Raw genomic sequence first — 55353 nt, 5'->3', positions numbered from 1 at the left:
CCCGCTGATCGACCCCAACCAGCATTCCTGCGGCACCGTCTACCCCCACGGCGTACGCGAGCTCTCCCACCCGGAGCGGGACGTCTACCTCGTCGGCATGAAGTCCTACGGCCGCGCCCCGACCTTCCTCGCCATGACCGGCTACGAGCAGGTCCGCTCCATCGCGGCCCACCTCGCCGGCGACCAGGAAGGCGCCGAACGCGTCGAACTGACCCTCCCCGAGACCGGAGTCTGCGGCGGCGCCGGCCTCTTCGACCAGCCCGAGGCCGAAGAGGCCACCGGCGGCGGCTGCTGCGCGGCCCCCGCCACCACCCTCACCATCGGCGCCCCGGCCGCTTCCGGCGGCTGCTGACCCGCGTGCCACCGACCCGGGCCGACGCGGCCACGACCGGGACAGAGTTCCGGTCGCGGCCGCGCGCCGCTCTCCCCGCCCTGTGCGCCACCCAGATCACCAGCTGGGGGATCGTCTACTACGCCTTCCCCGTCCTGCTGCCGCGGTTGACCGCCGACACGGGCTGGTCCGTCACCTCCGCCACCGCCGCCTTCTCGCTCGCCCTGCTGGTGTCGGCGCTCGCCGGAATCCCGATCGGCCGCATGCTCGACCGCCGGGGCCCGCGCGCCGTGATGACCGGCGGCTCGATCCTCGGCACGCTCGCCCTCCTCGTGATCGCCGCCTCACCCAACCTGGCCCTCTTCACGGCCGGGTGGATGCTCGCCGGCCTGGCCATGGCGGCCACCTTCTACTCCCCGGCCTTCGCCGCGGTCACCCGCTGGTGGGGACCCGACCGGGTGCGGGCCCTGACCATCGTCACCCTCGCCGGCGGACTGGCCTCCACCGTCTTCGCACCGCTGACCGCCGCCCTCGCCGAGCACCTGAGCTGGCGGGCCACGTACGTCGTCCTCGCGGCGATCCTCGCCGCCGTCACCATCCCCGCCCACGCCCTGGCCCTGCGCGCGCCCTGGCCGCCCGCGCCCCCGCCGCCACCGCCCACCGGGCGCGGGCCGGTCGCCCGCAGCCGCCCCTTCCTCCTCCTGGCCGCGTCCTTCACCCTGTCCGGCTTCGCCATGTACGCCGTGGTCATGGGCCTGATCCCGCTGCTCACCGAACGCGGCGCGAGCCCCTCGACAGCCGCCTGGGCCCTCGGGCTCGGCGGGGCGGGCCAGACCCTCGGCCGCACCCTGTACGCGGGCCTGTCCTCCCGTACCTCCGTCACGACGCGCACCGTCACCCTCATCGCCCTCGGCGGCGCGACCACGGCGGCCTTCGCGCTCGTGGCGGGCCCCCTGCCGCTGCTCGTCGTGCTCGCGGTGCTGGCCGGCGTCGTCCGGGGCAACCTCACCCTCCTCCAGGCCACCGCCGTCGCCGACCGCTGGGGCACCGCCCACTACGGCCGTCTCTCCGGGCTCCTCGGCGCGCCGGCCCACATCGCCGCGGCCCTCGCCCCCTGGGCGGGCGCCGCCCTCGCCGGCCCCCTCGGCGGCTACCCCGGTGTCTTCGCCCTGCTGGCCGTCCTCTCCGCGTTCGCCGTGTGCCTCGCCCTGGGAGCCGGGCCCACGGCGAGCGCGAAGCCGCGATAGGCGCCGCGCGTCCACCCGTGCGCACGCGCGGAAGTCCGAAGGAGGAGAAGAACGGACTCCCCGCTTTCACCTGCCCCGCTGCGTATCGTGAAGTCGAGCCGGCCCTCACGGGACCACCGCGACGAAGGAGACATCCGTGAAGATGCTGATCAACAGTCCGGACACCGTGGTCGCCGACGCGCTGCGCGGGATGGCGGCCGCGCATCCCGAGCTGGAGGTGGACGTCGAGCGGCGGGTCGTCGTACGCCGCGACGTGCGGGGCGGCGGGCGGGTCGGTCTGGTCTCCGGGGGCGGGTCGGGGCACGAACCGATGCACGCGGGCTTCGTGGGGTACGGAATGCTGTCCGCCGCGTGCCCCGGGGAGGTGTTCACCTCTCCGGTGCCCGACCAGATGCTGCGGGCGGCCACCGCCGTGGAGGCCGGGCAGGGCGTGCTGTTCATCGTGAAGAACTACACCGGTGACGTGCTGAACTTCCAGATGGCCGCCGAACTGGCCGAGGAGGAGGGCCTGCGGGTCGAGCGGGTGCTGGTCAACGACGACGTCGCCGTCACCGACAGTCTCTACACCGCCGGGCGGCGCGGGACCGGGGCGACCCTGTTCGTCGAGAAGATCGCCGGGGCGGCCGCCGAGGAGGGCGCGCCACTGGAGCGGGTCGCCGCCATCGCCCGGCGGGTCAACGAGTCCTCGCGCAGCTTCGGGGTGGCGCTGAGCGCCTGCACCACCCCCGCGAAGGGCGGCCCGACCTTCGAGCTCCCGGAGGGGGAGCTGGAGTTGGGGGTGGGCATCCACGGTGAACCGGGCCGGGAACGGCGGCCGATGATGACCGCGCGGCAGATCGCGGAGGTCGTGGTGCAGGCCGTACTGGAGGAGTCGGCGGAGGCGGGCCCGGCGGGCGGGCCGGTGCTGGTCCTGGTCAACGGGATGGGGGCGACCCCGCTGCTGGAGCTGTACGGATTCCACGCGGAGGTGGCCCGGGTGCTGGCCGCGCGGGGCGTGCCGGTGGCCCGGACACTCGTCGGAAACTACGTCACCTCCCTTGACATGTCGGGTTGTTCGGTGACGTTGTGCCGGGTCGACGACGAGCTGCTGCGTCTGTGGGACGCGCCCGTGCAGACCGCCGCGCTGCGCTGGGGCCGTTGACGTACGGCTGACCGTAAGGTGGCGGTGGGACCGGCCAGAGGGTGCGAGGCGAGGAGATCCGGTGCGTGACGCAGAGTTCTTCCGGCGCTGGATGGAGGCCGCGGCGACGGCGGTGGAGCGTGAGGCGGACCGGCTGACCGAGCTCGACTCCCCCATCGGGGACGCCGACCACGGCAGCAACATGCTGCGCGGCTTCGTGGCCGTACGGGCCGCCCTCGCCGCCGGGGATCCGCGGGCCTCGCCGGGCGCGGTGCTCCAGCTGGCCGGGCGGACGCTGATCTCCACGGTCGGCGGCGCGTCGGGACCGCTCTACGGAACGCTGCTGCGGCGCACCGGCAAGGAGCTCGGGGAAGCCGCCGAGGTCTCCGACGAGGAGCTGCGCAAGGCCCTGTACGCGGGAGTGGGCGCGGTGGCCCAGCTGGGCGGGGCGGCGCCGGGCGACAAGACGATGCTGGACGCGCTGGTGCCGGGGGTGGCGGCGCTGAGTACGTCGTACCGCGCCGCCGGTAACGCGGCGGAGAACGGCGCGCGGGCCACGGTTCCGCTGCTGGCCCGCAAGGGCCGCGCCAGTTACCTCGGCGAGCGCAGCATCGGGCACCAGGATCCGGGGGCCACCTCGGCGGCGCTGCTGCTGGGCGCGCTGGCGGACACCGCGGACGAGGACGGCGCCGCGTGAGCCCCGTGAGCCCGGAGCCGGTGGTCGGCATCGTGCTGGTGTCGCACAGCGCCCAGGTGGCGGAGGCGGTGGCGGAGCTGGCGCGGGGCCTCGCGGCGGGCGGTGCGGTGGCTCCGATGGCCGCGGCGGGCGGTACGGCCGACGGCGGGCTGGGCACGAGCGCCGAACTGATCCTGGCGGCCGCGGCCGCGGTGGACCAAGGGGCCGGGGTAGCGCTGCTGGCGGACCTGGGCAGTTCGGTGCTGACGGTGAAGGCGCTGCTGGAGGACGAGGAACTGCCGGCCGGGTCCCGGCTGGTGGACGCGCCCTTCCTGGAGGGCGCGGTGGCGGCGCTGGTCGCCGCCTCGGCGGGGGCCCCGCTGGAGGCGGTGGCGGCGGTGGCCACCGAGGCGTACGCGTACCGCAAGGCCTGACCCCGGCCCCGGCCCCGGCCCCGGCCCCAGGGGAAGGTCCCGGGGGCGGGCAGCGGCGCGTGGGTCAGCGGCCGCGGCGCAGGCCTTCGATCTCCCGTCGGTCGCGCTTCGTCGGGCGGCCCGTACCCCGGTCGCGGATGCCGACGACGGCGGCCTCGAGGGGAGTGGGCGGCGGCGGGCTGTTGTCGATGAAGCATTCGGCGGCGACCGGGGGGCCGACCCGCTTGGCCACGGGCCGCCGGACAACGACGATGCGTTCGCGGCCCGCGTGGAAGAGCCGCACCTCGTCGCCCGCGCGCACCGTCTGCGCCGGCTTCGCGCGCTCGCCGTTGACCTTGACGTGTCCCGCCCGGCACGCGGTCGCCGCGACGGAACGGGTCTTCGTCAGGCGGACCGACCAGATCCAGGCGTCCACGCGTGCGGATCCCGTCTCCAGCGGTCCGGTCGGAACCGTGCCCGGTGCCGTCGTCGACGGCTTCTCCGTCTCTTCTTCAGCCATACCCCGACTCTAGTGCTGTGACCGGCAAGGTTCACCGGGTCACGACGCCCGGCACGGCACCTCCCTGCGTTGTCGGACCGCGCGAGTACGTCCGGTACGAGCTGCGGCCCTCCGCCTTGGGATGCGCCCCACCGGACGCCGCGACCCGGCAAACCTTTCCGCCCACAGCACTAGCGACCCGTGGGGCCGCAAACGGAACGCTTTTGGCGGATGACACAACGGAGGCGGCACCTGCAATGGAGAACAGCCCAAGATAATTGCACATGCGCGAAAAATGGCACACCCTTGGCGCACATGCAGCCGACTCGACCGAGGAGCGCCCACCCGTGTCGCCGAGCTTGAACCGCCGCCGCAGCGCTGTCGCCGCGCTCACCGCCGCCCTCCTCGTACCCCTGACGGCGTGCGGGGGCGGCGGGGACGGCACGGGCAAGGGGGCCGGGGCCGGGCAGCTCACCGTCCTCGCCGCGTCCTCCCTCACCGACGTGTTCAAGGCCGCGGGCGCGGCGTACGAGAAGGCGCACCCGGGAACGCGGATCACCTTCTCCTTCGCCGGTTCGCAAGAGCTGGCCGCTCAGGTCAGGCAGGGCGCCCCGGCCGACGCACTGGTCACCGCCGACGTCAGGACGATGGAGGGCCTCGCGGCGGAGACAGACGCCGCCACGGTCATCGCGAAGAACCGTCTGGTCATCGCCGTCGGCAAGGGCAACCCGTTCGGGATCGACGACCTCGGGGACCTCGCCGACCCCAGGATCAAGGTCGTGCTGGCGGCGCCCGAGGTCCCGGTGGGCCGTTACGGCAGGCAGATCCTGCAATCGCGCGGGATCGAGGTGAAGCCGGTCTCCCAGGAGCCCAACGTCCGCGCCGTGCTGAGCAAGGTCGAACTCGGTGAGGCCGACGCCGGTCTCGTCTACAAGACCGACTCCGCCAAGTCCGGCGACAAGGTCACCACGGTCGACATCCCGGACGACCAGAACGCCGTGGCCGCCTACCCGGCCGCCACGCTCAAGCAGTCGAAGGACCGCGGGGCCGCGGCCGCGTTCGTCGCTTGGCTGAGCACCCCGGAGGCTCAGAAGATCCTTCAGGACGCCGGTTTCCAGAAGGCCTGACCCCATGAGCAGACTCCACACCCGCACCCGCACCCGCCCGCCCGTGACGCTGGCGCTTCCCGCGCTGCTCGCCGTCGCGTTCCTGCTGCTGCCCCTCGTCGGCATCCTCACCCGCACCCAATGGGGTGAGCTGGGCACCCACCTCGCGCGTCCCGGTGTCGTCGAGGCCCTGCGGCTCTCGCTGATCGTTTCCTTCTGGGCGCTCGGGCTCTCGCTGCTCCTCGGCGTGCCGCTCGCCTGGCTGCTGGCGCGGGTCGAGTTCAAGGGCAAGGCCTTCGTCCGCTCCCTGGTCCTGCTGCCGATGGTGCTGCCGCCGACTGTCGGCGGTGTCGCGCTGCTGCTCGGATTCGGGCGGCGCGGGCTGCTCGGGCCGTGGCTGGAGAGCGCCTTCGGCGTCACCCTTCCCTTCCACACCTCCGGCGCCGTCGTCGCGGCCACCTTCGTCTCGATGCCCTTCCTCGTCATCAGCCTGGAGGGCGCGCTCGGCGGGCTCAAGCAGAGCTACGAGGAGACCGCCGCCTCGCTCGGCGCCTCGCCCGTACGGGTGTTCTTCACCGTGACCCTGCCCATGGTGGCCCCCGGCCTCATCGCCGGCGCGGCGCTGACCTGGGCCCGCGCGCTCGGCGAGTTCGGGGCGACCATCACCTTCGCCGGGAACCTGCCCGGCACCACGCAGACGCTGCCGCTCCAGGTGTACCTGCTGCTCCAGGACCAGCCGGAGGCCGCCACCTCGGTCTCCCTGCTGCTGCTCGCCATCGCCATGGCGGTACTGGTCGCCCTGCGCGGCCGCTGGACGCCCGTCGCCCGCAGGGCCCCCGAGGCGCCGGTGACGTCCGAGGAGGTCTCCCCCGGCGCGCCGGCGGCACGTCGGGCGACGGGTCCCGAGGAACCGGAGGGCACCGACCGACCGGCGAGCACCGACGAACCATCGGCGGCGCCGGGCCGCGAACGCTGGCCCCTGCACGCCGAGGTGACCGGCTTCAACCAGCTCACCCTCGACGCCGAGCCCGGCACCACCATCGCCGTCGTCGGCGAGAACGGCGCAGGCAAGACCACCCTGCTCCGCGCCCTGCTCGGCCTCACCCCCCGGGCCCACGCCGAGCTGCGCCTCGGCGACACCGACGTCACCGCCCTGCCCCCGCACCGGCGCCAGGTGGCCTGGGTACCGCAGGACGGCGCGCTGTTCCCGCACCTGACCGCCCTCGCCAACACCGCGTACGGGCTGCGCGCCCACCGGGTCGACCGCGCCGAAGCCCGCCGCCAGGCGCAGGCGTGGCTGGACCGGCTCGGCGTCGGCCACCTGGCCCACCGCAAGCCCGCCCAGCTCTCCGGAGGCCAGGCGCAGCGCGTCGCCCTCGCCCGCGCGCTGGCCGCCCGCCCCCGGCTGCTGCTGCTCGACGAGCCCCTCGCCGCGCTCGACCAGACCACCCGGGCGCACGTGCGGCACACCCTGCGCACGCACCTGGCCGGCTTCGGCGGTGTCTGCCTGATCGTCACGCACGACCCCGTCGAGGCGGTCTCGCTGGCCGACCGGGTCCTCGTACTGGCCGACGGGCGCACCCTCCAGGACGCTCCGCCCGCCGAGGTCACCCGCCATCCGCGCTCCCCGTGGGTGGCCCGGATGCTGGGCCGCAACGCCTGGCCGGGCACCGCGACCGCCGACGGCCTCACGCTCGCGGGGGGCGGCCGGCTGGTGGTGGCGGAGACGCTGCCCGAGGGGGCGCGGGCGCTGGCGATCATCCCCCCGGAGGCGGTGTCCGTGCACCGGGACCGCCCGGGCGGCAGTCCTCGTAACATCTGGCCCGGCACGGTACGGGAGATCACCGCCGTCGGAAGCCGGCTGCGCGTACTGGTCGGGTCGAGCCAGGCACCCGACCTGGTCGCCGAGATCACCCCGGAGGCGGCCGCCGAACTGGGCGTGGCCGACGGCGCCGCGGTGTGGACCAGCGTGAAGGCCACGGAGGTCACCCTGGTGCGGCTCTGACGCCCGGGGCCGTGGGGTTCGCGCATCTGGCATATGTTTCATCGGTGCCCGCGTCACCGGACAGCGGGCACGGTCACACGTCACCTGTCCCGTGGGGGGTACAACGTCATGTCCTTCAGCGCACCCGGCTCACCGCCGCCGCCCCAGTCTCCCGGCCCGCACGATCCGTACGGCGCGCCCGCGCAGCCGTACGCAGCCCAGCCGTACGCAGCCCAGCCGTACCCCGCCGACCCCTACGCCGCCCAGCCGTACCCCGGCCCGCCGAGCTTTCCTCCCGGTCCGCCCCATGCCGGCCCGCCGCCGGCCGGCGGTGTGCTGCGCTCTTCGCGCGGCCTCGCGACCGCCCTGACCGTACTGCTCTCGGTCGCGGCCGTGGTCAATCTCTTCTCCTCGGCCAACAACCTGTACGTCTGGTCGCTCATGAAGGACGTCATCACGGACCCCCTGGCGGTCTCCGACGACACGCTGGACCAGTCCGACATGATCACGGCTGCCACCGGCATCTTCCAGATCCTGGCGCTGCTCGGCACGGCGGTCGTCTTCATCATTTGGTTCCACCGCGTGCGCGTGAACGGCGGGATCTTCCGCCCCGACGCGTTCACTCAGGGGCCCGGCTGGGCGATCGGCGGCTGGTTCATCCCGTTCGCCAACCTGGTCCTTCCCTTCCGTACCGCGAAGCAGACCTGGGCGGCCAGCACCCAGCTCGGTCCCGACGGCTCCCCGCGCACGACCTCCACCGCTCCGCTGACCGCCTGGTGGACGGTATGGGTCGTCGCCGCGCTCCTCGACCGCGTCTTCGCCCAGATGTACAAGAAGGCGGAGACGCCCGAGAGTTTGCGCGACGCTTCCGTCGTCGGCTTCTTCTCGGACCTCACCATGGTCGCCGCCGCGGTGCTCGCCATCCTCTTCGTCCGCAAGCTCACCGCCCTCCAGGACGTCAAGGCCGTCCAGGGCCCGTACGCCGCGGTCTGAGAACCGCGGCCTACGGGGACGGCGGCTGCGGGACGGTGAACTCGCACCACACGCACTTTCCGCTGCCCCGGGGCTCCACGCCCCACCCGTCCGCGAGCCGTTCCACCAGCATCAGGCCGCGCCCCGACACCGCCCAGTCGCCCGCCTCCCGGCGGCGCGGCAGGGCGCTGCTGGAGTCCTCGACCTCGATCCGGATCCGGCCCTCCCCGGTCAGCCGCATGCGGACGTCGCCGCCGCTGTCGGTGTGCACCAGGGCGTTCGTCATCAGCTCGTCCGCCGCCAGTTCGATCTCGTCCGCCCGGTCCCAGGCACCCCACGCGGCCACGGCCGCACGGATCAGGTGGCGGGCCATCGCAGGGCCCTGCGGATCGCCGGGGACCAGACGCTGGCGCAGCGGCCCGCCGCCGCGCGGCGCGGGGGTGCCGCGGCGGCGGAGCAGGAGCAGCGCCATGTCGTCCCCGCCGCCCGCGTCACCGACGAGGCCGCACAGCACGTCGGCGAGTTCCTCCACGTCGACCGGTCCGTGGCGGGCCGCGTCCATGAACTCCCGCATCCCGATCTCGCCGTCGCTGCCCGGACGTTCGATCAGGCCGTCCGTGCAGAGCATCAGGGTGTCGCCGGGGTGCAGTTCGAGGCTGGTGACGGGGTAGCCGGAGCCCGTCCCCGACCGGTCGCGCGGCGGCAGCCCGAGAGGGAGTCCGCCCGCCACCTGGATCCGGTGGCAGCTGCCGTCACCGCGGCGCACGACGGGGTCGAGGTGGCCGGCCCGGACCATGTTCAGCATCCCGGTGTTCAGGTCCAACTCGGCGTAGGTGCAGGTGGCGAACCGTTCGGTGGCCAGCTCGCGCAGGAAGGTGGAGGCCCGCGCCATCGCCGTGCCGGGGCTGTGCCCCTCGCTGATGTACGCGCGCAGCACGATCCGCAACTGGCCCATGACGGCCGCCGCGTCCGTGTCGTGCCCTTCCACGTCACCGATCATCACCCCGACCCGGCCCTCGCCGAGCGGGATCACGTCGTACCAGTCCCCGCCGATGTCCCGCCCCATCCGGGCGGCCCGGTACCGTACGGCGATCCGCGCGCCCGGCACCTCCGGGATCCTGCGCGGCAGCATGGCCCGCTGGAGGCTTTCGGCGAGGTCGTGCTCCTGCTCGAAGAGCATCGCCCGCTGGAGGCTCTGCGCGATGCCGCTGCCGAGCGCCATCAGCAGGTTCCGCTCCTCGGCGGTGAAGTCGCCGTCGCGCTTGTACAGCAGGCCGAGCGCGCCGATGGCACGGCCCTGGGCGATGAGGGGCAGGTAGACCCCGCTGCGCACGGCCAGCGGCTCGATGTACGGCCACAGCTGGGGGTAGCGCCGCTGGAACTCCTCCCGCGAGGCGATGAAGACCGGCTGCATGGTCCGTACGGCCTCGCTCATCGGGAACCGCGCGTCGATCCGCGTGTACTCGATCTCGGGTACGTACGAGCCCAGCTGTCCCTCCGCGACGAGGTGGATGCGGCCGCCGTCGACGACGCCGAGCATCACACTGACCGCCCCGAGGTGGCCGAGGGCCTCGGGGTCCTTGAGGACATCGGTCACGTCGTTGACGGTGCGGGCGTGGGCGAGGATCGCGGTGGTCCGCTCGACGACACCGGTCATCCGGCGCCGCCCCTCGTTCCGCTCCCAGCCGGCGCCGGACTCGACGGGGTCCTGGGCGGCGTCGCGCAGGATCCCGATGATCCGGTACGGACGGCCGTGCGGGTCCCGCAGGATGTGGCCCTGGATATGGGTCCAGGCGGCGCCGCCGTCCCTGCGGCGGCTGCGGAAGTAGACCCCGTAGTGGCTGCGCCCGTCCTTCAGCGCCTGTTCGACGCGCTGGTCGAACCGGGCCGCCTCCTCCCCCGCCACCACCCGGCCGCGCAACGCGGCGAGGGTCCCGCCGAACTCCTCCGGACGCAGGTCGAGGACCTCGAGAGCGGTGGGGTCCAGATGGATCCGGCCACTGTCGAGGTCCCAGTCGAAGGTGCCCATGCGGTTGAGCGCGAGGCTCAGGTCGGGCCGCGCGGGCCAGTCGACCTGGGCAATCCGTCCCCGCTGGTCCATGCGGCCAGGGTCTCACCCTTCCCCTACGGACGGCATCCGCTGGCCGTCAGCGGCCGTTCGCCGAGGGCGGAGGGACGGGCTGAGTGGTGGTGGGTGGCGGTTCCGGCTCCGGGGCGGGTGAGACCGTCGGAGGTGAGGCCGTCGGAGGCGAGGTCTCGGGTTCGGGCGGGCTCCGCAGGACGGGCGGGGGCGAGGAGATCTCCGGCGAGGGAGACACCACGGGCGGCAACGAGACCGGCGGGCAGGGGCCGGTGGGATCGCCCGGCCCCGGGGGCGGGGTCACGATCACGGTGCCGGACAGCGAGGGGCACGGGCTCGGGGAGACCGGCTGCGGCACCACCGTGCCGGGCGACGGTGAGGGTTCCGACGGCGAGGGTTCCGACGGAGTCGGCGTGGACGGCGTGGAGTGCGGGGACGGCGTGGAGTGCGGGGACGGCGTGGACGGCGTGACCTTCGGGGTCGGGTCTACGGGCGGCGGCACGGGCTTGTCGTTCTTGACGTGACGGGCGCCCCGGTCGCGCTCGAACCAGCGCCGGTCGGCGTGGTCGTAGATCACGAACTTGTTCACGATCGTCACCGACGGCGCGATGACCACCACCTGTGCGGGCTGGTACGAGCTCCACGGCTGACCGAACCGCTTCGGGTTCGCCTTCAGCGCCACCGGGGGTCCGAGCGGGTTCCCGCACGCGCACCGCACCCTCGGCACGCCCCGGTCGTCCACCAGCACGGCCGTACCGGCCTGGAGCACCGCCTGATAGGCGGTGGCCCGGCCGTCGCGGTAGCCGTGGTTGGTGACGCGGGTGTCCAGGCGCAGCTGGACGGGGGTGAGGGAGCGCAGGTAGCCGGGTACGGCCGCCGGTTCGATCTCGACGACCGCGGCGAAGGCGCCGTTCTTGGCGGGCTCCGCGGACAGCACCCTGATCTGCTTCTCGACGTCGCAGCTGGCGATGTCCCTGGTGCCGCCGTAGACGCCCGGGGCGGCGCCGCTGACGCTGCGCGTGACCTGCCCACCCCTGGTCGGCTCCGCGCTCGGCGAGGCCGGGGGCGGGCGCTCCGGTGGCGGGGTAGCCTCCTTCGCCGCCGTCGACTCGGTGAACGGGTCGGGTCCCGACGCGGAGGCGGGCTGGAGGAACACCTCGGCGCCGGCCTGGTTCGTGGACGTGCCGTCGGGCCGCGTCAGCACCACGACCAGGGCCGCGACGGCGGCCAGCGCGACGATCGCGGTCGCCAGCCGGGGCAGGGAGCGCCACCAGGGTCCCCGGGACGGCTGCCCACCCGGGCCGGACGGACCCCCGGGGGGCGCGGGCGGCGGCGGGGGCGGGGGCCCCTTCTCTCCGCCGGAGAGTGGTCCCGAGGGCGGTCCCATGGGGCGCCCGGACGACGGCGGCTGCGCGGACGGCGGCTGCGGCGACGGCTGGTTCGGCCGCGGCGGCCGCCGGCCGGAGGGTTGCGTGGTCACGGACTCTTCTTCCCAGGCGGCGGCGGACTTCCGGCCCAGCTGGACGTTCCGAGGGGGCATTCCGCCTACGGATAGGGAAATGTCCCGGTTTCTTGTGTTCCTACCGGCCATTGTGTGCGCCGTCCAGGTGGTGCCCGCAAGCCGGGGTGCCTACGGTTGCAGCGTGAGCCGTACCTCTCCGAGGGCATGGCGCGACGCCTTCGTCGCCGTGGTGGCCGGCTTCGCGGTGATGACCGCGGTGGCCGCTGCGGGGCTGGCCTGCGCGGGCGCCGGGGAACTGCCGGGCGGCGCGTTCCCCCGGGTGGTCGCCGCCGTCGTCGTGATGGCGGCCGGCGGCTCGGTCGAGGTCTCCGGCGGGGCCGGGTTCCTGGCAGGGGCCGATGCGAGCCTGGCCGTACTGCCGCTCTCGGTGAGCCTGGCCGGGGCGCTCACCGCCGGGTACCGCTTCCTGCGGCCCCTGCACAACCGGGCCGTGGCCGGCCCCGGCGAACTGCTCGCCCGGGCGGCCCCCTTGGTCCTGCTGTGGCTGCTCGCGCTCACGGGCACCGCGCTGCTCGCCCGCCAGACGTTCGGGATCTCGACCGGCGACTCCCCCCTCGGGGAGATCGGCGAGCTCCTCGACGCCGCCCCGACGGTGGGCTTCCGGGCCGACCTGCCCGCCACCTTCGTCTTCGGGCTGCTGTGGATCCTCGGCCTGTTGCTGATCGCCCTCCTCGTCTCGCGCCGCGCGCCGCTCCCGGCCGGGCTGGTGCGCTTCCACGCGGCGGTGCGCCCGGCCGCTTTCGCCACGGCCCTGCTGCTCCTCGCGTACGTCGTCCTCGGCCTCGGCGTCGGCCTGGTGGTGGCCGCGACCCAGGGTCATGCCGCCCGGACCCTGGCCGTGGTCCTCCTCGGGCTGCCGAACCTCGCCTGGCTCGCCCTCACCCTGGGCATGGGAGGCGCCTGGCAGGGCAAGGCCGACGGCCCCTTCGGGCTGCCGATGCCGCAGCTGTTGGACCAGGTCCTGCGCGGCCGCGAGCTGTCGACGGTCGATGTGGCCTCGCTCGCGGAGCGGGACGCCCGGGCGTGGTGGCTGGTGGTGGCGGCCGCCGTCCTGCTGCTCGGCGCGGGCCTCCTGGCTGCCGTACGGTCCCCCGCGCACGTCCGCGCCTGGCAGCACGCGCTCCACCTCGCGGTGGCCCTGGCCCTGGCGACCCTCACGGTGTGTCTCCTGGCCCGGGTCCAGGCCCAGTTCGGTCTGTCCCTGCTGGGCCTCGGCGAAGTGGAGGGCCTCGGCGGCACGGTCGAACTGACCCCCGTGCTGGGGCGCACGGTCGGTCTCGCCCTGCTCTGGGGCGCCCTCGCGGGCTTCCTCGGCGCCCTCCTGGCCCGCCCGCTCCACCGCCGCGGGCTCGTCGAAACCGGTACCGGAGCGGAACAGGGACCCGTCACACCACAGCAGCCACCCGGCGGCACCCGACGCTGATGAGGGGACGACGGTCGGGTCACCCCCGCGCCCGGAACACCGGCAGCGCCCACCGCGGCGGCGGGGGCGGTGGCTGCTGCGGGTCGAACGGCCGGGCCGCCCGCGCCGGCGGGTGCGGGCGCGCGGGGCCCGCTCCCGCCTCCCGCAGGGCACGCGTGAACTCCAGGCAGCTCCCCCACCGGTCCTCCGGCGCCTTCGCCAGCGCCTTCTCGAGCACCTCGTCCACGCCGATCGGCAGCCCGGCCCGGCGTGAGGACGCGGGCGGCGGAAGATCGTACTGGTGGGCCCAGAGCAGGGCCATGTCTTCGTCCCGCTGGAACGGCGGCCCGCCCACGAGGGTCTCGTAGACGACGCATCCCAGGCTGTAGACGTCGCAGCGCCCGTCCACCGGCTTTCCGGCGATCTGCTCCGGTGCCACGTAGTCCAGCGTCCCGACGAACTGGCCCACGCTCGTGAACCCGGTCAGCGACAGCGATTTCTTCGTCAGCCCGAAGTCCGTGAGGTACACGTGCTCAGGGTGGTCGCTGTCCGTGCCCTGCGCGACGAGGATGTTGCCCGGCTTCACGTCCCGGTGGACCAGGTCGTGGGCGTGGGCCGCGTCGAGCGCCGAGGCCACCTGCCCGGCGATCCGCGTCGCCGTCGCGACCGGCAGCGGCCCCGTCCGGTCCAGCATCGCCCGCAGGTCCTGGCCGGCGACGTACCGCATGGCGATGAAGAGCAGCCCCTCCGCCTCCCCCGCTTCGAACACGGGCACGATGTGCGGGTGGTCGATGGCCGCCGCGACCTTCGACTCGTGTGCGAAGCGCCGGCGGAAGGTGTCGTTGCGGGCGAGTTCCGGGGCCAGCAGCTTCAGCGCCACCGTACGGTCCAGCCGCAGGTCCCGCGCACGGTAGACGACCGCCATGCCGCCGCGCCCGATCTCGCTCTCCACCAGGTATCCGGCGATCTGCTTGCCCTGGAGGTCGGTCGGCCGCCCGGACGGCGGGTCCGCGCCCATCACCGCCCTCCGGCCTCGGGCTGCTCAGCGACGCGGGTCGGCTCGTACGGGACTCCTTCCGCGTCGGCCTCACGTACGGCATCCGGCGGCGCGGTCGGAGCACCCGGTCCCGTGACGACCGCGTACGTCGTCAGACGGCTTCCCTCCGCGTACATCCACCGTCCCGCCGCCTCGTCGAACACCCACACGCACTCCCCGTCGAGCACGACCGCGGCCCGCAGCCCGCGCGTGGCGCGCCGGAAGTCCTCGGCGTTCGCCTCGCCCGAGGCGAGCGCGTCGGCGGCCTGCCGGTAGCTCTCCAGCGCTTCCGCGGTCCGGGTGAGCAGCGGGGCCGGGTCCTCGGTCCGGGCGAGGGGCCGTCCGGCCGTCGGCGGCGGCTGCGGCACCGCCACCAGCAGCCGCCCGTCCACCCACGCGGACCATCCGTTGGCGCACAGGATCTCCCCCCACTCGCCGCGCCGGGACAGCAGCCGCACGGGGAGGAACGCGTCCAGGGGCGTCGTCGGCCGGGACACGTCCGGCTCCTCCCAGGCGGGCAGCCCGTCCTGCGGCACCACATGGGTGGGGCGGAACTCTGCGCCGAACCACTCGGGGTTGCTCATCGGGCCGCCCTACTTCCGCATGATCGCGGGCTCGTGCCGCCGCAGCAGCCGGGAGACCAGCAATCCGAAGAGCACGGACAGGGCCACCAGCATTCCGGCGTTCAGCAGCCAGACCCCGGCGGAGTGGGCGAACAGCGGGTCGTCGGTGAGCGGGCCGGGCACGATCCGGCCGAGGTCGATGGTGGCCGCCGTCGCGCCGAGCGCCCAGCGCGACGGCACGAACCAGGCCAGCTGCTCGATGACCGGCACTCCGTCGAGCTGGAGCAGCGCCCCGCAGAAGACCACTTGCACGATGGCGAGGAGGACCAGCAGCGGCATGGTGACCTCTTCCTTCTTCACCAGGGCGGAGACCAGCAGGCCGAGCATCATCGCGCTGAAGGACAGCAGCGCGATGGCCACCGTGATTTCGAGCAGGGGTGGCAGGAAGACGCCGGTGCCGCCCGGGGCACCGTGCTTCACGCCCAGGAGGCCGACGAGGGTCAGCACCACGGCCTGGGCCACGGTGATGGCGCCCAGGACGACCACCTTGGACATCAGGTAGGCGGAGCGGGACAGCCCGACGGCGCGTTCGCGCTGGTAGATGACCCGTTCCTTGACCAGTTCGCGTACCGCGTTGGCCGCGCCCGTCAGCACACCGCCCACGCACAGGATGAGCAGGGCGTTGATCGCCGTCTCCTGGGTCAGGGCGCTGCCGGCCAGCGCGCGGGCCATGGCGCCCATCACGAACGGCAGCGCGATCATGACGGCGAGGAAGGTGCGGTCGGCACTGAGCGCGGCGGCGTAGCGCCGGATCAGCGTGGAGAGCTGGGAGCCCCAGCTCTGCGCCTTCGGCGGCGGAGCCGGCGGGGCGGCGGGGCCGGGCGGGCCGCCGTCGGGGCCGACGCCGGTGCGGGGCGCGCTCGCCACGTAGGCGCGGTGTTGCGACGAGTCCGCGTACTGCCCGGCCCAGTCGCGGTCCCGCTCGTTCTCGAAGGCTTCGAAGGCCTCCGGCCACTGCTCGAAGCCGAAGAATCCGAGGGTGTCCCCGGGCGGCCCGAAATAGGCGACGCGCCCGCCGGGGGCGAGCACCAGCAGCCGGTCGCAGACGTCGAGGCTGAGCACGCTGTGGGTGACCACGATGACGGTGCGGCCGTCGTCGGCGAGGCCGCGCAGCATGTGCATCACCGAGCGGTCCATGCCGGGGTCGAGGCCGGAGGTCGGTTCGTCGAGGAAGAGCAGCGAGGGTTTGGTCAGGAGCTCCAGCGCGACGGAGACCCGCTTGCGCTGGCCGCCGGAGAGGCTGTGGATGGGCTGGTCGGCGCGCTGGCCGAGGCCCAGTTCCCCGATCACCTCGTCCACTCGCGCCTGCCGCTCCGCCTTGGCGGTGTCCTGCGGGAAGCGGAGTTCGGCGGCGTAGGTGAGGGCGCGGCGCACGGTGAGCTGCGCGTGCAGGATGTCCTCCTGGGGGACGAGTCCGATGCGGCTGCGCAGTTCGGCGTAGTCCCGGTAGAGGTCGCGGCCGTCGTAGAGGACGGTGCCGTGGTCGGCGGGGCGCAGTCCGGTCAGGGCGCCGAGCAGGGTGGATTTGCCGGCGCCGCTGGGGCCGACGACGGCCAGCAGGCATTTCGCGCCGACGGGGAAGGAGACCTGGTCCAGCAGGGTCTTGCGGCCGCGGTCGACGGCGACGGTCAGGTCCCGCACGTCGAGGGAGACCTCGCCGGAGTCGACGTACTCCTGGAGCTGGTCGCCGACGAGGCAGAAGGCCGAGTGGCCGATGCCGACGATGTCGCCCTCGGTGACCCGGGCCCGCTCGACGGGGGCGCCGTTGAGGTAGGTGCCGTTGTGGCTGCCGAGGTCGGTGATCTCGTACGTGCCGTCGGCGAGCGCACGCAGTTCCGCGTGCCGGCGGGAGACGACGAGGTCGTCGAGGATCAGGTCGTTGCCGGGTCCGCGGCCGATCCGTACGGCGGTCCGCGCGGGTAGCGGGTGGATGGAGGTCGGCCGGCGGAAGGTGCCGCTCAGCTCGGGCTCGAAGACCCCCGAGGGCCGGAAGGCGGCGGCGGGGGGCGGCGTGCGGCCGACGAGGACGGCGCGGGGGCCGTCCTCGGCGCTGCCGAAGCGCAGCTCGCTGCCGGGCCCGACGCTCCACTCGTCGATGCGGTGGCCGTCGACCCAGGTTCCGTTGGTGCTGTCCTCGTCCTGGACGGTCCAGTGGTCTCCCTCGGGGCGGAGGATCGCGTGGTGCCAGGAGACGCGGGCGTCGTCGAGGCAGATCTCGCAGAGGGGGTCCCGCCCGACGTGGTAGGTCCGGCCCGGGCTCATGTCGGTGGAGCCCCTGTCGGTTTCCAGGACGAGTTCTGGCGCGGTCGACGCACCGGGGCTCTGGACCATGGACAGATTTTCCCACGAACCGGGCGACCCGGCATAACAGCAGGTCAGCGGCCTGTTATAGGTAATGACAACGGTCTCCGTTGCAGCCTTTGCCGATCTCGCCGCGGTGCGCTTCACTTCACGCGTCGGAACCGAACAAATGGGGGATGCCATGACCGGGCAGGACCATTCGCACGACCACGGCGGGCACGATCACAGCGGGCCCGGCGGTCACGGCCACGGCGTCAGCGCGGACGCGGACCGCCGCTGGCTGGCGATCGCGCTCGCCCTGATCGGCGGCTTCATGGCCGTCGAGGTGGTCATCGGCGTCCTGGCCCATTCGCTGGCTCTGATCTCCGACGCCGCGCACATGCTGACGGACGCCGTCGCGATCGTGCTCGCGCTGATCGCGATGCGGCTCGCGGCGCGTCCCGCGCGGGGCGGCTTCACGTACGGGCTCAAGCGCGCGGAGATACTGTCCGCGCAGGCCAACGGTCTGACCCTGCTGCTGCTGGGCGTCTGGCTGGCGTACGAGTCCGTGGAGCGGCTGATCGATCCGCCGCCGGTGAAGGGCGGGCTGGTGCTGGTGACGGCGCTGGCGGGCATCGTCGTCAACGTGGGCGCGGCCTGGTGCATCTCGAAGGCGAACCGCTCCTCGCTCGCCGTCGAGGGCGCCTACCAGCACATCCTGAACGACCTGTTCGCCTTCATCGGGACGGCGGTGGCCGGTCTGATCGTGCTCACGACCGGTTTCGTGCAGGCCGACTCGATCGCCACGCTCGTGGTGGTGGCGCTGATGTTCAAGGCGGGCTACGGGCTGGTCCGCGAGTCCGGGCGGATCTTCCTGGAGGCCGCTCCGGCCCACGTGGACCCGGACGCGGTCGGCGACCGGCTCGTCGGGCACCCGCCCGTCACCGAGGTGCACGACCTGCACATCTGGACGATCACCTCCGGGCAGGCGGCGCTCTCCGCTCACGTGCTGGTGGAGCCCGCGGGCGACTGCCACGCCGTGCGCCGGGATCTGGAGGCGCTGCTGGAGAAGGAGTACGGGATCACCCACACCACCCTCCAGGTCGACCACGTCCAGGACGTCCTGCTCTCGGTCGGCCGCGCGGGCGAGGAGGCGGGGGCCGGGGATCCGCACTGCGCCGACGCCCACGGGCCGGTGCACCGGCAGGGCCCGCACGCACACTGACGGCCCGACCGCTTCACGGTGTGGCCGCCGGGCATACATGGAGCCATGACGGGACCGAGGACGACCAAGCGCAGCGCCGGCCTGCTCCTGTTCCGCCGCACCGGCCCGGATCCGGACGCCGGGATCGAGGTCCTGCTCGGGCACCTGGGCGGCCCGCTGTGGGCCGGGCGGGACGCGGGGGGCTGGGGAATCCCGAAGGGTGAGTACGCGCCGGACGAGACGCCCCGGGACGCGGCCCGCCGGGAGTTCACCGAGGAGATCGGGCTGCCCCCGCCGGAGGGCGAGTACCTGCCGCTGGGCGAGGTACGGATCTCCGGCGGGAAGCTCGTGACCATCTGGGCGGTGGAGGGAGACCTCGACCCTGCCCTGATGGTGCCCGGGACGTTCCCCATGGAGTGGCCTCCGCACTCCGGACGCGAACAGGAGTTCCCCGAGCTGGACCGGGTGGCCTGGTTCACTCCCCCGACGGCCCGGGACAAGCTGATCACCTCTCAAGTTCCCTTCCTGGAACGGCTGCTGACGCTTCTCCACGGGTCCGACTGAAGGGTTGACCCTCCTTTTACTTGCCAACAAACCGCATCTGCGTGGACATTGCACATATGACGAACGTCGTGCTGGTGGGAACTCTGGACACCAAGGGTGTCGAGTACGGCTGGTTGCGCGAGAGGCTGCTGCGCACCGGCGTCGAAGTGGTACTAGTGGACACCGGGATCATGGGAGAACCCCGGGTGTCCGCGGACGTGCCGCGCGAAGCGGTGGCCCGGGCGGCCGGAACGGAACTGTCGGAACTGCGCACGGCCGCCGACCGGGGCGCGGCCGTGACCACGATGGCCCGGGGCGCCGAGGCGACCCTCTTACGCCTGCACGCCGAGGGCCGGCTGCACGGGGTGCTCGCGATCGGCGGCAGCGGCGGCACCTCCATCGCCACCCGGGCGATGCGGGCGCTGCCGCTGGGCGTGCCGAAGCTGATGGTCTCGTCCATGGCGTCGGGGGACGTGGCCCCGTACGTCGGATCCTCGGACATCACGATGATGTACAGCGTGGTGGACATCGCGGGCCTCAACAGCGTCTCGACCCCGATCCTGGCCAATGCCGTGGAGGCCGTCGCCGGGATGGCCAAGGGATTCGAACGCGCCTCGCTCGACCTCCGCCACCCGCCCCGCCTCGGCGCGGGCCCACGGCCGATCGTCGCGGCGAGCATGGCGGGCGTGACCACGGCCGGTGTGGACGCGGCCCGCGAGCGGCTGACCGAACTCGGCTACGAGGTACTGGTCTTCCACGTCAGCGGTACGGGCGGCCGCACCCTGGAGACCCTCGCCGGGCAGGGAGTCTTCGCGGGCGTGCTGGACCTCACGCTCAGTGAGCTCGCCGACGACCTGTGCGGCGGCATCCTCACCGCCGGCCCGGACCGGCTCAGCGCGGCCGGGCGGGCCGGGATTCCGCAGGTGGTGAGCCTGGGGGCGCTGGACATGGTGAAGTTCGGCCCGCTGGAGACCGTGCCCGAACGGGCCCGCCACCGGCTGGTCCACGTCCACAACCCCTCGATCACGGTGATCCGTACGACCGCCTCCGAATGCGCGGAACTCGGGCGCCGCGTCGCCGCCAAACTCCGCGGGGCGACCGGGCCCACCGCGGTCTGCCTGCCCCTGCGCGGGCTGTCCACCCTCGGAGCACCGGGCGGTCTCTACCACGACCCCGGCGCGGACGGGGCCCTCTTCACCGCGCTGCGCGAGGGATTGCGGGGCAGCGCCGCTCGGCTGTACGACTACGACACCCACATCAACGACCCCGCCTTCGGGCGGGCCGCGGCCGACCGGCTGCACGCCATGATCGGCACGGTGGCCGCCGCGGCCTGACCACCGCACGAGACACGCGGCACGGCGGGAACCAGCCATGGCGCCCTCACGTCCCTGGTGGTGGCCGGTCGGGGGACGACCGGCCGGACACCATCTGGGGGCGGTGACGCCACGGACGGGGAGCGGACGATGAACAGCGACTGGACGGTACCCGGCTACACCGAGGTCCGCGAGCTCGGCGCGGGCGGCAGCGGCCGGGTGGTGCTCGCCGTCCACGCCGCCACGGGCACGGCGGTCGCGGTGAAGTACCTCAGCGACCGGCTGCGCGAGGACCCGGCCTTCGTACAGGAGTTCCGGGCGGAGGCCCGGCTCCTGGGCGGGCTCGGGTCCCCGTACGTGGTGGGCCTGTACGAGTACGTGGAGGCACCGGACGGCGCCGCGATCGTGATGGAACTGGTCGACGGGATCTCCCTGCGCGCGGTGCTGCGGGAGTCCGGGCGGACCGAACCCGAGGCGGCGCTGGTGCTGCTGAAGGGGTCCCTGCTGGGGCTGGCCGCCGCGCACCGGGCGGGGGTGGTGCACCGTGACTACAAGCCGGAGAACGTCCTGGTCGCGGCGGACGGTTCTTCCAAGCTGGTGGACTTCGGGATCGCGGCGGACCGCGGCACGACCCCCGGGGTGGCGGGTACGCCCGCCTACATGGCTCCGGAGCAGTGGCAGGGGCAGCCGGCCTCGCCGACGGCCGACGTGTACGCGGCGACGGCGACCTTCTTCGAGTGCCTGACCGGACGCAAGCCCTACGACGGGGAGAACTTCGCCGAACTCGCCGTCCAGCACATCGAGGCGCCGGTACCCGAGACGGAGGCCCCGGAGGCGGTACGCCCGCTCATCCGGCGGGGTCTGGCCAAGCGGCCGGAGCAACGGCCGGAGAACGCCGAGGCGTTCGTGACGGAGCTGGAGGGCGTGGCGCTGGCCGCGTACGGGCCGCACTGGGAGGAGCGCGGGCAGCGCAAGCTCGCCACACTGGCGGCCCTGCTGCCGTTGCTGTTCCCCTCGGCGGGCTCCGCCGCGGCGGGCACCACGGCGGTGGCCACGACCACGATCGGCGGTTCCTCCGGCTGGGCTCCGGGACGCGGCGGCTGGTTCGCGACGGGGCTGGCGCTGGTGCTGGGGGCGCTGCTGGTGCTCACGACGGACGCGATCGGCGGCACCCCGCCCGGGGCGTCGGCGCTCAGCGCGTTCGCCACGACGAGCGCCGCCCCGCCGGGCACGGCGTCTCCCGCACCGAGTCCGTCCGCGTCGCCGAGCACGTCACCCACGCCGACCCCGACGCCGGCACCCACGCCGACACCGACCCCGAGCCCGACCCCCAGCCATGCGGTGAGCCCCACGCCGAAGCCCACGCCGAAGCCGACGGTGACCTGGCCGCCGACTCCCACCCCGACCCCGTCGCCCACCCCCACCCTGAGGGTGACCAAGGTCGACGTCTCCCTCGATGTGGGCGTCTACCGGGGCGAGGCCACCGTTTCCCTGGCGACCCAGGGCACCGGTCCGGTCACGGTCGTCCTGGAGTGGTTCCTCGGGAGCGAGCCGGGGGACTTCGCCGTGCCGGACGGCACCGACACGGTCGTCGTCCAGGCCGGATCCCCGGGTCCGGTGGTCCAGGGCCACGCGTTCTCCCGAGGGCGCGGCTGTTACGGCGGCGTCCGGGTCACCACCAAGCCGGCCGCCGGGAACCAGTCGGCCTCCGCCTCGAAGATCCTGCCGCGCTGTCAGGAGCCCGTACGATGACCGATCCCCGCGCCCAGCACGCAAACCACGGCAACCAGGACGACGAGTACAGCGCCACCGTCCTCGGCAGCCACTGGTTCACCGGCCCCGCCGGTCCGGAGCCGGTCGTCCCCGACCGGGTCGAGGGTTCGGTGCTGCGGTTCGGGCCGGGGGTGACGGCGGCCATGCCGGCGCCGTTCCCCCTGGTGGCTCCGGCGTCGCCGCGGCGCCGCTCCGGGGGCTGGCGCCGGTACACGCTCGCCGCCGTCGTCCTGGCCGCCGTCCTCGCGTACCTGGGCTGGCAGCGGTTCGGTCCGGCCGTCGAGGTGCGCGACGTGGTGGTCAGCACCGCCCCGCAGGGCCCCGGCTGCGATTCCGCCGCCGATGTGGTGGCCGTCGTACGGACGAACGGGCGCCCGGGCACCTTGACCTACCGGTGGGTCCGCAGCGACGGCTCGCGCTCGGAGGTCCTCAGCGAGCGGGTGCCCAGCGGACGCGAGGAGGCCACCTTGCACCTGCTGTGGACCTTCCAGGGCAGGGGAACCTACCCCGCCCGGGCCGAACTCCAGCTGATCTCGCCCGCGCCGCGCGCGGCCGCGGTGGAATTCACCTACCGCTGCCGGCCCTGACTCCGCATGGATGCACGTCCGCGGGGGAGGCCCGCAGCCCCATCGGGGAGAGGCTGCGGGCCATTTCACCGTCCCCCGCCGCAACCGGGGAAACGGAGCTCAGAACCGCGCGTGAGCGGTGATGTCCGCCTCGAACGCGCCGGTCATCGCGGGGGTGACCGTCGGCCGGCACTGCGCGACGGCGGCCAGGTAGTCCGCCGTGGTCGCCCCCAGCTGCGCGGCGGCGGCGCCCCGCGCGCCCACCGCCTCCAGGTCCCGCTCGAAGGACACCTGCGCCGCGATGCGCGCCGCGTGCTCGATGTCGGCGGGGGTGAACAGCTCGGTCGCCGCCACCAGCGCCGCTACGTCGACATCCGCGCGCCCGGCCGTGTAACGCGACCAGATCGCGGCGCGGGCCCCGGCGTCCGGGGTGCCGATCGGGATCAGGTAGTCGAAGCGTCCCGGCCGCAGGAAGGCCGGGTCGAGGGAGCGGATGGAGTTGGTGGCGCACACCAGTAGCCGCTCGTCGCCCTCCCGGAAGCCGGGTATCAGCTTGAGCAGCTCGTTGGTGACCCCGTGGATCCCGCCGGGCTGGGCGGGCTCGGTGCGTACGGGGGCGATCTCCTCGACCTCGTCGATGAAGACGAGGACGCGCTCCAGCTCGGCGATCCGGGAGAAGGCGTCGCGCAGCGCGGTGGCCAGGTTGCCCTCGTCCGCGAGGCGGGAGGGCAGCAGTTCCACGAAGGGCCAGCCGAGCCGGGAGGCGATGGCGCGGGCGAAGGTGGTCTTGCCGGTGCCGGGCGGTCCGAAGAGGGTGATGGCGCGCGGCGGGCGCACGCCGTGCGAGGCGGCCCGCTCGGGTTCGGCGAGCGGCAGCACCACGCGCCGCTCGATGAGGTCCTTCTCCTTCTCCATGCCGGCGACCTTGGCCCACAGGTCGTTGGGCAGGAAGCGCCCGCCGAGGTCGTCGAGGAGGCCGGCCGCCGGGCCGTGCAGCGGCTCGGTCTTCTCGAAGTAGGCGACGGCGGGCTGCCGGGTGTAGCCGGCGTTGAGGAGGCCCTCGCCGAGCAGGTCCTCCTCGGGCAGGACGTAGGCGATCCGCCCGACGCGGGCGGCGATGAGCCGCCGCTCCAGCTCGACGAGCAGGGCGCTGGCCAGGCCCCGGCCGCGCCATCCGGCGGCGATGGCGATGCGCATCACCCAGGCCCGCTCGCCGGTGACGCAGGCGAGGGCGGCGCCGATCGGGACGCCCTGGTGGACGGCGACCACGCAGGGCTGCCGGTCGGTGAGAGCGCTGATGCACTCGGCAAGGGAGAAGACGGACTCCTGGCCGAGTTCGGCCGTGGTGTCGATCAGATGGACCACAGCTGCGAGATCGCTCTCGCGGTAGTCGTGGATGAGCCAGTTCACCGGGTACCGCCCCTCGTTCGTACTCCTGCGGCGAGGCTAGGGGCGGCCGGGCCCGGCGATCACGCTCCGCCGTGCACAACAGCCGGTCCGGAAACCGGCCGTGTCGTCCATAGACTGGTGTCTTCCGCCCGAACACACAGCCGAGGATCCGCGCGCCTTCATGCCTTCCGACATACCTGCCGTCATACCTGCCGTCATACCTGCCGTCCGACCTCGGCCCCTCGTGTGGCTCGTCCCCGTCCTGTGGACCCTGGCGCTCGGCCTGTGGGGGCTCTCCCGGCAGGACAGCGTGTGGCGGGACGAGGCCGCGACCTGGCAGGTGGCCGGGCGGTCACCGGGCGAGATCTGGGCGATGCTCGGTAACGTCGACGCCGTCCACGGGCTGTACTACCTGCTGATGCACGGACTCTTCGAGGTGTTCGGCGCGAGTACGACGACCCTGCGGCTGCCCTCCGTACTGGCGGTGGCGGGCGCCGCGGCGTGCGTGGCGCTGATCGGACGGCGCCTGGCCGGCTTCTGGGCCGGGCTGGGCGGCGGACTGGCCCTCGGTCTGCTGCCGGCCGTGCAGTTCTACCTCCAGGAGGGCCGCCCGTACGCGCTGGTCGCCGCCGGGGCCGGGCTGTCGACGCTGCTGCTGGTGTCGCTGGTGTCGCGCGAGCCCGACCGGCCCGGCCCGCGGGCCTGGCCGCGCTGGACGGCGTACGGGCTGACCGTGCTGGTCTGCGCCCTGCTGAACTGGCTGTCGCTGCTGATCCTGCCCGCGCACGCCGCCACCCTGTGGTGGGTCCGGGCCGGGCGCGGGCTGTGGCTGCGCTGGGCGGCGTACGGCGCGGGCGCGGTGGCGGGGGCGCTGCCGCTGATCCTGTTCAGCCGGGGCCAGTCCGGTCAGGTGTCGTGGATACCACCGCTGACCTGGCACATGCTGATCGGTCCGGGCATCCTGCTGGCCATCGGCGCCCTGGGGAGTGTCCTCGAAGTAGCGCCGTCCGCCCGGAGGGCGGGCCCGGAGGGGGCTGGTGCGTGCGATCGCAAGGCGGAGGAGGAAGTCCATGCGGAGCATCGGCGACCGACGACAACGCGGCGAGCGTGCGGGCCAGACCCCTCCGGGCAGGCGGGACTTCGCGGACCCGACCCAGGGGCGTGGGCGGACCGGCCGGGGCGGGGACGGCTCTCGGTGGCGGCCGTCGGGCTGCCGCTGCTGGCGGTTCCGCAGCTCGGGCTGATCGGGCTGTCGCTGGTGCAGCCGCTGTTCCTGGACCGGTACGTGCTGTTCAGTATGCTGGGTCTGGCGCTGCTGGTCGGCGGGGCTCTGGGCACGGCCGTACGGGCCGCCGCGCCCCGGTTCCCGCGGGCGTCGGGCCTGGTCGTGCCGGGCGTGGTCGGGGTCGCGGTGCTGGCCCTGCTGCCGGTGGAGCTGGGCAAGCGGGCCCCGGCCAGCCGGGTCGACGACGTGCTGGCGGTGGCCGGCGAGGTGGGCCGGCTGAAGCGGGACGGGGACGCGGTGCTCTTCGTACCGGCCGCGCGGCGGGACACGGCCCTGGTGTCGCCCGGGGCCTTCGCTGGCCTGGCGGACGTGGCGCTGGCGCGGGGTCCGGTGGCTTCCGCGACCCTCAAGGGCGAGGAGGCGGAACCGGCGCGGATCCGCGCGGCCCTGCTGGAGCGGCGGCGGGTGCTGCTGGTGACGGACTCGGCGCGGGTCGCCAAGCCCCCGGGCGCGGAGCGGGACAAGGTGAAGGCCGCGGTCCTGCGCGAGCACTTCACGGTGGTGGAGGACAGGCAGCTCCGGGGCCGGCGGGTGACGGTGTACGAGCGGCGCTGAATCGGCTGTCCGCTGAGTCGGCTTTGCCCTGAGTCTGCTTTCACAGCCGACTCAGGCTTTCACAGTCGATTCACATGGAATCCCGGGCTCCGGACACAGGTTCGCCGGGGAGGCTCGGTGCATGATCCAACGCATCCTGCCCCGAGCGTCCCGGATCCTGCTCGCGCTGGCCGCCATGGCCGCGCTGCTGAGCGTGGACGTGCCGGACGCCGCCGCCGTGAGGGCCGCGCCCGGCGCTGCCGCGGACAGGGTGGGCCCGCTCTTCGCGGGCGCTCTGGACGGCGGGCACTTCTGCACGGCGGCCGTGGTGCGAGGCGCCGGGCGCGACGTGATCGCCACCGCCGCGCACTGCCTGGACAGCCCCGACACGGCGCGCTTCGTACCCGGCTACCGGGACGGCGGGGCTCCGTACGGCGTGTGGCGGCTGACCGGGGTGTACATCGACCCGGGCTGGACGGAGCGCGAGGACCCCGACGTCGACATCGCGTTCGCGACCGTCACCCCGCAGGGCGGGGACACGGCGGCCCTCGAAGACCTCGTGGGCGCCTTCCCGGTCGCCACCGGGCCGCAGCCGGACGACGTCACGGTGACGGTGCTCGGCTACCCGAGCAGCCTGGACACCCCCTTGCTCTGCTCCAACGCCACCAGCCTCTTCTCGGCCACCCAGCGCCGGATCGGCTGCCCCGACCTCAGCGGCGGCACCAGCGGCAGCCCCTGGCTGGCGGACGGCGCGCTGGCGGGGGTGCTCGGCGGTCACGAGGGCGGCGGCACGGTCCCGGACGTCTCGTACAGCGCGGTGATGGGCGAGCGGGCGCTGGAGCTGTACCGGGCGGCGGCGGGTCTCTGACCGACCCTCAGTCCGCCAGCGCGGCGGGCGCCTCGAACCAGGTCGGCTCGTCCCGCAGGGCGCGGTGGACGCGGTCCAGGGCGAACGGCTCCAGCGGCGGCAGGGCGTCCAGCTCGAACCAGGCCGCCTCCAGCAGTTCCTGGTCGTGGGGCCGCGCCTCGCCGCCGGTGGCCCGGCAGCGGAAGGTGATGTCCTGGAACTGGCAGACGTCGCCGTTCGGGTAGGTGATCGGCTCCAGCATCTGCACGAGGACGACCCGCTCGGGCACGCACCGCACCGCGGTCTCCTCGTACACCTCGCGCACGGCCGTCTCGGCGGGCTGCTCCCCCGGCTCGGCTATTCCGCCGATCAGCGACCACTGTCCGGTGTCGGCCCGCCGGCCGAGCAGCACCCGGCCGCCGTCGTCGAAGACCACGGCGGTGACGCCGGGAAGCAGCAGCAGCTGCTGCCCGGCGCCGGCCCGGATCGCGCGGATGAAATCAGGTGTGGTCATGGCTCGACCTTACGAGTGCGGTGGGCGGCGATGGTCGTCATACGGCCCTGCGGGCGCGAATCCGGCGGGTCGCCGCCGCCCCGAACCCCGCGGCGGCGACCACGAGCAGGGCGTATTCGGGCAGCGGGCCGAGCCGGGTGGCCGGGGTCCGCGTGGAGCGCAGCGGGATCTCGGCCACCAGCGCGTCGGCGGTGAACATCTTCGTCCGCTGGACGATCGAGCCGTCGGGCCGGATGACGGCGCTGACCCCGCTGGTGACGGGGACGAGGACGGTCCGGCTGTGCTCGACCGCGCGGATCTGGTCCATGGCGAGCTGCTGGTAGGTCATCTGGGTCCGGCCGAAGGTGGCGTTGTTGCTGGGCACCGCGATGACCTGGGCCCCTGCCCGGACGGTGGAGCGGACGGCGTCGTCGAAGGCGGCCTCGTAACAGGTCACCATGCCGATCCCGCTGCCGGACATGTCGAACACCCCGGGCTCCTTGCCGGGGCCGAAGTCGCGGCGCACCCGGTCCACGTCGGCGCTGAAGATCCGGACGAAGGACCGCATCGGGATGCGCTCGCCGAAGGGCTGGATCTTGCGCTTGTCGTAGGTGTCGGTGGGGCCCTTGACCGGGTCCCACAGGATCATCGTGTTGCGCAGGGGGCCGGTCGCCGGGGCCAGTACGGAGCCGATCGCGACGGGCACGCCGATCCTCTTGACCGCCTGGTCGATGACGGCGTAGGCGTCGGGCTCGGTGTACGGGTCGATGTCGGAGGAGTTCTCCGGCCACAGGACGAAGTCGGGCTTCGGGACGCGGCCGGCCTCGACGTCCTGGGCCAGCTCGATGGTGCGGTTGGCGTGGTTGTCCAGGACCTGGCGGCGCTGGGCGTTGAAGTCGAAGCCGGCGCGCGGCACGTTGCCCTGGATGACGGCGGCCACGGCGGTGCCGTCCTCGGCCGCGTCGGAGACCAGCGGCCGGGCGGCGAGGGCCACCCCGAGCGGCGCGGCGACGGTGAGCGCGGCGAGGGCGGCGGTGGTCCGGCGGGGGTGGGCGCGGGCGACGCGCAGGGCCTCGTAGAGGCCGAATCCGCACAGGGCGACGGCGAAGGAGAGCAGCGGGGTGCCGCCGAGCGCGGCGAGCGGTACGAAGAGGCCTTCGGCCTGGCCGAAGGCGAGCTTGCCCCACGGGAAGCCGCCGAAGGGGGCCCGGGCCCGCAGGGCCTCGTCCGCGACCCAGACGGCGGCGGCCCACAGCGGCCAGCCGGGGAGGCGGCTGACGAGGGCGATGCCGAGGCCGCCGAGGCCGATGAGGAGGGCTTCGAGGGTGACCAGGGCGACCCACGGCACGGGGCCGACGCCCTCGCTGGTCCAGATGAGCAGCGGCAGCAGGTAGCCGAGCCCGAAGAGGAAGCCGAGGCCGAATCCGGCGCGGGCACGGCGGCCGCGCACGCATCCGGCCAGCAGGGCGAGGGCGAACGGGGCCAGCCACCACAGGGGGCGGGGCGGGAAGCTGACGTAGAGCAGCACCCCGGCGAGGGCGGCGAGCACGGCCCGCACGAGCCAGGCGGCCTTGCGCTGCGGCTGGGGCTGCGGCCGCTGCGCGGGCGCGGCTTCCGGTTTCGCGACAGGGGGCGCCGTCGTGGTCGCCGCGCTGCCGGCGGGCGACGGCGAAGGGTCGTTCTCGGCGTCGCGGGTGACACTACTCATCTGGCGGAGTGTACGTCCCCTCGTGCCAAGGACCGGTAAGGCCCCGTCGCCCCGCGGGCGACTCAGCGGGCGAGGGACCGCAGATGGGTGCGGATGACGCGGACGGCGTCTTCGGCGTCGTCGACGGTGACCGTGAAGAGCTTTCCGTCGCCCAGCCGCAGCTGCACTCCCTCGCCGCGGCGGACGATGATCGCGGTGCCCTTCTCCGGGCGCCAGCGGTAGCCCCAGCCGCCCCACTGCTGCGGGGTGATCCGGGGGACGAACTCGGCGGAGGTCACCTCGGCGAGCCGGATCTTGCGGCGCGGCAGTCCGATGTGGCCGCAGCGCACTTCGAGTGCCTCGGAGTCGACGGTGACGGCGACGTACACGAAGGCGATGGTGCCGTAGAGGATGAGCAGTCCCGCCGCGAGGCAGCCGATCACCGACATGAGCAGCGGCACGATTCCGGAGTTCCAGGGGCTGCCCACGGCGAGCTGGATGCCGAGCGCCAGACAGCCCGCACCGGCTGCGGCGAGCAGCCACTGTGCGCGGTTGGAGGCCCGGCCCGTCCAGAGCGGACCCGGGGGGTGAGCCGTCATGTGTAGCAGCGTACTCAGCTTCGGCAGGTGCGCCACCACCTCTCGCCCACACGGTGCAACACGCCCCTGACCTCCCCTGACCGGACCTGACCGGCTCTGGCCTCAGGGAAGCAGGCTGACCAGGGCGTCGCGCAGGGCAGGGCGGCGCACCGTCATGAACCGGTGCAGGGTCCGGGAGGCGAGGGCGACGCGCTGCGCGCTGCGGCGGCGCTCGCCGTCGTACGCGCGCAGCGCGGCGGGGAGCCCAGACCGCCCGTGGGCGGCGACGGTCCGGGTGAGGGCCTCGGCGTCGAGGAGGGCGGTGCACGCGCCCTGGCCGAGGTTGGGGGTCATGGCGTGGGCCGCGTCCCCGACGAGGGCGATCCGGCCGCCGGTGACGAAGGTGGGCAGCGCCGGGTGGAGGTGGCGCATCTCGTACCGGATCCAGGTGGCGGGGTCGGTGGCGGCGAGCACCCGCGGGATCGGGTCGTGCCAGTCGGCGAAGGCGGCCCGCAGTTCCTCGGCGGTGGTGGCCTCGGGGACGGTGGCGTACCAGTTGGTGCGGCCCGGCTCGACGGGGGTCATGCCGAAGAAGCGGCCCTTGCCCCAGGTCTCGCCGTACGTCCCGGTCTCGAAGCCGGCGATGCCGATCCAGGCGACCGTGCCGAGGGCGCGCACACCGCTGCCGGCGGTGAAGTGGGCGGTGCGGACGGCGCTGTGGATGCCGTCGGCGCCGACGACGAGATCGGCGTCGAGCGCGCGGGGGTCGGTCAGGGGCTGCCCGTACGAGATGGCCGCGCCGCCGAGCCGGTCCAGCTCGGTGAGCAGCGCGTCGAGGAGGTGGGGCCGGGAGATGAGGAGTTCGGGGCGGCCGGCCTTGCGCTCGATGCGCTCCAGGGGGAGGGAGGCGAGCACGGTGCCGTCGGGGCGGCGGATCCGGGCGCCGCGGTACGGGACCGCCCGCGCCCGCAGCGCCGGGCCGAGGCCGAGCCGGTCGAGCGCGGACTGGGCGGTGGGGTGGATGCCGAAGGCCGTGCCGTAGCGCTCGGGCGCGGCCCGCCGCTCCAGTACGGTCACGGCCCAGCCCGCGCGGAGCAGTCCGACGGCGGTGGCGAGACCGCCGACGCCCGCGCCGACGACGACGGCCTCACCGGTGTCGCTGCTCTTCGCCCTGCTCGTCATGGCATGTCCCTCGATCCGTCGAACCGGAAACTGGAGCACCACGTCCGTGGTACCCCACCTGTGGTACCACGGGCGTGGTTATCCTGTCCAGGTGAATCGTGACCGGAAGGACCGGCTGCGCGACGCGGCCGTGGCGGTACTGGCCGAGGCGGGCGGGCGCGGGCTGACGCACCGGGCCGTGGACGCCGAGGCGGCCGTGCCGCTGGGCACCGCCAAGAACTACTTCCCGAGCCGCGACGCGCTGCTGCGGGCCGTCGCCGAGCGCTGCCTGGAGCAGTACCGGGCGCTGGCCGCCGACCTCGCGCAGGCCGGACCGGGGCCTTCCGACCGGGCGGGACTGGCGGCGTTGCTGGCGGGACTGCTGCGCGATGTGGCCGGGCCCGGGCGGCCACGCGTACTGGCCTACCTGGAGCTCCAGACGGAGGCGGCCCGCAGGCCGTGGCTGGCCGCGCTCCTGGACCCGATCGGGGCCTCGGACTTCGCGGCGCACCGGTACCTGCTGGCGGCGGCCGGACTCCCGGCCGGACCGGAGCGGGCCCGCGCCGTGACCCTGGCCCTGCACGGCGCGATCCCGCACCTGCTGGCCGGCGCCCCCGGCACGCTGGCCGCGGCCGGCCTGGACGACCTGGACGGCTTCGCGCGCGGGGTACTGGCCGCCGTATGCCCCGAGGAGGAGCGGTGACCAGCCGCATCGAGCGCCCCGACCGGGCCGACCGCGTCGAGCGGGCCGTCGGGGCCGTCCTGGGCTCGGCGGCGGGCGACGCGCTGGGCGCCCCGTACGAGTTCGGCCCGGCGGGGGAACTGGCCGCGCGGGGCAGGGAGATGTGCGCGGGAGGCGGCTGGGATCCCGGCGAGGCCACCGACGACACGCAGATGGCGGTCCTGCTCGGCGAGTCCCTGCTGGAGCGGGGCGGCCTCGAACTCCCGGACGTCTTCGGCCGGTTCCAGCGCTGGGCGGGCGGGCAGCCCAAGGACATCGGCCTCCAGACCGAGGACGTCCTGACCAACGGCCTGCCCTGGGATCAGGCCGCCGCCCTGCACTTCCAGGTCAACGCGCGGGCGGCGGGCAACGGTTCCCTGATGCGGGCCGCCACTTCGGCGGTGTACTTCGCCCCCGCCGGGCGGGAGGCCACGATGGACGCCGCCCGGCGGATCGCGGCGCTCACCCACGGCGACCGGGCCGCCTGGGAGGGCACCGCCGTCCTGCACGAGCTCGTCCGGGTCGCCCTGGACGGCCGGGATCCCCTCTCCGCACTGCCCGACACCCTCGACGCCGTGCACCCGGACCACCGCGAGCGGTACGCCCGCGTGCTCGACCCGGGCTGGCACCCGGACCTGGCCACCGAGTTCAACGGGGCGGTGTGGCCCTGCCTCGGCTCGGCGGTGTGGGCGCTGCGGACGACCACCGGTTTCGCGCAGGCCGTACGCTCCGCCGTCGATCTGGGCGGGGACACCGACACGGTCGCCGCGGTGACCGGAACCCTGGCCGGCGCGGTGTACGGACAGGCGGCGATCCCGGAGCACTGGACGGGGCCCCTGCACGTGCCGCTGCCCGGCTTCGGGGGCCGGGTGCTGGACGCGGAGGCGCTGCGCGCGCTGGCGCGGCGGCTCGCGGCCACCACCGGCTGAGCCGTGGGCCGCCGGAGAGCGCGCCGCGCGGTCAGCCGCAGCCGCAGCCCCCACAGCCCCCGCCGCAGCTACCGCCGCCGCTCCCGCCGCCGCAGCCCCCGGCGTTGTCGGCGCGCCGCTGGTCCGTCTCCCGCGACGCCTTGGTGCCGCCCGGCGATCGGGTCTGGCGCGTCGTGCCGTACCACCCGGCGCCCCGCTCCCGCCGCCGCCGAAGGGTGTCGCGGTGGGAGGTCCCGGCCGGGTTCCACTGGTCGAGCCCGTGCCGGCGGCGCGGCAGCAGCGGGGCCGCCGTGAGGGAGGAGGCGATGCCGGCCCCGGCTCCGTGGACGGCGTACTCGACGACGATCTCGGCGCCCTCCCGCGGTACTCCGTAGAGCACGGCCTCGAAGGGCTCGCTGGAGGCGTCTATGTCGTGAAGTCTCCGCTGGATCTGCCCGTCCGCTCCGGCCGCCAGCAGCCGCACCCCGCCGCGCGTGTCCCGTTCCCCGGCCGCGTAGGCGACCAGGGGCCGCCCGGCCGTCTCGTCGGCGTCCGGGTACAGCCAGAAGTGGCCGGACGGGGAGACCCGTATGCCGACGATAAGGGCGGGCTGCGGTGCGTCGTGCAGCCGGCGCGCGGCCAGATCGGCGGCCCAGCCCGAGCCGAGCAGGGTGGTCCCGAGCACCAGCGGGGGCAGCGCGAACCCCTGCTGGCCGACGGCGTCGTACGGGGCGGCGGCGCCCGCGCCGAGGTCCTGGACGAGGGCGTCGAGGAGGATGCCGGCGCCGGCCAGGCACAGGAAGGCGCCGAGCAGCATCCGTGCGACGCCGCGGCGCCCGTGCCCGACGGGAAGCGGCTCGGGCAGCGGGAAGCGGGCCGTCCCGGCGGCGGCGAGGGCCAGGCTCGCCTGCCGACGGCGGGCCCGCAGCCGTACGAGCGACCCCGCGAGCGCCCCCAGGGACAGGAGGCACACGAGGGCGAGACCGATCCGGCCCTGCGGGTCGGAGGCGGGGCGCTCGGGCAGCGCCACGGCCGCCTCCACGGCGAGCAGTGCGGCGGACGCCACGGTCGGCCCCGGCAGGTACCGGTACCAGAGGGGCAGGGCCACCAGCAGCACGGTCGCGGGATAGGCCCGCCACTGCGTGCCCACCGGCTCGATCGGCCCCTCGGTCCATGAGGTCAGCAGGAGTGCGGCGGCCACCAGGACGCCGAGCACCCAACTCCCGGCGGCGGGGGCGAAGAAGAGCGGTGAATGGGCCTTGAGCCAGCGCTCGGCCGCGGCAACGCCCCATCTCCGTACGTCACTTGTGGGGATCACCCCGGTGGGCAGGTGCTTGGCGTAGGCGTTCACGGCCCCAGTATGCGAGCGCGCCCGGCGCCGTGGAACAGAAGACCCGGCCCCGTCGCATCAGTGCCGGTCAGCGCGGGTCAGCGTTCGGCGCGGTCGGGCTGTCGAGCGGCGTCGGGGTAGGCCTCGGGAAGCAGTTCGGTGACCGGCTACGCGGGCCACGGCGGCGACGGTGTGCTGTTCGCCGTAGCAGCGGGCGCGGGCGAGTTCGGTGGCGGCCACGACGAGGGCGTGGTCCTCGGGGGTCAGCGCGCGACGACGGCGTTCTGCTCGAGGCCGGCGAGCAGCCGTCCTTCGGCGTAGCGGAGCGCGGCGGCCGGCAGTTCGCCCGTCTGCCCGCTGAGCAGTACGGTCAGCCCGCCGGTGCGGGGCAGGCCCGGCTCGGGGCGGGCGCCGAAGCGGCGCAGGGCCTGTACGGCGACGGCCTCGGCCGAGCCGTGGAAGGTGGGCTCCGCTCCCCCGGTCCGTACGGCGAGGGCGGCCCGGATGGGGGCCTCGACCAGTTCGTAGTGCGTACAGCCCAGCACCACGTCCGTGACATCGGGCGGGGTCAGCGCGGCGGCGGCGGCCACGGCGGCTACGACGGCCGCCTCGTCCGCTGCCTCGACGGCGTCGGCGAGGCCCGGACAGGGCACCTCGGTGACGCGGATCCCCGCGGCGAAGTCGCGGATCAGTGCGCGCTGGTACGGGCTGCCGGTGGTGGCGGGGGTGGCCCAGATCGCCACGCGCCCGCCGCCCGCCGCGGCGGGCTTGATCGCCGGGACCGTGCCGATGACCGGGATGGCGGGCTCCAGCTCGGCCCGCAGGGTGTCCAGGGCGTGCACGGAGGCGGTGTTGCAGGCCACGATCAGCACGTCGGGGCGGTGCGCGGCGGCGGCACGGGCGACGTCACGGGCCCGCTCGGTGAGGTCCGCGGGGGTACGCGGCCCCCAGGGCATGCCGTCGGGGTCGCAGGACACGACCAAGTCGGCGTCCGGCCGCAGCCGACGCGTCGCGGCGGCCGCCGCGAGGAGGCCGATTCCCGAGTCCATGAGTGCGATCTTCACCCGGTCACCTTAGTCGACCGGGTCGACGCACGGGGTCGGCCCCGCCCGACCCGACCGGTCCGCCCCCCATACGGGCCGGACCCGGCCCCGCCCGGTTGCGCGACATGCCGCGCCGGGTTCGGGACACTGCGGGGCATGGGCCTCCTCCTCGTCACCACCTGCCTCTCCCTCACCGCCTGGCTCTGGCTCACCCTCGCCCAGGGCATGTTCTGGCGCACCGACGTCCGCCTCCCGCCGCGCACCGCCCCGGCCCACTGGCCCTCCGTCGCCATCGTCGTCCCGGCCCGGGACGAGGCCGAGGTGCTCCCCCGCAGCCTGCCGTCCCTCCTCGCCCAGGACTATCCGGGCGCGGCCGAGATCGTCCTGGTCGACGACGGCAGTACGGACGGCACCGCCGCCCTCGCCCTGCGGCTGGCCGCCGAGCACCCCGGGCTGCCCCTGACCGTCGTCACCCCCGGCGATCCCGCCGCGGGCTGGACCGGCAAGCTGTGGGCACTGCGCCACGGCATCGCCCATGTCCGCGGCGCCCACTCCGCCGAGCCGGACTACCTCCTGCTCACCGACGCCGACATCGCCCACGCGAGCGACAGCCTGCGCGAACTGGTCTCCGCCGCGACCAGTGCCCGGCTCGACCTGGTCTCCCTGATGGCCCGCCTGCGCGTCGCCAGTCCGTGGGAGCGGCTCGTCGTACCGGCCTTCGTCTACTTCTTCGCCCAGCTGTACCCCTTCCGACGGATCAACCGTCCCACCGGCCGGACGGCCGCGGCCGCCGGCGGCTGCGTACTGCTGCGCACCGAGGCCGCTGTCCGCGCCGGGGTTCCCGACTCCATCCGGCAGGCCGTCATCGACGACGTGGCCCTCGCCCGCGCCGTCCGGCGCTCGGGCGGGCGGATCTGGCTCGGGCTGGCGGAGCGGGTGGACAGCGTGCGCCCGTACCCCGCCTTGAAGGATCTGTGGCAGATGGTCTCGCGCAGTGCGTACGCCCAACTGCGCCACCAGCCGCTGCTGCTCGCCGGGACGGTGGCGGGGCTGGTCCTGGTCTATCTCGTCCCTCCGGCCGCGCTCCTCGCGGGGCTCGCCGCCGGACACCCGGCGCTCGCCTGGGCCGGAGGGCTGGCGTGGCTGCTGATGGCCGGCACCTACCTGCCGACGCTCCGCTTCTACCGCCAGCCGGTCCTCCTGGCCCCGCTGCTGCCGTTCACCGCGCTGCTCTATCTCCTGATGACCGTCGACTCGGCCGTGCGGCACTACCAGGGGCGCGGCGCCGCCTGGAAGGGCCGCACCTATGCCCGGCCCAGCGATGCCTGAAACGGCCGGGGCACCGGGGCTGAAAGGCCGTCATCCGAGGTCACCGCGTTGTGACGCTGCGTCAGCCCCAGATAGGTGCAACACCCAACCGGTGAGCACGAGTAGGAACAAGGCGGGATGCAAGTGGCGAATCGTGCACGTGAACGTCAAGTGAAAGCTGTGGCGCTGACCTGCGAATATGCAGGTCAGCGCGGTGTTGACGGAACCTCGCTATGGACCCGGTGAAGTCGTGGGCTTAACTTAGGTCCCATGACCTCCCCCCGCTCCACTTATGGCGGCGGTTACTACTCCGCGCCCTCCTTCACGGACACCCCCATCTACGACTCTCTCGTCGCCGAACGCGGGACTCCGCAGATCGCCCCGATCCGCGTCCCCGCCGCCTACGACACCCCGAGCGCCGGTTACTCGAGCGGTGGTTTCCTGCCGGCCCTCGCCTCCTCCATGCCCGCCCTGCCCCCCGCGATGCCGCAGCAACAGGCTCCGTCGTACGGGTACCAGTACCAGCAGCAGGCGCCGCAGCAGCAGATGCCCATGCCGCTGCAGCACGCGCCCGCGCCGTACATCCCGCAGCAGCAGCCGGTCGCGGCCCGCGGTGGGTACGTACCGCAGCCCCAGCCGCAGCAGCCCCGTCCGGTCGCCACGGCGACCGGATACGAGGCCATGCGCCCGGCGGCGCCGCGCCCGATGCCGACTCCGGCGCAGGTCCCCTCGTACGAGGACCCGTACGGCCGCCCGTACCAGGGACGCGGCTACTGAGGCGCGGCCCGCGCGGCGGCGCCGGGGAGGCAGGCCGCTGAGCCCTGCGCGAAACGCCTGGGCCGGTGACGGGGGCGGCTGGCAGGATTGCCCCCATGTCGAACGCGTATGTCCAGTCGCTCCACGTCCATCCCGTCAAGTCGGTGGCGGGGACCGCTCCCGACGAGGTGGCCGTGGAGCCCTGGGGTCTGTCCGGGGACCGGCGCTGGGCAGTGATCGACTCGGAGGGCGCGGTGCTCACGCAGCGCCGGCACGCGCGCCTCGCGCTGGCCTCGGCCCGTCCGCTGGAGGGCGGCCGGGTCGCACTGTCAGCACCGGGCATGGCGGATCTGGTCGTCGAGGTACCGCAGCCCGGCCCGTTGGAGCCGGCGCTCCTGTTCGGCAAGAAGGTCGAGACCGTGGTCGCGGGGGCCGCCGCGGCCGAGTGGTTCAGCACCTACCTGGGCGAGCCCGCCCGGCTGGTGCACCTGGACGATCCGGCCGTACGCCGGCCCGTGGACCCGAAGTACGCGCTGCCCGGTGAGACCGTGAGCCTCGCCGACGCCTACCCGCTGCTGCTGACGACCCTCGCCTCGCTGGACGCCCTCAACGCGCTCATCGCCCAGGGTGACCATCCGCGGGAGGGGCCGCTGCCCATGAACCGGTTCCGCCCCAGTGTGGTGGTCGCGGGACCGGGCGTGGAGGCGTGGGCGGAGGACGGCTGGCGGCGCATCGCGATCGGCGACGCCGTCTTCCGGGGCGTGCGCGAGTGCGGGCGCTGCATCGTCACCACCACCGACCAGACGACGGCGGAGCGCGGCCGGGAGCCGCTGCTGACCCTGGCCCGGCACCGGCGGATCGGGAAGTCGCTGGCCTTCGGGCGGCAGCTGGTTCCCGTACGCCTGGGCACGGTGCGGGTCGGTGACGAGGTCCACGTCCTGGAATGAACCCGCCTGGAGTGATGCCGCGCCGCCCGGATCAGCCGACCGGAATGACACCTTCGAGGGGCTCCGCGCCCCGACTGGAACCAACCGCCCCGACCAGGCCGTTGGATCAGTCAGGACAGGTGAGCACCGTGAGGCGGGCGGGAAGCCTGGACGCGCAGGCAGACGGAGACTGGCGGAAGCAGGGGGGCCGCACCGTGTGGACAGCAATGGGAGTGTGGCGTTGGCGGCGCAATCCGCTGCGCCGGCCGACCGATCTCTTCGAGGCTTGGGTGGCGTTCGCCGCCCTGGCGTGCGTGCTGGTGGTGGCTCCGGCCGTCGGCTGGGTCGCGGGGCTGCGGGTGGACGACACCTTGCAGCGGGCCGCGCTGGAGCAGCGGCACGAGCGGTACCTCGTCCCGGCCGTGGTCGTCCGGCCGGCCGCGGGCCAGGTCGCCGGTGCGGCGACCGACGCGTCGGCGCAGCGGCAGACGCCCGAGCGGACCCACATCGTGGCCGCGTGGACCGCGCCGGACGGCAGCAGCCATCAGGGGACGGTTCCCGCGGCGGAGGAACCGCCGCGGCCCGGCGACCGGTTCCGGATATGGACCGACACGCGGGGCCGGTTGGTGGGGCAGCCGCTCGACCCGTCCGCCGCGTCCTTCCACGCGGGGGTGGCCGGCCTGGCCGCCGCCCTCACGGCGGCAGCGCTGGCGGAGACGATGCGGCGGCTGGTCGTACGCCGGCTCATGCATCGGCGGTACCTCCGTCTGGACCGCGCCTGGGCGGCGGCCGGGCCGGACTGGGGCCGGGCGGGCGCGGGCAGCTGACCTGGCAACTCGCGGGCCCTGCGCGCGCTACGGTGGAGCGCAGGCCGGTTCGGTCGCTTCAGCCGCTGTGAACGGTTCCGGTCACGTCGGCCGCTTCGGCAGCGCGAGTACGAGGGTGGGGGCACGACAGCACCATGGCTCAGGGCACGGTCCAGGTGACGCACGGCGGGGCCTCGCGATGGCGGCGCCGGTCCGGTGAGTATTCGACGCTGACCGCCGCGCTCGCCGTCGCGGGCGACGGCGACGTGCTGTCCATCGCCCCCGGCACCTACCGGGAGAACCTGGTCCTGCGTCACGCCGTGACCCTGCGCGGGCCCGAGGGCGCCGTCGGCTCGGTGCGGATCGCCCCGCTCGACGGGGTCGCGCTGACCGTGCGCGCCTCGGCCGTGATCCAGGACCTGTACCTGGAGGGGGCGGACCGGGCGGCGCCGGCGGTACTCGTCGAGGACGGCTCCCCCGAGCTCGTCGACCTGCGCGTCAACACCCGTTCGGCGGCCGGGATCGAGGTGCGCGGCGGGGCCCGGCCCCTGGTGCGCCGGTGCACGGTGGAGAATCCGGCCGGGGTCGGGATCTCCGTCCTGGACGGTGGCGGCGGGGTGTTCGAGGAGTGCGAGGTCGTGGCCGCCGGACAGGCCGGGGTCTCGGTGCGCGGGGGCGCCCACCCCCGTCTGGAGCGCTGCCGGATCCACCACGCCACGGGCGCGGGCATCAGTGTCACCGGTGACGGCTCGGGCCTGGAGGCGCTGGGCTGTGAGGTGTACGAGATCAAGGGCACCGGCGTGCAGATCGCGGCGCGCGCGGCGGCCCGGCTCACCGACTGCGCGGTGCACCGCACTTCGGCCGACGGGGTCACCCTCGACACCGACGCGGTGCTCACGCTCGCCGGCTGCGACATCCACGACATCCCGGAGAACGCGGTGGACCTGCGCTCCCGTTCGGTGCTGACGCTCAGCCGCACCACCGTCCGCAGGTTCGGGCGCAACGGCCTGTCGGTATGGGATCCGGGCACCCGCGTCGATGCCGAGTCCTGCGAGATCCACGACAGCACGGGTGACTACCCGGCGGTGTGGATCAGCGACGGGGCCACGGCCTCCCTGGACTCCTGCCGGGTGCACGACGTGCCCGACGCGCTGTTCGTGCTGGACCGGGGTTCGCGCGCCGATGTGGTCGACAGCGATTTCTCGCAGGTGCGCAACACCGCCGTCTCGGTGAGCGACGGCGCGACGGCGCAGCTCGACGACTGCCGGATCCGAGAGGCGGCCACCGGGGCGTGGTTCCGCGACCACGGCAGCGGTGGCACCCTCGCCAACTGCACCGTCGACGGCGTGCAGACGGGGGTGATCGTCACCAAGGGCGCCGACCCGTCCCTGGAGCGGTGCACGGTCACCTCCCCCGCCGAGGCGGGGTTCTACGTGTCGGCGGGCGGCCGGGGCACTTTCCGGTCCTGCCGCGTCAGTGGCAGTGCGGGCTTCGGCTTCCACGTCATCGACGGTTGCCGCACCACGCTCACCGACTGCCACACCGAGCGCTGCGCGCGCGGTGGTTACGAGTTCGCGGAGGACGGCCCGCTCGCCGAGGGCTGCACCAGCGACGAGTCCGGGCCGCGGCTCGCGGCCCAGTCGGCAGCGGGCGGCGCGCTCGCCGGGGCGCATGCGGGCATCCGTACGGTCACGGCCGCGAAGAGCCCCGTTGGGCCGTCGGCCGCGGTTGCGGGACAGCGGCCCGCGGACCGGCCGGACGCCGACCCGGCGGCGGCTGTCGCGTCGGCAGCGGCCCGGGGCTCCGGCGAGGTGCTGGGCCAGCTCGACACTCTGGTGGGGCTGGACAGCGTCAAGCGCGAGGTGCGGGCGCTGACCGACATGATCGAGGTGGGGCGAAGGCGGCAGCAGGCGGGCCTCAAGGCGGCCTCGGTGCGCCGGCATCTGGTCTTCACGGGCTCGCCCGGCACCGGCAAGACCACGGTCGCCCGGCTGTACGGGGAGATCCTCGCCTCCCTCGGGGTGCTGGAGCGCGGCCACCTGGTCGAGGTGTCCCGCGTGGATCTGGTCGGCGAGCACATCGGGTCCACGGCGATCCGTACGCAGGAGGCCTTCGACCGCGCGCGCGGCGGGGTGCTGTTCATCGACGAGGCGTACGCGCTGGCGCCGGAGGACTCGGGGCGCGACTTCGGGCGCGAGGCGATCGACACGCTGGTGAAGCTGATGGAGGACCACCGGGACGCGGTGGTGGTGATCGTCGCCGGGTACACGGCGGAGATGGACCGCTTCCTGACCGTCAACCCGGGAGTGGCGTCCCGGTTCTCGCGCACCATCACCTTCGGCGACTACGGGCCGCAGGAGCTGCTGCGGATCGTCGAACAGCAGGCGGAGGAGCACGAGTACCGGCTGGGCGAGGGCACCGGGGAGGCTCTGCTAGCGTACTTCACCGAGCTGCCCAAGGGCCCGGCCTTCGGCAACGGCCGTACCGCGCGCCAGACCTTCGAGTCGATGGTGGAGCGCCACGCGGGGCGCGTCGCGCAGCTGGCCGAGCCGAGCACGGACGAGCTCACCCTGCTCTTCCCGGCGGATCTGCCGGCGCTCCCCGCTCCCTGCTGAACCCAGGGGGCGGGCTACGGGCGGGGGGCTCTGCGGACATCTGACGGAGCGCCAGCTATCGTGGCGCGGCGCGCACGGTGCGCGCCACACCGCTGGGGGTTACGCCATGGCTCGCCGACTCCGCCCTGTGGGGCTGGACTTCACGGAGACCGCTCCGATCCGCCTGGTCTTCACCGCCGAGGCCGCGGCGCCGCCCGACTCCGTGTACCGGGCGCTCGCGGAGGACGTCACGGGCTGGCCGCGGTGGTTCACGGCGGTGACGCTGGCGCGGCCGACGCGGGGCGGCGCGGGGCGGGAGATCAAGCTGCTGGGCGGGGTCCGCTTCCAGGAGACGGTGGTGGCCGCGGTTCCCGGGCAGCGCTACGCCTACCGGGTCGACGAGACCAACGTGCCGGGTGTACGGGCCCTGTTGGAGGAGTGGCACCTCACCCCCGTCGGCCCGGCGCCGGGCCGGGCGAGCGGTACCCGGGTGCGCTGGACCTTCGCCGCCGACGGCTCGGCCCCCTTCCGCGTGGCGCTGGCCGGAGCCCGCCCGGGTCTCGGCCACTCGCTGCGCCGGGCGGTGCGCACGCTGGACGCCCGCCTGGCGGCGCGGAGCCGGGGCTGACCGCCGCCCGCGCCACCACCCCCGCCACCCCTGTCCTCAGGCGACGGGCTCCTGCCATTCCCCCGTGGCCAGCAGCGTCTCGATCGTCTTCGTGTACGGGGCGATGTCGAGGCCCTGGGCCGCCAGCCAGTCGTCCGAGTAGTACTTGTCGAGGTAGCGGTCGCCCGGGTCGCACAGCAGGGTCACGACGCTGCCCTTGTCGCCCTCGGCCACCATCTCGGAGACGATCTTCAGAGCGCTCCACAGGCCGGTTCCGGTCGAGCCGCCCGCCTTGCGCCCTATGGCCTGTTCGAGGGCCCGGCAGGCGGCGACGCTCGCCGCGTCCGGCACCTTCATCATGCGGTCGATGGCGCCCGGCACGAAGCTCGGCTCCATCCGCGGCCGGCCGATGCCCTCGATGCGCGAGCCGCAGTCGCTGCTCGCGTGCGGGTCACCCAGGGTCCAGCCGTCGAAGAAACAGGAGTTCTCGGGGTCCGGGACGCAGATGCGGGTGTCGTGCTGCATGTAGTGCACGTAGCGCGCGATTGTCGCGGAGGTGCCGCCCGTACCGGCCGTCGCGACGATCCACGCCGGATCCGGGTACCGCTCCAGCTTCAGTTGCTGGAACATCGACTCGGCGATGTTGTTGTTGCCCCGCCAGTCGGTGGCCCGCTCCGCGTACGTGAACTGGTCCATGTAGTGGCCGCCGGTGCGGGCCGCGAGCTCGGCGGACTCCTCGTACATCTTCATCGAGTCGTCCACGAAGTGGCATTCACCGCCGTGGAATTCGATGAGGCGGCACTTCTCCGGGCTGGTCGTCTTCGGCATCACCGCGATGAACGGAACGCCGATCAGCTTGGCGAAGTAGGCCTCGGAGACGGCGGTGGAGCCGCTGGAGGCTTCGATGACCGGGCGGCCGGGGCGGATCCAGCCGTTGCAGAGCGCGTAGAGGAACAGGGATCGGGCCAGGCGGTGCTTCAGGGAGCCCGTCGGGTGCGTGGACTCGTCCTTGAGGTACAGGTCGATGCCCCAGGCCTCGGGGAGCGGGAAGCGCAGGAGATGGGTGTCGGCGGAACGGTTGGCGTCCGCCTGCACCTTGCGTACGGCTTCCTTGAGCCAGGCGCGGTAGTCGGCGTCCGTGCGGTCGACGTCGATCGTCGTCGTCACCGTGGTCGCGGCCGTGGTCGCGGCCTTGGTCGCGGCCGTCGTGCCGGTGGTACCGGTGGTGCTCATGCGCCTAGCTCCTCTGTCCGTCGGATGGCCCCTTCCTTTCGAAATGTACCCCCCTCACCTGCACAAACAGTTACTTTGGGTTTCCATACCGATCACTTTCGGTCGCGCTCGGTTGCACAGCGGCGCACTGTGGGTGACCCTGGTGGAGCGTTACCGAGGGTGCAGCACCCGTCACACTCACAGCGGGGAGTCGCAGCCGTGATCAGTCATTCCCGCAGGCACTGCGTCGTCGAACTGCAGGCCCTGCCCTCGCGGATCGGCCAGGTCCGCCGCATCGTCGCCGCTCAACTACGCCACTGGCAGCTCGACCCGCTCATAGACCGGGCTGCGCTCGGTGTGACGGAGCTGCTGAGCAACGTCCATCGCCACGCGCAGCCGGACAAGGTGTGCACGGTGGAGATCGAACTTCGCCTCGGCCGGCTCACCGTCTCGGTCTACGACAGCGATCCGCGGCTGCCCGTACTGCGCGCGGCCGAAACGGCCGAAACGGCGGAGACCCTGGAAAACCTGGAGACGCTGGAGACCTGCGGACGGGGGCTCGCGCTCGTCGAGGCGGTCAGCGAGGCCTGGGGAGCCCGGCACCAGCCGGACGGTCTGGGCAAGGTCGTGTGGTTCTCGCTGCGGGCCGCCCCCGCACCGGCTGCGCCCTCCCGTACGGTCCGTATCGCCGCGGAGCCCGCACGAGTCCCCGCGCTGCCGGTGCTCGTGGCCGTGGACGCGGAGGCCGTCGTGACAGGTCTGCCGGTGTCGGTCTCGGCCGGCGTCAGACCCGGCTGATCCCGCCCGACGCGCCCCGCCCGACGCGCCCCGGCCGACCGGGGTCGGCCAGACCGCGGCCGGTCCCGTCCACGGATCTGACGCGTCCCGCCTGGGGGCATGCCCGAGGGCTGCCCCCGACCGAGGTCAGGCCGCCGCGCCCAGCGCCCCCAGCGGATCGTCCAGCACCGGCTGCCACGCCAGCTCCGCCGCCCCGACCAGACTGTTGTGGTCGAGGGTGCAGGGCAGGATCGGCACACCGCCGCTGCGCCCCCACAGACTGCGGTCCGCGACCACCGCGCGCAGCCGCTCCGGGTCGGCGTGCAGCAGCTCGCGGTGCAGTCCGCCGAGGATGATCCGGTCCGGGTTCAGGATGTTCACGAGCCCCGCCAGCCCCAGCCCGAGCCGGTCGATGAGCTCCTCGGCAGCAGCCCGTACCGCCGGCTCGGCGTACTCCGCGCGCAGCAGGTCACGGGCCTGCTGGAGCAGCGACACCTCGGGGCCGGGCGTGCGGCCCGCCGCCGTCAGGAAGGCCAGCGGGTCGGCTTCCACGTCCAGACAGCCCCGGCTGCCGCAGTGGCAGGGGCGCCCCTCCGGGTTCACGGTGAGGTGGCCGACCTCCAGGGCCAGACCCGCGCTGCCGCTGTGCAGCCGGCCGTCCAGCACCAGCGCCCCGCCCACGCCCCGGTGTCCGGTGGCGACGCACAGCAGGTGCTGGGCGCTGCGGCCCGCGCCGTGCCGGTGCTCGGCGAGCGCCGCGAGGTTGACGTCGTTCCCGGTCAGCGCCGGGCCGTCGATCCCGGCCGCCCGCACGCACTGCGCGAAGATGGCCCGTACGGGAGAACCGGCGGGCCAGGCCAGGTGCAGCGGGTTGAGCGCCGTACCGTCGGGCTCGGCCACCGCCGAAGGCACGGCGAGGCCCGCGCCGACGCAGCGCCGCCCGGATTCGGCGAGCAGCGCGGCGCCCGCCTCGACGACCGCGCCGAGTACCTGCGCGGGGTCGGCGGAGACGGTGACCTTGCCGGGGGTGGTGGCGACGATCCGCCCGCCGAGGCCGACGAGCGCGGCCCGGAAGCCGTCCGAGTGCACTTGTGCGGCCAGGGCCACCGGGCCGTTCTCGTCGACGGCGAGCCGGTGGGAGGGGCGGCCCTGGGCTCCGCCGGCCCCGCCGGGGCGGGAGTCGACGCGGATCAGGCCGAGCGCCTCCAGTTCGGCGGCGACGGCTCCGGCGGTGGCGCGGGTGACGCCGAGCTCGGCCGTCAGGACCGCCCGGGTCGGTGCCCGGCCCGTGTGGACGAGCTCCAGTGCCGGGCCGAGTGCGCCACGGCCCCGCTCCAGTTTGCTCCGCGTGGCCGTCATGGACGCGGATGGCGTGGTCACATCCCCCACCCGCGGCGGGGCCCCGTTGCCGTTCATGACAGGATCCTCGCATGATCGGGAGGTACCGGACGCCCGCCTACGGACCGAGACCGCCGACGCGCAGTGTGATGTTGAGCCGCCCGGTCAGGCCCAGGCCGGGCGGCGCGGTGCCGGGCAGGACCTTCGGCACGCCGTGGTAGGCCATCCGGCTCGGTCCGCCGAAGACGAACAGATCCCCGCTGCGCAGCTCGACGTCCTGGTACGGGCGCCCGCGCGAGGTGGTGTTCCCGAAGCGGAAGAGGCAGGAGTCGCCCAGGCTCAGCGAGACGACCGGAGCCGGGGACTTCTCCTCGGCGTCGCGGTGCATGCCCATGCGGCAATCACCGTCGTAAAAATTGATCAGTGCAATGTCATACGTGAGCCCGCAATCCGAGGTGTCACCGTACGCGGCAGCCACCGCCTCCCGCCCCAGCTCGGCCAGCCACCCGGGCATCGGCTTGACCGGTGCCCCGTCTCCGTCCACGGCGGTGCGCGCGTACCCGTACGGGTACCAGTGCAGCCCCAGGCACACCTGCCTGGCGGTCATCGTCCCGCCTCCCGGGGTGTGCACGGTGCGCAGACCGGCGGGCGGGCGCGCCCACTCCCGGCAGGCGGCCAGCAGCTCCCGCTGGCGCCGCGGCCCGAGCCAGTCCGGCAGGTGGACGGCGCCGGGAGCGATCTCGGTCCGCTCGCGCGGGAAGAGTTCCCCATCCATCTCCCCATTGTCAGGGGCTGCTGGCAGACTCGCCGATATGAAGATCACTGAGTATGTGGAGACCGTCGCGCGGGAGGGCGAACTGCTCGCCGACGCGGCCGAACAGGCGGGCACGGACGCCCTGGTGCCCACGTGTCCCGAGTGGCGGGTCGCGGACCTGCTGCGCCACACCGGGGCGGTGCACCGGTGGGCGGCCGGTTTCGTCGCGGACGCCGCGCAGGAGCCCCTCCCCTTCCCGGAAGCGCCGGACCTGACGGGGGCGGAGCTGCTGGCCTGGTTCCGTGAAGGGCACGCGGCGCTGGTGCGCACCCTGTCCGAGGCTCCGGCCGATGTGCGGTGCTGGACCTTCCTGCCGACGGACCCGCCGTCGCCGCTGGCGTTCTGGGCGCGGCGCCAGGCGCACGAGACGACCGTGCACCGCTTCGACGCGCAGGCCGCGCAGGGCGTCGCGTTCTCGCCGGTGGCGCCGGAGTTCGCGCAGGACGGGGTGGACGAGCTGCTGACCGGTTTCCATTCCCGGCCGCGCAGCCGCGTGCGGACGGACGAACCCCGGGTGCTGCGCATCCGGGCGGCCGACACGGGCGCGATATGGACGGTGCACCTGTCCCAGGAGCCGGCCCGTACGGAACGGGACGCGGCCGCCGGTCCGGCGGACTGCGAGCTGACCGGTGAGGCGGCCTGGCTGTACACGGCCCTGTGGAACCGTCTCCCGCTGGCCGGACCCGCGGTGAGCGGCGACGACTCCCTGGCCCGGCTGTGGAGGGAGACGGCCGGCATCTGACGTCCGACGCCGGGGGCCGTGGCGCGGGGGTGGCACCGGCGCGCAGGGCGTCGGCGCGGGCGCGCCAAGGGGCGTCGAAGGGGGCGTCACCGTTGCCGGGATTCAGGACGACCACGGAGGCGGCCGGGCCGGTGGCGGTGAGGTCGCTCAGCATCGCGTCGTCGGACCAGACGTACGCCGGGACCCCGATGTCCAGGCCGCGCGCGCCCGGCGGCCGAGGCGTGGGGGGCACGGCGGGTGCGACCTCTGAGGCCGGGCCCGCGGTGCGGGCCGACGCGCTGCCGGCGGGCGCCGGCGCTGCCAGCAAGGCGGTGGCCAGGACGGCGTACAGAGCCTTCACGGCGCGGCGCATGAACGTTTCCTCCGGTAGCGGCGGGCGCGACCCGAGGAACACTAGACGCGCGGCCCCGCGGACAAGACGGAACCGCCCGCATTCATACGCCGAACAGACGAGCGACCCGAACGGACGTCAGACGGCGGGCAGTCCGACCCCGTGCGCCAGCTGCCCCGCGGCGTGCGAGAAGAAGGCGGCGCGGTCCTCGACAACCCGGTTGAACTGGCCGAACAGTTCGAAGGAGACGAGGCCGACGAGCTGCGCCCAGGCCGCGACCAGAGCGGCCGTCACCTCGGGGGGCAGCCCCTCGGCGAAGTCCGCGGTCATGCGGACGGCTTCGGCGCGCAGGGCGGCGGGCAGCGGCGGCAGGGCCAGGCCACGGCCCTCGTAGGCGGCGCGGAGGATGCCGATGAGGGTGCCGGCGACGCGGGAGGCGGGGCCGACCGTGTCGAGCGGGGCGCTGTAGCCGGGGACGGGGGAGCCGTAGATCAGGGCGTACTCGTGCGGGTGCGCCAGGGCCCAGGTACGGACCGCCTCACAGACCGCGATCCAGCGCGTGCGGGGCGGCGCACCGGCGGCGAGGGCGACCGCCTCGGCGTGCTCGGCGGCGGCGCCGACGCTGTCGTAGGCGTCGATGATCAGGGCGGTCAGCAGCTCGTCGCGGCTGGGGAAGTAGCGGTAGAGGGCGGAGGAGACCATGCCCAGCTCGCGGGCGACGGCGCGCAGCGAGAGCTTGGCGGCCCCCTCGGCCGCGAGTCGGCGGCGGGCCTCGTCCTTGATGGCCGCGGTGACTTCGGTGCGGGCCCGTTCCCTGGCCCCTCGCACGGTGCTCATGCGGATCAGTGTGCCATGCAGGCGGAGCACCGCCCAACAACCAGAGCATCGATCCATTGTGAGAGCACTGCTCTTGCTTTGGTGCACCGATCCGTGCACACTGATCTCAAGCGAGAGCACTGCTCTCCATAGCGCCCCGGAGGCCATCATGAACGCGCCCACCCCGTACTACGCCCAGGCCGGCGCGTTCGGCGTCCGCTTCAACGCGCTCTTCGGAAAGCTCGCCCGCCTCGGCGTCAGCCTGGCCGGCACGGCCGAGCTGTCGGTGCGCGGCCGCACGTCCGGCGAGATGCAGCGGATCCCGGTCAACCCGCACACGTACGGAGGCGACCAGTACCTGGTGTCGGCGCGCGGCCACTCCCAGTGGGTCCGCAACATGCGCGCGGCGGGCGGCGGGGAACTGCGTGTCGGCCGCAAGGTGCGCGCCTTCACGGTCACCGAACTCACCGACCCCGCCCAAAAGGCGGCCGTTCTGCGCGCCTACCTGGAGAAGTGGGGCTGGGAGGTCAACCGTTTCTTCCAGGGCGTCACGGCGAAGTCCTCGGACGCCGACCTCCAGGCGGCCGCCGGCGACCACCCCGTCTTCCGCATCACGCTGTCGAACTGACCACCCACCACGTCTCCGGGCAGAGGGCCGACGTCGTGGGTGGGCAAGGGCGACGGCACACTGGGCACCGGGTTGATGTGCGCGGGCTGGGTGCGGTGGCAGGCGTCGCGACCGGCGCTTACGGTGCCGCGAACCCGGCCACGTACGACGGCGACGTGATCTGGGCAGCGCGCTGAACCCGTTCGACGTCATGCGCGAGGCGGACAACCAGGACCGCGGGCTCACCGTCAGGGTCAGGGAAGCCGGCTTCGGCAAGCGGAAACGAGTCGAAGTGAGCGTGGAAGGCCGCGCCCTCGGGGCCGACATCGCCCTCGCCGTCCTGTTCACCGGGGTCGACCGGTCCGTGCTCACCCGGCGAGGTGCCGTGCGCGCGGGCATCTCGCGGGTTTTCCATGTGGCGGCGGATTCCGCCATGGCGTGATCACCGACCGACCGACGAACCGACCGATGGAGTGAGTGGGGGAGAACCTCACGGAGCACGAGCAGTTGCGGGCGTAAGGGCGTGCGGGCCTACGGGCGTACGGGCTGATCGACGGGAACGGGCAACTGGCCCATGCGCTCCTGCCTCTGCTCGACACGTTGATCCCCGGCCGTGGTCGCTCAAGGCGGCCGGCCGACGGAGTCCTCGGCGAGGCGCAGGGGGCGCAGCTCGCCGACCCGATCGCCGAACTGCGGTCGAGCCGACGGATGACCGCAGCGTGGCGGGGCCGAGAAGAGCGCGCTGCGGGGCGCCTCGGGCTCTTCGTCCGCAACGGCCTCGACCTGTGCGGCCCGTTCCGGCCGATCGGTTCCCAGCCGAAGCTGGATGACCTGTAGGGGCGCCGAGTGCCGCCTCCCCGCTCCGTCGCCACGGCGGACGCGACGACGGGAGCGGGGGCCTCGGCCAGGAAATCAACCCCGGCCGCTGCGGGCCTGGCGGGCGTCCAGGGCGTGCAGGGCCCTGCGGGCCAGCGGGTACGTGCGGACCAGGTCGCCCAGCGTCGTCGAGCCGCGCGTGATGCGGGCGAAGGCCAGCCAGGCGGGCCGCAGGCCGGTGATCGTCGCGTGCATGATCCCGGGACGGGCCTCGAAGACGTGCAGCATCCGCTTGCCGACGCCCATTTCCACGCCGAGGCCGGCCTTGACCGCGAAGGCGTAGTTGAGTGCCTGACGCCGTGCGTCCACCGCGTCCTGTGCCTCGGAGATCTTGACGGCCCACTCCCCCGCGAGCCTGCCCGAGCGCAGGGCGAAGGAAATGCCCTCGCGGGTCAACGGCTCCAGCAGTCCGGCCGCGTCGCCCGCCACCAGCACCCTGCCGCGCGAGAGCGGCGAGCCGGGCTTGCGGCACCGGGTCAGGTGTCCGGAGGAGATGGCCGGTTCGAAGCCGGACAGGCCCAGCCGGGCGATGAAGTCGTCCAGGTAGCGCTTGGTCGCCGCGCCGTCGCCCTTCGCCGAGATCACCCCGACGGTGAGGGTGTCGCCCTTGGGGAAGACCCAGCCGTAACTGCCGGGGAGCGGACCCCAGTCGATGAGCACCCGACCCTTCCAGTCCTCGGCCACCGGCTCCGGGACCGGGATCTCCGCCTCCAGGCCGAGGTCGACCTGGTCCATCTCCACGCCGACGTGCGCGCCGATCCGGCTGGCGCTGCCGTCGGCGCCGACCACGGCCCGGGCCAGCACGGTCTCGCCGTCCGCGAGCACCACCGCGACGGTGCGCCGGTCGGGCACCGCCGGGCCGTGCTGCTCGACGCGGGACACGGCCGTCCCCGTACGGAGGGTCGCGCCGGCCTTCTCGGCCTCCGCGACGAGAGCCGCGTCGAACTCGGGCCGGTTGATGAGACCGAACAGCATCCCCTTCGAGCGCCGGGTCCGGGCGAACTTCCCGTTCATCGAGAAGGTGACCGCGTAGATCCGGTCCTTGAACGGCAGTACGAAGCCCGGCGGCAGGGCGTCGCGCGAGGGGCCGATGATGCCGCCGCCGCAGGTCTTGTACCGGGGCAGTTCGGCCTTCTCCAGCAGCAGGACCCGCCGCCCCGCGACCGCCGCGGCGTGCGCCGCCGAGGCCCCGGCCGGTCCGGCGCCGACCACGACCACGTCCCACACCTCACGGGTGCCGTCGGGCGCCCCGCCGTCCGGGCCGTCCTTCACCACGGCCTCCGCGCCGTCCTTCACCGCGGCCTCCGCCACGCCCTCCGCCGCGGCCTCCCGCGCTCCTTCGGTTCTGCTGCTGTCGGCCGGTGCCGCCTCCGGCGTCCCTTCGCCCGCCCCCTGAGCGGCCTGCCCTGCGCTTGCGCCGTGTACGTCGTCGTCGCTGCTCACGATGTGCTGCTGCTCCTGATCACGCGGTTGCTCCGATGCCGGGGAAATCCTACGGCGAGAGACCATCTCGGCCCTCTGTGCGAGGATCGGACTGTCTTTCGCCTTGCTCGCCGTACCCGGCACCCACAACAACGTCGCACCCACGAGGAGCGTGCCCATGTCCCAGAATCCGATCGCCGAGACCATCGCCTCGATGATGCCCCGCGCCAAGGCGGAGCTCACCGAGCTGGTGGCCTTCCAGTCGGTCGCGGACTGGGCACAGTTCCCGCGGAGCGAGAGCGAGGCCGCCGCGAACTGGGTGGCCGACGCCCTGCGCGTCGAGGGCTTCCAGGACGTGGCGTTGCTCGACACCCCTGACGGCACGCAGTCGGTGTACGGCTTCCTGCCCGGTCCCGAGGGCGCTCCGACCGTGCTGCTGTACGCGCACTACGACGTACAGCCGCCGCTGGACGACGCCGCCTGGATCTCCCCCGCCTTCGAGCTGACCGAGCGCGACGGCCGCTGGTACGGCCGTGGCGCGGCGGACTGCAAGGGCGGCTTCATCATGCACCTGCTGGCGCTGCGCGCGCTGAAGGCCAACGGCGGTGTGCCGGTCGGTGTGAAGGTGATCGTCGAGGGCTCCGAGGAGCAGGGCACCGGCGGGCTCCAGCAGTACGCCGAGGCCCACCCCGAGCTGCTGACCGCCGACACCATCGTGATCGGCGACGCGGGCAACTTCCGCCTCGGGCTGCCGACGGTGACGGCCACGCTGCGCGGGATGACCCTCCTCAAGGTGAAGATCGACACCCTCGCCGGAAACCTGCACTCGGGCATGTTCGGCGGCGTCGCCCCCGACGCGCTGGCCGCGCTGATCCAGACGCTGGCCTCGCTGCGCTCGGCGGACGGTTCGACGACCGTCGACGGCCTGGCCTCGGACGCGGTGTGGGAGGGCCTGCAGTACCCGGAGGCGGACTTCCGCGCCGACGCCAAGGTCCTGGACGGGGTCGAGCTGATCGGCGAGGGCACGATCGCGGACCGGCTGTGGGCCCGCCCCGCCGTCACCGTCCTCGGCATCGACTGCCCCTCGGTGGTCGGCGCGACGCCGTCGGTGCACTCCAGCGCCGGCGCGCTGATCAGCCTGCGCGTGCCGCCGGGCGTGGACACCGTAGAGGCCATCAAGCTGCTGGAGGCGCACCTGACGGCGCACACACCGTGGAAGGCGCGCCTCGAACTCGAGGTCGTGGGCCAGGGGCAGCCGTTCCAGGCGGACACGAGCAGCCCGGCGTACGCGTCGATGGCGGCGGCCATGCAGGTGGCGTACCCGGGGCAGGAGATGCAGGTCAGCGGCATGGGAGGGTCGATCCCGCTGTGCAACACGCTGACGTCGCTCTACCCGCGGGCGGAGATGCTGCTGATCGGGCTGAGCGAGCCGGAGGCGCAGATCCACGCCGTGAACGAGAGCGTGTCCCCGCAGGAGTTGGAGCGGCTGGCCGTGGCGGAGGCCCTCTTCCTCGTCAACTACGCGGAGTCCAAGCGCGGCTGACGTTCGCGGCGCCGTTCCAGGCGTCTGCGCTACGGGCGAACTCCGCTCCCGGTGAACCTCGTACCGCGAGCGGAGTCCCCACACGTACGTTCGGTCCATGACTCACATGGATCTTGTCGAGGTCGTCCCGCAGCGGCTCCATATGCTCCGCTTCCCCATCGGCCAGGCGTACTTGTGGTGCGACGGCGAGGCGCTCACGCTCATCGACGCCGGTCACGCCGGGTCCGCCGACGCGATCGAGGAGGCCGTGCGCTCGCTCGGGCTGCGGCCGGAGCGGTTGGAGCGGATCGTGCTGACGCACTGCCACCGCGACCACGTCGGCGCGGCCGGTGAACTGGCCGCCCGCTGGGGGGCGCGGGTGCTGGCGCACCGGCTGGACGCCCCCGTGGTCCGCGGTGAGCGGCCGGTCCCGGAGCCGGTGCTGCTGGACTGGGAGGTTCCGCTGTACGCCCACGGTCTGACGGTCCCCGAAGCGCCGCCGACGCGGGTCGACGGGGAGCTGGAGGACGGGGAGGTGCTGCCCTTCGGCGACGGGGCGGTGGTGGTCCACTCCCCCGGCCACACGCCGGGCAGCATCGGCGTCCATCTGCCGCGGCACGGGGTGCTGTTCACCGGCGACTGCGTCGCGGGGGTGGGGCAGGTGATGCTGGGCGTCTTCAACGTCGACCGCGAACAGGCGATCGCCTCCTTCCGCCGCCTGGCCGCGCTGGGCCCGTCCGTTGCCTGCTTCGGCCACGGCGACCCCTGGGTGACGGACACCGCGGCGACACTCCGCGCGGCCGCCGGGGAAGCGGTCCCCGCCACCGGCTGAGACGACCGCCCCGCTCCGGCGGCGGAGCGGTCGCCCGCGGCGTCAAGGGGTCGGGCGGCCCGCCTCCAGGTACAGGGGGTGGGCGCGTTCTCGGGCGCGCAGGGCCCAGCGGAGCCGTTCTGAGCGCTGCGGCGGCAGCAGTTCGGCGGCCTCCGCTTCCGTGACGAAGCGCCAGGCCCGCAGCTCGGGGCCGGGCAGACGCAGGGCGGCGATCTGCGGCTCCGCGAGCCGCCCGCCGTCGAACAACAGCCGCAGTCCCCCGTACGCCGGCGGCCGCGGCGGCTCCCAGTCGACGACCAGCAGCTCCGGGATCCGCTCCAGCGCCAGGCCGAGCTCCTCCGCGACCTCCCGTACGCCCGCGCACGCCGGCGCCTCGCCCGCCTCGACCACACCCCCCGGGAACTCCCAGCCCGGCTTGTACGTCGGATCCACGAGCAGCACCCGGTCCCGGTCGTCGAAGAGCAGCACCCCGGCCGCCACCGTCTCCCCCGTCGGCTCCGGGGTCTGCACGATGTCGCAGACCCGTGCCGTGTCGGACCGTACGGCTTCCGCGATCCGCTGCGCCGTCTCCCGTACCGTCAGCGCCCCGTTGTCGATGACGTGCGCGTCGGCCGTGAGCCAGCCCAGCGCCTGCTGGTACGCCGGGATGTGGTCGTACGCCCACTGCCGGACCCGTACGTCCACCACCTCGGGCGCGCCGGGCTCCTCGCGGGTCGCGATGCGCTCGCGCAGGATCGTTTCCGCCGGGGCGAGCAGCACATGCCGCACCGGGATCCTGCGCGCCGCGAGAGCGCCGAAGATCTCGTCCCGGTACTCCTGGCGCAGCAGCGTCATCGGCACCACCAGCACCCCGCCGACCTCCGCCAGCATCGCCGCCGCCGTGTCCGCCACGAGCCGCCGCCAGCTGGGCAGGTCCTGATAGTCGGACACCTCCGCCAGGCGTTCGCGCGGCAGGAGTCGGCGCAGCGCGTCGCCGATGAGCTCCGGGTCGTACAGGGTGCTGTCCGCAAGGAGTCCCGCCAGTTCGCGGGCCGTGCTGGTCTTCCCGGCACCGAATGTGCCGTTGATCCAGACGATCACGTCTACCCCTCTCCCCAGGCCTCGCCTCTGAAGCCCCCTGTGGCTTGCCCGCCCCACCCTGCCACGGAAACCCGCTTGCCGTCCGAGTGCTTATCCTCAAGGTCCGAGCCGAGGTCAGAGCCCTGCCCGCGCCGTCCGTCACCTCCGGAGGTTTCCCCACCGTGCCGCACACGCGCCGCCCGTCCGAGCCCCGCTACGGCAACCGGCCGACCATGAAGGACGTCGCCGCCCGGGCAGGTGTGGGCCTGAAAACGGTCTCGCGGGTCGTCAACGGCGAGCCGGGGGTGACCCCTGACACCGAGCAGCGGGTCAACGAGGCCATCGAGGCGCTCGGCTTCCGCCGCAACGACAGTGCCCGCGTGCTCCGCAAGGGCCGTACGGCGACCGTGGGTCTGGTCCTTGAGGACCTCGCCGACCCGTTCTACGGGCCGCTCAACCGGGCCGTGGAGGAAGTGGCCCGGACCCACGGCGCCCTGCTCGTCAACGGCTCCAGCGCCCAGGACCCCGACCGCGAGCGGGAGTTGGCGCTCGCGCTGTGCGCCCGCCGGGTGGACGGGCTGATCGTGATCCCGGCCGGCGACGACCACCGCTACCTGGAGCCGGAGATCCGGGCGGGCGTGGCGACCGTGTTCGTGGACCGACCTGCCGGCCGGATCGAGGCCGACTGCGTCCTGTCGGACAGCTTCGGCGGCGCCCGGGACGGGGTGGCGCACCTGATCGCCGGCGGCCACCGCCGGATCGGCTTCATCGGCGACCACCCCCGCATCCACACCGCCACCGAACGCCTGCGCGGCTACCGCGAAGCCATGCGCGAGGCGGGCCTCCCCGTATCCGACGCGTGGGTCTCCCTCGGCTCCACGGCCCCCGAGCGGGTGGCCGGGGCGGCCCGGGCGATGCTGGCGGGGCCGGAGGCGGTCACCGCCGTCTTCGCCGGGAACAACCGGGTCACCGTCACCGTCGTACGGGTCCTCGCGGCGTCGTCCCGGCCCGTGGCGCTGGTCGGCTTCGACGACTTCGAGCTGGCCGACCTGCTGCGCCCCGGGGTCACGGTGGTCGCCCAGGACGCCGCCGCCCTGGGCCGGGTGGCCACGGACCGCCTCTTCCAGCGCCTGGCGGGCGCCGACCTCCCCCCGTCCCGCATCGAACTCCCGACCCGCCTCATCCCCCGCGGCTCGGGCGAACTCCCGCCGGCCGCCTGACGCCGTACGTACGGCGAGGCCCGGCCGGGACGTCCCGGCCGGGCCCGACGACAGCGTCTTCGCGCGCGGCGGCGACCGCCACAGCTCCATCCAGGTCGTCAGCCGGGCCCGCCGGGCCGGGC

50 protein-coding genes (1 of these 50 only partly in view) are annotated in these 55353 nt (G+C 74.0%); 31 read left to right on the top strand and 19 right to left on the bottom strand.

All coding sequences use genetic code 11. From position 1 onward, the window contains the following. The 5 genes from ACWDYJ_RS18010 to ACWDYJ_RS17990 all read left to right on the top strand — a co-directional run. Positions 1-352, top strand: partial view of an FAD-dependent oxidoreductase gene (locus ACWDYJ_RS18010; protein ID WP_451566526.1) — the 3' portion only. The gene continues 998 nt to the left of window position 1, outside the view; only the last 352 of its 1350 coding nucleotides appear in the window; its start codon lies off the left edge, out of view; the stop codon is at positions 350-352. A 5-nt stretch (positions 353-357) separates the two neighbouring features. Beyond that, entirely contained in the window at positions 358-1578 is a 1221-nt protein-coding gene (locus ACWDYJ_RS18005) for an MFS transporter (RefSeq protein ID WP_451566525.1), read from the top strand. Between the two features lie 136 nt (positions 1579-1714). Next, on the top strand, positions 1715-2719 hold the full coding sequence (gene dhaK / locus ACWDYJ_RS18000; RefSeq protein ID WP_451566524.1) for a dihydroxyacetone kinase subunit DhaK: 1005 nt from the start codon (positions 1715-1717) through the stop codon (positions 2717-2719). Between the two features lie 61 nt (positions 2720-2780). Continuing rightward, positions 2781-3395: a dihydroxyacetone kinase subunit DhaL gene (gene dhaL / locus ACWDYJ_RS17995; protein WP_451566523.1), complete on the top strand. Its 615-nt coding sequence runs from the start codon at positions 2781-2783 to the stop codon at positions 3393-3395. A gap of 5 nt (positions 3396-3400) precedes the next feature. After that, entirely contained in the window at positions 3401-3808 is a 408-nt protein-coding gene (locus ACWDYJ_RS17990) for a PTS-dependent dihydroxyacetone kinase phosphotransferase subunit DhaM (protein ID WP_451566547.1), read from the top strand. Positions 3809-3872: 64 nt separating this feature from the next. Here the strand turns inward: ACWDYJ_RS17990 and ACWDYJ_RS17985 are convergent, their stop codons facing one another. Next, entirely contained in the window at positions 3873-4307 is a 435-nt protein-coding gene (locus ACWDYJ_RS17985) for an RNA-binding S4 domain-containing protein (RefSeq protein ID WP_451566522.1), read from the bottom strand. Between the two features lie 326 nt (positions 4308-4633). Between ACWDYJ_RS17985 and modA the strand changes: the two genes are divergently transcribed. The 3 genes from modA to ACWDYJ_RS17970 all read left to right on the top strand — a co-directional run bounded on the left by modA (position 4634) and on the right by ACWDYJ_RS17970 (position 8369). Then, a complete protein-coding gene (gene modA, locus ACWDYJ_RS17980; protein ID WP_451566521.1) occupies positions 4634-5413 on the top strand; it encodes a molybdate ABC transporter substrate-binding protein in 780 nt (259 codons plus the stop codon). A gap of 4 nt (positions 5414-5417) precedes the next feature. Continuing rightward, on the top strand, positions 5418-7397 hold the full coding sequence (locus tag ACWDYJ_RS17975; protein WP_451566520.1) for an ABC transporter permease: 1980 nt from the start codon (positions 5418-5420) through the stop codon (positions 7395-7397). Between the two features lie 108 nt (positions 7398-7505). Next, positions 7506-8369 (top strand): DUF4328 domain-containing protein, encoded by an 864-nt coding sequence (locus ACWDYJ_RS17970; protein ID WP_451566519.1) that lies wholly within the window; start codon positions 7506-7508, stop codon positions 8367-8369. 10 nt (positions 8370-8379) lie between these two features. On the opposite strand, the gene ACWDYJ_RS17965 is transcribed toward ACWDYJ_RS17970, so the two are convergent. Beyond that, complete coding sequence (locus ACWDYJ_RS17965) at positions 8380-10449, bottom strand: SpoIIE family protein phosphatase (RefSeq protein ID WP_451566518.1); 2070 nt, start codon at positions 10447-10449, stop codon at positions 8380-8382. A 46-nt stretch (positions 10450-10495) separates the two neighbouring features. Further along, positions 10496-11815 (bottom strand): DUF6777 domain-containing protein, encoded by a 1320-nt coding sequence (locus ACWDYJ_RS17960; protein WP_451566546.1) that lies wholly within the window; start codon positions 11813-11815, stop codon positions 10496-10498. 322 nt (positions 11816-12137) lie between these two features. Here ACWDYJ_RS17960 and ACWDYJ_RS17955 point away from each other — a divergent pair, with 322 nt between their 5' ends. Then, entirely contained in the window at positions 12138-13373 is a 1236-nt protein-coding gene (locus tag ACWDYJ_RS17955) for a streptophobe family protein (RefSeq protein WP_451566545.1), read from the top strand. Between the two features lie 19 nt (positions 13374-13392). On the opposite strand, the gene ACWDYJ_RS17950 is transcribed toward ACWDYJ_RS17955, so the two are convergent. The 3 genes from ACWDYJ_RS17950 to ACWDYJ_RS17940 are packed head-to-tail and all read right to left on the bottom strand — an operon-like array spanning position 13393 to position 17342. Beyond that, a complete protein-coding gene (locus ACWDYJ_RS17950) occupies positions 13393-14370 on the bottom strand; it encodes a serine/threonine-protein kinase (RefSeq protein ID WP_451566517.1) in 978 nt (325 codons plus the stop codon). Continuing rightward, a complete protein-coding gene (locus ACWDYJ_RS17945) occupies positions 14370-14972 on the bottom strand; it encodes a hypothetical protein (RefSeq protein ID WP_451566516.1) in 603 nt (200 codons plus the stop codon). Before ACWDYJ_RS17945 ends, ACWDYJ_RS17950 begins: the two co-directional genes overlap by 1 nt. Positions 14973-14981: 9 nt before the next feature. After that, positions 14982-17342, bottom strand: coding sequence for an FHA domain-containing protein (locus ACWDYJ_RS17940; protein ID WP_451566515.1), 2361 nt, complete (start codon positions 17340-17342; stop codon positions 14982-14984). 151 nt (positions 17343-17493) lie between these two features. Between ACWDYJ_RS17940 and ACWDYJ_RS17935 the strand changes: the two genes are divergently transcribed. The 5 genes from ACWDYJ_RS17935 to ACWDYJ_RS17915 all read left to right on the top strand — a co-directional run bounded on the left by ACWDYJ_RS17935 (position 17494) and on the right by ACWDYJ_RS17915 (position 22711). Continuing rightward, the gene (locus ACWDYJ_RS17935; protein WP_451566514.1) at positions 17494-18516 is read left to right on the top strand and encodes a cation diffusion facilitator family transporter; all 1023 of its coding nucleotides are present in this window, start codon (positions 17494-17496) and stop codon (positions 18514-18516) included. A 45-nt stretch (positions 18517-18561) separates the two neighbouring features. Further along, positions 18562-19059, top strand: coding sequence for an NUDIX domain-containing protein (locus ACWDYJ_RS17930; protein WP_451566513.1), 498 nt, complete (start codon positions 18562-18564; stop codon positions 19057-19059). A gap of 56 nt (positions 19060-19115) precedes the next feature. After that, positions 19116-20372, top strand: a complete 1257-nt coding sequence (locus ACWDYJ_RS17925; protein WP_451566512.1) for a Tm-1-like ATP-binding domain-containing protein — start codon at positions 19116-19118, stop codon at positions 20370-20372. Positions 20373-20501: 129 nt separating this feature from the next. After that, the gene (locus ACWDYJ_RS17920) at positions 20502-22103 is read left to right on the top strand and encodes a serine/threonine-protein kinase (protein ID WP_451566511.1); all 1602 of its coding nucleotides are present in this window, start codon (positions 20502-20504) and stop codon (positions 22101-22103) included. Then, positions 22100-22711, top strand: coding sequence for a hypothetical protein (locus tag ACWDYJ_RS17915; RefSeq protein ID WP_451566510.1), 612 nt, complete (start codon positions 22100-22102; stop codon positions 22709-22711). The genes ACWDYJ_RS17920 and ACWDYJ_RS17915 overlap by 4 nt, the downstream gene beginning before the upstream one ends. Before the next feature lie 99 nt (positions 22712-22810). On the opposite strand, the gene ACWDYJ_RS17910 is transcribed toward ACWDYJ_RS17915, so the two are convergent. After that, positions 22811-24100 (bottom strand): ATP-binding protein, encoded by a 1290-nt coding sequence (locus tag ACWDYJ_RS17910; protein WP_451566509.1) that lies wholly within the window; start codon positions 24098-24100, stop codon positions 22811-22813. Positions 24101-24260: 160 nt separating this feature from the next. Here ACWDYJ_RS17910 and ACWDYJ_RS17905 point away from each other — a divergent pair, with 160 nt between their 5' ends. Further along, positions 24261-25919 (top strand): glycosyltransferase family 39 protein, encoded by a 1659-nt coding sequence (locus ACWDYJ_RS17905; protein ID WP_451566508.1) that lies wholly within the window; start codon positions 24261-24263, stop codon positions 25917-25919. A 121-nt stretch (positions 25920-26040) separates the two neighbouring features. Then, positions 26041-26766, top strand: coding sequence for a trypsin-like serine peptidase (locus tag ACWDYJ_RS17900; RefSeq protein ID WP_451566507.1), 726 nt, complete (start codon positions 26041-26043; stop codon positions 26764-26766). A 7-nt stretch (positions 26767-26773) separates the two neighbouring features. Here the strand turns inward: ACWDYJ_RS17900 and ACWDYJ_RS17895 are convergent, their stop codons facing one another. The 4 genes from ACWDYJ_RS17895 to ACWDYJ_RS17880 form a co-directional block, all read right to left on the bottom strand. Next, on the bottom strand, positions 26774-27259 hold the full coding sequence (locus ACWDYJ_RS17895; RefSeq protein WP_451566506.1) for an NUDIX hydrolase: 486 nt from the start codon (positions 27257-27259) through the stop codon (positions 26774-26776). Positions 27260-27296: 37 nt separating this feature from the next. Beyond that, complete coding sequence (lnt, locus tag ACWDYJ_RS17890) at positions 27297-28946, bottom strand: apolipoprotein N-acyltransferase (RefSeq protein ID WP_451566505.1); 1650 nt, start codon at positions 28944-28946, stop codon at positions 27297-27299. A gap of 62 nt (positions 28947-29008) precedes the next feature. After that, entirely contained in the window at positions 29009-29524 is a 516-nt protein-coding gene (locus tag ACWDYJ_RS17885) for a hypothetical protein (protein WP_451566504.1), read from the bottom strand. A gap of 102 nt (positions 29525-29626) precedes the next feature. Further along, positions 29627-30685, bottom strand: coding sequence for an FAD-dependent oxidoreductase (locus ACWDYJ_RS17880; protein ID WP_451566503.1), 1059 nt, complete (start codon positions 30683-30685; stop codon positions 29627-29629). Positions 30686-30776: 91 nt separating this feature from the next. Here ACWDYJ_RS17880 and ACWDYJ_RS17875 point away from each other — a divergent pair, with 91 nt between their 5' ends. Then, on the top strand, positions 30777-31367 hold the full coding sequence (locus tag ACWDYJ_RS17875) for a TetR/AcrR family transcriptional regulator (RefSeq protein WP_451566502.1): 591 nt from the start codon (positions 30777-30779) through the stop codon (positions 31365-31367). Then, the gene (locus ACWDYJ_RS17870) at positions 31364-32314 is read left to right on the top strand and encodes an ADP-ribosylglycohydrolase family protein (RefSeq protein WP_451566501.1); all 951 of its coding nucleotides are present in this window, start codon (positions 31364-31366) and stop codon (positions 32312-32314) included. Before ACWDYJ_RS17875 ends, ACWDYJ_RS17870 begins: the two co-directional genes overlap by 4 nt. 31 nt (positions 32315-32345) lie before the next feature. Here the strand turns inward: ACWDYJ_RS17870 and ACWDYJ_RS17865 are convergent, their stop codons facing one another. Further along, on the bottom strand, positions 32346-33644 hold the full coding sequence (locus tag ACWDYJ_RS17865) for a hypothetical protein (RefSeq protein ID WP_451566500.1): 1299 nt from the start codon (positions 33642-33644) through the stop codon (positions 32346-32348). A gap of 242 nt (positions 33645-33886) precedes the next feature. Further along, the gene (locus tag ACWDYJ_RS17860; protein ID WP_451566499.1) at positions 33887-34687 is read right to left on the bottom strand and encodes a glutamate racemase; all 801 of its coding nucleotides are present in this window, start codon (positions 34685-34687) and stop codon (positions 33887-33889) included. 135 nt (positions 34688-34822) lie between these two features. Here ACWDYJ_RS17860 and ACWDYJ_RS17855 point away from each other — a divergent pair, with 135 nt between their 5' ends. From ACWDYJ_RS17855 to ACWDYJ_RS17830, 6 genes are all read left to right on the top strand, one after another. After that, positions 34823-35995, top strand: coding sequence for a glycosyltransferase (locus ACWDYJ_RS17855; protein WP_451566498.1), 1173 nt, complete (start codon positions 34823-34825; stop codon positions 35993-35995). 249 nt (positions 35996-36244) lie between these two features. After that, positions 36245-36751 carry a DUF6643 family protein gene (locus ACWDYJ_RS17850; protein ID WP_451566497.1) on the top strand — a complete coding sequence of 169 codons (507 nt, stop codon included), beginning with the start codon at positions 36245-36247 and terminating at the stop codon, positions 36749-36751. Between the two features lie 95 nt (positions 36752-36846). Continuing rightward, positions 36847-37677: an MOSC domain-containing protein gene (locus tag ACWDYJ_RS17845; RefSeq protein ID WP_451566496.1), complete on the top strand. Its 831-nt coding sequence runs from the start codon at positions 36847-36849 to the stop codon at positions 37675-37677. Positions 37678-37883: 206 nt separating this feature from the next. Beyond that, on the top strand, positions 37884-38483 hold the full coding sequence (locus tag ACWDYJ_RS17840; protein ID WP_451566495.1) for an Rv1733c family protein: 600 nt from the start codon (positions 37884-37886) through the stop codon (positions 38481-38483). Between the two features lie 134 nt (positions 38484-38617). After that, entirely contained in the window at positions 38618-41077 is a 2460-nt protein-coding gene (locus tag ACWDYJ_RS17835) for a right-handed parallel beta-helix repeat-containing protein (RefSeq protein WP_451566494.1), read from the top strand. A 106-nt stretch (positions 41078-41183) separates the two neighbouring features. Continuing rightward, positions 41184-41684 carry an SRPBCC family protein gene (locus ACWDYJ_RS17830; protein WP_451566493.1) on the top strand — a complete coding sequence of 167 codons (501 nt, stop codon included), beginning with the start codon at positions 41184-41186 and terminating at the stop codon, positions 41682-41684. 36 nt (positions 41685-41720) lie between these two features. Here ACWDYJ_RS17830 and ACWDYJ_RS17825 read toward each other — a convergent pair whose 3' ends face one another. Then, the gene (locus ACWDYJ_RS17825) at positions 41721-42896 is read right to left on the bottom strand and encodes a PLP-dependent cysteine synthase family protein (protein WP_451566492.1); all 1176 of its coding nucleotides are present in this window, start codon (positions 42894-42896) and stop codon (positions 41721-41723) included. 198 nt (positions 42897-43094) lie between these two features. Between ACWDYJ_RS17825 and ACWDYJ_RS17820 the strand changes: the two genes are divergently transcribed. Beyond that, the gene (locus ACWDYJ_RS17820; protein WP_451566491.1) at positions 43095-43673 is read left to right on the top strand and encodes an ATP-binding protein; all 579 of its coding nucleotides are present in this window, start codon (positions 43095-43097) and stop codon (positions 43671-43673) included. A 126-nt stretch (positions 43674-43799) separates the two neighbouring features. Here ACWDYJ_RS17820 and ACWDYJ_RS17815 read toward each other — a convergent pair whose 3' ends face one another. Together ACWDYJ_RS17815 and ACWDYJ_RS17810 are read right to left on the bottom strand one after the other, a co-directional pair. Next, positions 43800-45068 (bottom strand): ROK family protein, encoded by a 1269-nt coding sequence (locus ACWDYJ_RS17815; RefSeq protein ID WP_451566490.1) that lies wholly within the window; start codon positions 45066-45068, stop codon positions 43800-43802. A gap of 40 nt (positions 45069-45108) precedes the next feature. Beyond that, positions 45109-45765 carry an alpha-ketoglutarate-dependent dioxygenase AlkB family protein gene (locus tag ACWDYJ_RS17810; RefSeq protein ID WP_451566489.1) on the bottom strand — a complete coding sequence of 219 codons (657 nt, stop codon included), beginning with the start codon at positions 45763-45765 and terminating at the stop codon, positions 45109-45111. Positions 45766-45802: 37 nt separating this feature from the next. Between ACWDYJ_RS17810 and ACWDYJ_RS17805 the strand changes: the two genes are divergently transcribed. Beyond that, on the top strand, positions 45803-46546 hold the full coding sequence (locus ACWDYJ_RS17805; protein ID WP_451566488.1) for a maleylpyruvate isomerase family mycothiol-dependent enzyme: 744 nt from the start codon (positions 45803-45805) through the stop codon (positions 46544-46546). Positions 46547-47015: 469 nt separating this feature from the next. Here the strand turns inward: ACWDYJ_RS17805 and ACWDYJ_RS17800 are convergent, their stop codons facing one another. Further along, positions 47016-47714, bottom strand: a complete 699-nt coding sequence (locus ACWDYJ_RS17800; protein WP_451566487.1) for a TetR/AcrR family transcriptional regulator — start codon at positions 47712-47714, stop codon at positions 47016-47018. A 148-nt stretch (positions 47715-47862) separates the two neighbouring features. On the opposite strand from ACWDYJ_RS17800, the gene ACWDYJ_RS17795 reads away from it, so the two are divergent. Next, positions 47863-48321, top strand: a complete 459-nt coding sequence (locus ACWDYJ_RS17795; protein ID WP_451566486.1) for a nitroreductase/quinone reductase family protein — start codon at positions 47863-47865, stop codon at positions 48319-48321. 190 nt (positions 48322-48511) lie between these two features. Continuing rightward, positions 48512-48742, top strand: a complete 231-nt coding sequence (locus tag ACWDYJ_RS17790; protein WP_451566485.1) for a hypothetical protein — start codon at positions 48512-48514, stop codon at positions 48740-48742. A 470-nt stretch (positions 48743-49212) separates the two neighbouring features. Here the strand turns inward: ACWDYJ_RS17790 and ACWDYJ_RS17785 are convergent, their stop codons facing one another. After that, entirely contained in the window at positions 49213-50685 is a 1473-nt protein-coding gene (locus ACWDYJ_RS17785) for a geranylgeranyl reductase family protein (protein WP_451566544.1), read from the bottom strand. A 91-nt stretch (positions 50686-50776) separates the two neighbouring features. Between ACWDYJ_RS17785 and ACWDYJ_RS17780 the strand changes: the two genes are divergently transcribed. Both ACWDYJ_RS17780 and ACWDYJ_RS17775 read left to right on the top strand, forming a co-directional pair. Next, positions 50777-52141: a M20/M25/M40 family metallo-hydrolase gene (locus tag ACWDYJ_RS17780; protein WP_451566484.1), complete on the top strand. Its 1365-nt coding sequence runs from the start codon at positions 50777-50779 to the stop codon at positions 52139-52141. 106 nt (positions 52142-52247) lie between these two features. Continuing rightward, the gene (locus ACWDYJ_RS17775; RefSeq protein ID WP_451566543.1) at positions 52248-52952 is read left to right on the top strand and encodes an MBL fold metallo-hydrolase; all 705 of its coding nucleotides are present in this window, start codon (positions 52248-52250) and stop codon (positions 52950-52952) included. A gap of 42 nt (positions 52953-52994) precedes the next feature. Here ACWDYJ_RS17775 and ACWDYJ_RS17770 read toward each other — a convergent pair whose 3' ends face one another. Continuing rightward, complete coding sequence (locus tag ACWDYJ_RS17770; RefSeq protein WP_451566483.1) at positions 52995-54032, bottom strand: NUDIX domain-containing protein; 1038 nt, start codon at positions 54030-54032, stop codon at positions 52995-52997. A gap of 212 nt (positions 54033-54244) precedes the next feature. Here ACWDYJ_RS17770 and ACWDYJ_RS17765 point away from each other — a divergent pair, with 212 nt between their 5' ends. Then, positions 54245-55231 (top strand): LacI family DNA-binding transcriptional regulator, encoded by a 987-nt coding sequence (locus ACWDYJ_RS17765; protein WP_451566542.1) that lies wholly within the window; start codon positions 54245-54247, stop codon positions 55229-55231. The last annotated feature ends 122 nt before the right edge of the window (positions 55232-55353 follow it).

The organism is Streptomyces sp. NPDC003042, from assembly GCF_053591315.1.
The sequence above is the reverse complement of the archived record's forward strand: the minus strand, read 5'-3'. Positions and strand labels throughout refer to the sequence as shown.

Excerpts from the sequence above, each read along its gene's own strand:
- ACWDYJ_RS17985 (WP_451566522.1), bottom strand. The coding sequence starts at position 4,307 with ATGGCTGAAGAAGAGACGGAGAAGCCGTCGACGACGGCACCGGGCACG.
- ACWDYJ_RS17975 (WP_451566520.1), top strand. The coding sequence starts at position 5,418 with ATGAGCAGACTCCACACCCGCACCCGCACCCGCCCGCCCGTGACGCTG.
- ACWDYJ_RS17970 (WP_451566519.1), top strand. The coding sequence starts at position 7,506 with ATGTCCTTCAGCGCACCCGGCTCACCGCCGCCGCCCCAGTCTCCCGGC.
- ACWDYJ_RS17965 (WP_451566518.1), bottom strand. The coding sequence starts at position 10,449 with ATGGACCAGCGGGGACGGATTGCCCAGGTCGACTGGCCCGCGCGGCCC.
- ACWDYJ_RS17960 (WP_451566546.1), bottom strand. The coding sequence starts at position 11,815 with ATGGGACCGCCCTCGGGACCACTCTCCGGCGGAGAGAAGGGGCCCCCG.
- ACWDYJ_RS17955 (WP_451566545.1), top strand. The coding sequence starts at position 12,138 with ATGACCGCGGTGGCCGCTGCGGGGCTGGCCTGCGCGGGCGCCGGGGAA.
- ACWDYJ_RS17950 (WP_451566517.1), bottom strand. The coding sequence starts at position 14,370 with ATGGGCGCGGACCCGCCGTCCGGGCGGCCGACCGACCTCCAGGGCAAG.
- ACWDYJ_RS17945 (WP_451566516.1), bottom strand. The coding sequence starts at position 14,972 with ATGAGCAACCCCGAGTGGTTCGGCGCAGAGTTCCGCCCCACCCATGTG.
- ACWDYJ_RS17940 (WP_451566515.1), bottom strand. The coding sequence starts at position 17,342 with ATGGTCCAGAGCCCCGGTGCGTCGACCGCGCCAGAACTCGTCCTGGAA.
- ACWDYJ_RS17935 (WP_451566514.1), top strand. The coding sequence starts at position 17,494 with ATGACCGGGCAGGACCATTCGCACGACCACGGCGGGCACGATCACAGC.
- ACWDYJ_RS17930 (WP_451566513.1), top strand. The coding sequence starts at position 18,562 with ATGACGGGACCGAGGACGACCAAGCGCAGCGCCGGCCTGCTCCTGTTC.
- ACWDYJ_RS17925 (WP_451566512.1), top strand. The coding sequence starts at position 19,116 with ATGACGAACGTCGTGCTGGTGGGAACTCTGGACACCAAGGGTGTCGAG.
- ACWDYJ_RS17920 (WP_451566511.1), top strand. The coding sequence starts at position 20,502 with ATGAACAGCGACTGGACGGTACCCGGCTACACCGAGGTCCGCGAGCTC.
- ACWDYJ_RS17915 (WP_451566510.1), top strand. The coding sequence starts at position 22,100 with ATGACCGATCCCCGCGCCCAGCACGCAAACCACGGCAACCAGGACGAC.
- ACWDYJ_RS17905 (WP_451566508.1), top strand. The coding sequence starts at position 24,261 with ATGCCTTCCGACATACCTGCCGTCATACCTGCCGTCATACCTGCCGTC.
- ACWDYJ_RS17900 (WP_451566507.1), top strand. The coding sequence starts at position 26,041 with ATGATCCAACGCATCCTGCCCCGAGCGTCCCGGATCCTGCTCGCGCTG.
- ACWDYJ_RS17895 (WP_451566506.1), bottom strand. The coding sequence starts at position 27,259 with ATGACCACACCTGATTTCATCCGCGCGATCCGGGCCGGCGCCGGGCAG.
- lnt (WP_451566505.1), bottom strand. The coding sequence starts at position 28,946 with ATGAGTAGTGTCACCCGCGACGCCGAGAACGACCCTTCGCCGTCGCCC.
- ACWDYJ_RS17885 (WP_451566504.1), bottom strand. The coding sequence starts at position 29,524 with ATGACGGCTCACCCCCCGGGTCCGCTCTGGACGGGCCGGGCCTCCAAC.
- ACWDYJ_RS17880 (WP_451566503.1), bottom strand. The coding sequence starts at position 30,685 with ATGACGAGCAGGGCGAAGAGCAGCGACACCGGTGAGGCCGTCGTCGTC.
- ACWDYJ_RS17855 (WP_451566498.1), top strand. The coding sequence starts at position 34,823 with ATGGGCCTCCTCCTCGTCACCACCTGCCTCTCCCTCACCGCCTGGCTC.
- ACWDYJ_RS17850 (WP_451566497.1), top strand. The coding sequence starts at position 36,245 with ATGACCTCCCCCCGCTCCACTTATGGCGGCGGTTACTACTCCGCGCCC.
- ACWDYJ_RS17845 (WP_451566496.1), top strand. The coding sequence starts at position 36,847 with ATGTCGAACGCGTATGTCCAGTCGCTCCACGTCCATCCCGTCAAGTCG.
- ACWDYJ_RS17840 (WP_451566495.1), top strand. The coding sequence starts at position 37,884 with ATGGGAGTGTGGCGTTGGCGGCGCAATCCGCTGCGCCGGCCGACCGAT.
- ACWDYJ_RS17835 (WP_451566494.1), top strand. The coding sequence starts at position 38,618 with ATGGCTCAGGGCACGGTCCAGGTGACGCACGGCGGGGCCTCGCGATGG.
- ACWDYJ_RS17830 (WP_451566493.1), top strand. The coding sequence starts at position 41,184 with ATGGCTCGCCGACTCCGCCCTGTGGGGCTGGACTTCACGGAGACCGCT.
- ACWDYJ_RS17825 (WP_451566492.1), bottom strand. The coding sequence starts at position 42,896 with ATGAGCACCACCGGTACCACCGGCACGACGGCCGCGACCAAGGCCGCG.
- ACWDYJ_RS17815 (WP_451566490.1), bottom strand. The coding sequence starts at position 45,068 with ATGAACGGCAACGGGGCCCCGCCGCGGGTGGGGGATGTGACCACGCCA.
- ACWDYJ_RS17810 (WP_451566489.1), bottom strand. The coding sequence starts at position 45,765 with ATGGATGGGGAACTCTTCCCGCGCGAGCGGACCGAGATCGCTCCCGGC.
- ACWDYJ_RS17805 (WP_451566488.1), top strand. The coding sequence starts at position 45,803 with ATGAAGATCACTGAGTATGTGGAGACCGTCGCGCGGGAGGGCGAACTG.
- ACWDYJ_RS17800 (WP_451566487.1), bottom strand. The coding sequence starts at position 47,714 with ATGAGCACCGTGCGAGGGGCCAGGGAACGGGCCCGCACCGAAGTCACC.
- ACWDYJ_RS17795 (WP_451566486.1), top strand. The coding sequence starts at position 47,863 with ATGAACGCGCCCACCCCGTACTACGCCCAGGCCGGCGCGTTCGGCGTC.
- ACWDYJ_RS17790 (WP_451566485.1), top strand. The coding sequence starts at position 48,512 with ATGCGCGAGGCGGACAACCAGGACCGCGGGCTCACCGTCAGGGTCAGG.
- ACWDYJ_RS17785 (WP_451566544.1), bottom strand. The coding sequence starts at position 50,685 with ATGGTCTCTCGCCGTAGGATTTCCCCGGCATCGGAGCAACCGCGTGAT.
- ACWDYJ_RS17780 (WP_451566484.1), top strand. The coding sequence starts at position 50,777 with ATGTCCCAGAATCCGATCGCCGAGACCATCGCCTCGATGATGCCCCGC.
- ACWDYJ_RS17775 (WP_451566543.1), top strand. The coding sequence starts at position 52,248 with ATGGATCTTGTCGAGGTCGTCCCGCAGCGGCTCCATATGCTCCGCTTC.
- ACWDYJ_RS17765 (WP_451566542.1), top strand. The coding sequence starts at position 54,245 with ATGAAGGACGTCGCCGCCCGGGCAGGTGTGGGCCTGAAAACGGTCTCG.